This window comes from Nocardioides kribbensis, from assembly GCF_015070375.1.
Taxonomy (GTDB): Bacteria; Actinomycetota; Actinomycetes; order Propionibacteriales; family Nocardioidaceae; genus Nocardioides; species Nocardioides kribbensis.
Genome location: NZ_JADCLL010000010.1, coordinates 57,672 through 113,638, shown reverse-complemented (window position 1 = coordinate 113,638; position 55,967 = coordinate 57,672). Strand labels below are relative to the sequence as shown.

At 75.3% G+C, this 55,967-nt stretch carries 54 protein-coding genes (2 of these 54 cut by a window edge); 27 read left to right on the top strand and 27 right to left on the bottom strand.

Going from position 1 to position 55,967, the window contains the following annotated elements; translation table 11 throughout:
* The 3 genes in view from IR170_RS18630 to pcaH are tightly spaced (at most 4 nt apart) and all read right to left on the bottom strand, a layout consistent with a single transcriptional unit that may run on beyond the window.
* On the bottom strand, positions 1–414 hold the 5' end (the start) of the coding sequence (locus tag IR170_RS18630) for a lyase family protein (RefSeq protein ID WP_193666398.1). It extends 795 nt beyond the left edge of the window; only the first 414 of its 1,209 coding nucleotides appear in the window; the start codon lies at positions 412–414; its stop codon lies off the left edge, out of view.
* Between the two features lie 4 nt (positions 415–418).
* The gene (pcaG, locus tag IR170_RS18625) at positions 419–997 is read right to left on the bottom strand and encodes a protocatechuate 3,4-dioxygenase subunit alpha (protein ID WP_193666397.1); all 579 of its coding nucleotides are present in this window, start codon (positions 995–997) and stop codon (positions 419–421) included.
* A complete protein-coding gene (pcaH, locus tag IR170_RS18620) occupies positions 994–1,809 on the bottom strand; it encodes a protocatechuate 3,4-dioxygenase subunit beta (RefSeq protein ID WP_193666396.1) in 816 nt (271 codons plus the stop codon). The genes pcaG and pcaH overlap by 4 nt, the downstream gene beginning before the upstream one ends.
* 103 nt (positions 1,810–1,912) lie before the next feature.
* Here pcaH and IR170_RS18615 point away from each other — a divergent pair, with 103 nt between their 5' ends.
* The 7 genes from IR170_RS18615 (at position 1,913) to IR170_RS18585 (ending at position 9,229) form a co-directional block, all read left to right on the top strand.
* On the top strand, positions 1,913–3,313 hold the full coding sequence (locus IR170_RS18615) for an MFS transporter (RefSeq protein WP_193666395.1): 1,401 nt from the start codon (positions 1,913–1,915) through the stop codon (positions 3,311–3,313).
* Positions 3,314–3,367: 54 nt separating this feature from the next.
* Positions 3,368–4,114 (top strand): IclR family transcriptional regulator, encoded by a 747-nt coding sequence (locus tag IR170_RS18610; protein ID WP_193666394.1) that lies wholly within the window; start codon positions 3,368–3,370, stop codon positions 4,112–4,114.
* 188 nt (positions 4,115–4,302) lie between these two features.
* On the top strand, positions 4,303–5,622 hold the full coding sequence (locus IR170_RS18605; RefSeq protein ID WP_193666393.1) for a hypothetical protein: 1,320 nt from the start codon (positions 4,303–4,305) through the stop codon (positions 5,620–5,622).
* Positions 5,623–5,625: 3 nt separating this feature from the next.
* A complete protein-coding gene (locus IR170_RS18600; protein ID WP_193666392.1) occupies positions 5,626–6,231 on the top strand; it encodes a class F sortase in 606 nt (201 codons plus the stop codon).
* Positions 6,232–6,434: 203 nt separating this feature from the next.
* On the top strand, positions 6,435–7,427 hold the full coding sequence (locus tag IR170_RS18595) for a DICT sensory domain-containing protein (RefSeq protein WP_193666391.1): 993 nt from the start codon (positions 6,435–6,437) through the stop codon (positions 7,425–7,427).
* A 1-nt stretch (position 7,428) separates the two neighbouring features.
* The gene (locus IR170_RS18590) at positions 7,429–8,751 is read left to right on the top strand and encodes an NAD(P)/FAD-dependent oxidoreductase (protein WP_193666390.1); all 1,323 of its coding nucleotides are present in this window, start codon (positions 7,429–7,431) and stop codon (positions 8,749–8,751) included.
* A 10-nt stretch (positions 8,752–8,761) separates the two neighbouring features.
* Positions 8,762–9,229 carry a hypothetical protein gene (locus tag IR170_RS18585; protein ID WP_228941271.1) on the top strand — a complete coding sequence of 156 codons (468 nt, stop codon included), beginning with the start codon at positions 8,762–8,764 and terminating at the stop codon, positions 9,227–9,229.
* A gap of 59 nt (positions 9,230–9,288) precedes the next feature.
* On the opposite strand, the gene IR170_RS18580 is transcribed toward IR170_RS18585, so the two are convergent.
* Positions 9,289–11,565, bottom strand: a complete 2,277-nt coding sequence (locus IR170_RS18580) for a SpoIIE family protein phosphatase (protein WP_193666389.1) — start codon at positions 11,563–11,565, stop codon at positions 9,289–9,291.
* 193 nt (positions 11,566–11,758) lie between these two features.
* Positions 11,759–12,634 (bottom strand): NAD(P)H-binding protein, encoded by an 876-nt coding sequence (locus IR170_RS18575; RefSeq protein ID WP_193666388.1) that lies wholly within the window; start codon positions 12,632–12,634, stop codon positions 11,759–11,761.
* 155 nt (positions 12,635–12,789) lie between these two features.
* Between IR170_RS18575 and IR170_RS18570 the strand changes: the two genes are divergently transcribed.
* The 4 genes from IR170_RS18570 (at position 12,790) to IR170_RS18555 (ending at position 16,113) form a co-directional block, all read left to right on the top strand.
* Entirely contained in the window at positions 12,790–13,146 is a 357-nt protein-coding gene (locus IR170_RS18570; RefSeq protein ID WP_193666387.1) for a winged helix-turn-helix transcriptional regulator, read from the top strand.
* Positions 13,147–13,310: 164 nt separating this feature from the next.
* Complete coding sequence (locus IR170_RS18565; protein WP_193666386.1) at positions 13,311–13,745, top strand: SRPBCC family protein; 435 nt, start codon at positions 13,311–13,313, stop codon at positions 13,743–13,745.
* Complete coding sequence (locus IR170_RS18560) at positions 13,742–15,430, top strand: phytoene desaturase family protein (protein WP_193666385.1); 1,689 nt, start codon at positions 13,742–13,744, stop codon at positions 15,428–15,430. Before IR170_RS18565 ends, IR170_RS18560 begins: the two co-directional genes overlap by 4 nt.
* Positions 15,427–16,113, top strand: coding sequence for a methyltransferase (locus IR170_RS18555; RefSeq protein ID WP_193666384.1), 687 nt, complete (start codon positions 15,427–15,429; stop codon positions 16,111–16,113). The genes IR170_RS18560 and IR170_RS18555 overlap by 4 nt, the downstream gene beginning before the upstream one ends.
* A gap of 33 nt (positions 16,114–16,146) precedes the next feature.
* Here the strand turns inward: IR170_RS18555 and IR170_RS20500 are convergent, their stop codons facing one another.
* Together IR170_RS20500 and IR170_RS18545 are read right to left on the bottom strand one after the other, a co-directional pair.
* Positions 16,147–16,455 carry a CDGSH iron-sulfur domain-containing protein gene (locus IR170_RS20500; protein WP_319805167.1) on the bottom strand — a complete coding sequence of 103 codons (309 nt, stop codon included), beginning with the start codon at positions 16,453–16,455 and terminating at the stop codon, positions 16,147–16,149.
* Positions 16,452–17,429 (bottom strand): iron-containing redox enzyme family protein, encoded by a 978-nt coding sequence (locus IR170_RS18545; RefSeq protein WP_193666383.1) that lies wholly within the window; start codon positions 17,427–17,429, stop codon positions 16,452–16,454. The genes IR170_RS20500 and IR170_RS18545 overlap by 4 nt, the downstream gene beginning before the upstream one ends.
* A gap of 243 nt (positions 17,430–17,672) precedes the next feature.
* On the opposite strand from IR170_RS18545, the gene IR170_RS18540 reads away from it, so the two are divergent.
* Positions 17,673–18,368 (top strand): SDR family NAD(P)-dependent oxidoreductase, encoded by a 696-nt coding sequence (locus IR170_RS18540; protein WP_193666382.1) that lies wholly within the window; start codon positions 17,673–17,675, stop codon positions 18,366–18,368.
* Between the two features lie 39 nt (positions 18,369–18,407).
* Here IR170_RS18540 and mmuM read toward each other — a convergent pair whose 3' ends face one another.
* Positions 18,408–19,406, bottom strand: a complete 999-nt coding sequence (mmuM, locus tag IR170_RS18535) for a homocysteine S-methyltransferase (RefSeq protein ID WP_319805166.1) — start codon at positions 19,404–19,406, stop codon at positions 18,408–18,410.
* A 113-nt stretch (positions 19,407–19,519) separates the two neighbouring features.
* Between mmuM and rraA the strand changes: the two genes are divergently transcribed.
* The gene (gene rraA, locus IR170_RS18530; protein WP_193666381.1) at positions 19,520–20,014 is read left to right on the top strand and encodes a ribonuclease E activity regulator RraA; all 495 of its coding nucleotides are present in this window, start codon (positions 19,520–19,522) and stop codon (positions 20,012–20,014) included.
* 183 nt (positions 20,015–20,197) lie between these two features.
* Here the strand turns inward: rraA and IR170_RS18525 are convergent, their stop codons facing one another.
* Both IR170_RS18525 and IR170_RS18520 read right to left on the bottom strand, forming a co-directional pair.
* On the bottom strand, positions 20,198–20,350 hold the full coding sequence (locus IR170_RS18525) for a hypothetical protein (protein WP_156697763.1): 153 nt from the start codon (positions 20,348–20,350) through the stop codon (positions 20,198–20,200).
* Between the two features lie 154 nt (positions 20,351–20,504).
* Positions 20,505–21,560, bottom strand: coding sequence for an SMP-30/gluconolactonase/LRE family protein (locus tag IR170_RS18520; RefSeq protein WP_227489595.1), 1,056 nt, complete (start codon positions 21,558–21,560; stop codon positions 20,505–20,507).
* A gap of 149 nt (positions 21,561–21,709) precedes the next feature.
* On the opposite strand from IR170_RS18520, the gene IR170_RS18515 reads away from it, so the two are divergent.
* A complete protein-coding gene (locus IR170_RS18515) occupies positions 21,710–22,126 on the top strand; it encodes a VOC family protein (RefSeq protein WP_193666380.1) in 417 nt (138 codons plus the stop codon).
* A gap of 89 nt (positions 22,127–22,215) precedes the next feature.
* Here the strand turns inward: IR170_RS18515 and IR170_RS18510 are convergent, their stop codons facing one another.
* The 4 genes from IR170_RS18510 to IR170_RS18495 all read right to left on the bottom strand — a co-directional run bounded on the left by IR170_RS18510 (position 22,216) and on the right by IR170_RS18495 (position 26,109).
* Positions 22,216–22,950 carry a response regulator gene (locus tag IR170_RS18510; RefSeq protein ID WP_193666379.1) on the bottom strand — a complete coding sequence of 245 codons (735 nt, stop codon included), beginning with the start codon at positions 22,948–22,950 and terminating at the stop codon, positions 22,216–22,218.
* A complete protein-coding gene (locus tag IR170_RS20495) occupies positions 22,947–24,158 on the bottom strand; it encodes a sensor histidine kinase (protein ID WP_193666378.1) in 1,212 nt (403 codons plus the stop codon). Before IR170_RS20495 ends, IR170_RS18510 begins: the two co-directional genes overlap by 4 nt.
* Positions 24,159–24,271: 113 nt before the next feature.
* Positions 24,272–24,703: a hypothetical protein gene (locus tag IR170_RS18500; RefSeq protein WP_193666377.1), complete on the bottom strand. Its 432-nt coding sequence runs from the start codon at positions 24,701–24,703 to the stop codon at positions 24,272–24,274.
* A 161-nt stretch (positions 24,704–24,864) separates the two neighbouring features.
* On the bottom strand, positions 24,865–26,109 hold the full coding sequence (locus tag IR170_RS18495) for a GAF domain-containing sensor histidine kinase (protein ID WP_193666376.1): 1,245 nt from the start codon (positions 26,107–26,109) through the stop codon (positions 24,865–24,867).
* Positions 26,110–26,452: 343 nt separating this feature from the next.
* Here IR170_RS18495 and IR170_RS18490 point away from each other — a divergent pair, with 343 nt between their 5' ends.
* Positions 26,453–27,487 (top strand): PIG-L deacetylase family protein, encoded by a 1,035-nt coding sequence (locus IR170_RS18490; RefSeq protein WP_251534745.1) that lies wholly within the window; start codon positions 26,453–26,455, stop codon positions 27,485–27,487.
* Positions 27,488–27,509: 22 nt separating this feature from the next.
* Here IR170_RS18490 and IR170_RS18485 read toward each other — a convergent pair whose 3' ends face one another.
* A complete protein-coding gene (locus tag IR170_RS18485; protein WP_193666375.1) occupies positions 27,510–27,923 on the bottom strand; it encodes an STAS domain-containing protein in 414 nt (137 codons plus the stop codon).
* A 344-nt stretch (positions 27,924–28,267) separates the two neighbouring features.
* On the opposite strand from IR170_RS18485, the gene IR170_RS18480 reads away from it, so the two are divergent.
* Positions 28,268–29,473: a homogentisate 1,2-dioxygenase gene (locus IR170_RS18480; RefSeq protein WP_193666374.1), complete on the top strand. Its 1,206-nt coding sequence runs from the start codon at positions 28,268–28,270 to the stop codon at positions 29,471–29,473.
* Between the two features lie 70 nt (positions 29,474–29,543).
* Here IR170_RS18480 and IR170_RS18475 read toward each other — a convergent pair whose 3' ends face one another.
* From IR170_RS18475 to IR170_RS18445, 7 genes are read right to left on the bottom strand one after another with little or no spacing between them, the layout of a single operon-like run.
* A complete protein-coding gene (locus IR170_RS18475) occupies positions 29,544–30,068 on the bottom strand; it encodes a hypothetical protein (protein WP_193666373.1) in 525 nt (174 codons plus the stop codon).
* A gap of 1 nt (position 30,069) precedes the next feature.
* On the bottom strand, positions 30,070–31,011 hold the full coding sequence (locus IR170_RS18470) for a hypothetical protein (RefSeq protein ID WP_193666372.1): 942 nt from the start codon (positions 31,009–31,011) through the stop codon (positions 30,070–30,072).
* Positions 31,011–31,367, bottom strand: coding sequence for a hypothetical protein (locus tag IR170_RS18465; protein WP_193666371.1), 357 nt, complete (start codon positions 31,365–31,367; stop codon positions 31,011–31,013). Before IR170_RS18465 ends, IR170_RS18470 begins: the two co-directional genes overlap by 1 nt.
* Before the next feature lie 58 nt (positions 31,368–31,425).
* Positions 31,426–32,502, bottom strand: a complete 1,077-nt coding sequence (locus IR170_RS18460) for a hypothetical protein (protein WP_193666370.1) — start codon at positions 32,500–32,502, stop codon at positions 31,426–31,428.
* Positions 32,503–32,558: 56 nt separating this feature from the next.
* Positions 32,559–33,659, bottom strand: a complete 1,101-nt coding sequence (locus IR170_RS18455) for a PLP-dependent cysteine synthase family protein (protein ID WP_193666459.1) — start codon at positions 33,657–33,659, stop codon at positions 32,559–32,561.
* Positions 33,656–35,695, bottom strand: a complete 2,040-nt coding sequence (locus tag IR170_RS18450) for an alpha-amylase family protein (RefSeq protein ID WP_193666369.1) — start codon at positions 35,693–35,695, stop codon at positions 33,656–33,658. The genes IR170_RS18455 and IR170_RS18450 overlap by 4 nt, the downstream gene beginning before the upstream one ends.
* Positions 35,696–35,750: 55 nt before the next feature.
* Positions 35,751–36,644, bottom strand: a complete 894-nt coding sequence (locus IR170_RS18445; RefSeq protein ID WP_056863053.1) for an aldo/keto reductase — start codon at positions 36,642–36,644, stop codon at positions 35,751–35,753.
* Between the two features lie 121 nt (positions 36,645–36,765).
* Here IR170_RS18445 and IR170_RS18440 point away from each other — a divergent pair, with 121 nt between their 5' ends.
* From IR170_RS18440 to IR170_RS18430, 3 genes are all read left to right on the top strand, one after another.
* A complete protein-coding gene (locus tag IR170_RS18440; protein WP_193666368.1) occupies positions 36,766–38,241 on the top strand; it encodes a protein adenylyltransferase SelO in 1,476 nt (491 codons plus the stop codon).
* A gap of 150 nt (positions 38,242–38,391) precedes the next feature.
* Positions 38,392–39,513: an SPFH domain-containing protein gene (locus IR170_RS18435; protein WP_193666367.1), complete on the top strand. Its 1,122-nt coding sequence runs from the start codon at positions 38,392–38,394 to the stop codon at positions 39,511–39,513.
* Between the two features lie 14 nt (positions 39,514–39,527).
* Positions 39,528–40,820, top strand: a complete 1,293-nt coding sequence (locus tag IR170_RS18430) for a hypothetical protein (RefSeq protein ID WP_227489593.1) — start codon at positions 39,528–39,530, stop codon at positions 40,818–40,820.
* A 31-nt stretch (positions 40,821–40,851) separates the two neighbouring features.
* Here IR170_RS18430 and IR170_RS18425 read toward each other — a convergent pair whose 3' ends face one another.
* Entirely contained in the window at positions 40,852–42,537 is a 1,686-nt protein-coding gene (locus IR170_RS18425) for a sigma-54-dependent Fis family transcriptional regulator (protein ID WP_193666366.1), read from the bottom strand.
* Positions 42,538–42,816: 279 nt separating this feature from the next.
* Here IR170_RS18425 and IR170_RS18420 point away from each other — a divergent pair, with 279 nt between their 5' ends.
* The 3 genes from IR170_RS18420 to IR170_RS18410 all read left to right on the top strand — a co-directional run bounded on the left by IR170_RS18420 (position 42,817) and on the right by IR170_RS18410 (position 45,867).
* Positions 42,817–43,929: an NDMA-dependent alcohol dehydrogenase gene (locus IR170_RS18420; RefSeq protein ID WP_056863050.1), complete on the top strand. Its 1,113-nt coding sequence runs from the start codon at positions 42,817–42,819 to the stop codon at positions 43,927–43,929.
* A gap of 7 nt (positions 43,930–43,936) precedes the next feature.
* On the top strand, positions 43,937–44,908 hold the full coding sequence (locus IR170_RS18415) for an AAA family ATPase (RefSeq protein ID WP_193666365.1): 972 nt from the start codon (positions 43,937–43,939) through the stop codon (positions 44,906–44,908).
* 146 nt (positions 44,909–45,054) lie between these two features.
* Positions 45,055–45,867: a VWA domain-containing protein gene (locus IR170_RS18410; RefSeq protein ID WP_056863521.1), complete on the top strand. Its 813-nt coding sequence runs from the start codon at positions 45,055–45,057 to the stop codon at positions 45,865–45,867.
* A gap of 180 nt (positions 45,868–46,047) precedes the next feature.
* On the opposite strand, the gene IR170_RS18405 is transcribed toward IR170_RS18410, so the two are convergent.
* From IR170_RS18405 to IR170_RS18395, 3 genes are read right to left on the bottom strand one after another with little or no spacing between them, the layout of a single operon-like run.
* The gene (locus IR170_RS18405; RefSeq protein ID WP_056863049.1) at positions 46,048–47,061 is read right to left on the bottom strand and encodes an ABC transporter permease; all 1,014 of its coding nucleotides are present in this window, start codon (positions 47,059–47,061) and stop codon (positions 46,048–46,050) included.
* Complete coding sequence (locus IR170_RS18400) at positions 47,058–48,758, bottom strand: sugar ABC transporter ATP-binding protein (protein ID WP_082500054.1); 1,701 nt, start codon at positions 48,756–48,758, stop codon at positions 47,058–47,060. Before IR170_RS18400 ends, IR170_RS18405 begins: the two co-directional genes overlap by 4 nt.
* On the bottom strand, positions 48,755–49,912 hold the full coding sequence (locus IR170_RS18395) for a sugar ABC transporter substrate-binding protein (RefSeq protein ID WP_193666364.1): 1,158 nt from the start codon (positions 49,910–49,912) through the stop codon (positions 48,755–48,757). The genes IR170_RS18400 and IR170_RS18395 overlap by 4 nt, the downstream gene beginning before the upstream one ends.
* A gap of 190 nt (positions 49,913–50,102) precedes the next feature.
* On the opposite strand from IR170_RS18395, the gene IR170_RS18390 reads away from it, so the two are divergent.
* The 3 genes from IR170_RS18390 to IR170_RS18380 are packed head-to-tail and all read left to right on the top strand — an operon-like array spanning position 50,103 to position 52,590.
* A complete protein-coding gene (locus tag IR170_RS18390) occupies positions 50,103–50,864 on the top strand; it encodes an SDR family NAD(P)-dependent oxidoreductase (RefSeq protein WP_193666363.1) in 762 nt (253 codons plus the stop codon).
* A gap of 32 nt (positions 50,865–50,896) precedes the next feature.
* Positions 50,897–51,622: a TetR/AcrR family transcriptional regulator gene (locus IR170_RS18385; protein ID WP_193666362.1), complete on the top strand. Its 726-nt coding sequence runs from the start codon at positions 50,897–50,899 to the stop codon at positions 51,620–51,622.
* A 2-nt stretch (positions 51,623–51,624) separates the two neighbouring features.
* The gene (locus tag IR170_RS18380; protein ID WP_193666361.1) at positions 51,625–52,590 is read left to right on the top strand and encodes an alpha/beta hydrolase; all 966 of its coding nucleotides are present in this window, start codon (positions 51,625–51,627) and stop codon (positions 52,588–52,590) included.
* Here the strand turns inward: IR170_RS18380 and IR170_RS18375 are convergent.
* On the bottom strand, positions 52,581–54,227 hold the full coding sequence (locus IR170_RS18375; protein ID WP_319805165.1) for a flavin-containing monooxygenase: 1,647 nt from the start codon (positions 54,225–54,227) through the stop codon (positions 52,581–52,583). The two genes, IR170_RS18380 and IR170_RS18375, sit on opposite strands and share 10 nt — an antisense overlap.
* A 194-nt stretch (positions 54,228–54,421) precedes the next feature.
* Between IR170_RS18375 and IR170_RS19740 the strand changes: the two genes are divergently transcribed.
* Positions 54,422–55,396 carry an enoyl-CoA hydratase-related protein gene (locus IR170_RS19740; RefSeq protein ID WP_227489592.1) on the top strand — a complete coding sequence of 325 codons (975 nt, stop codon included), beginning with the start codon at positions 54,422–54,424 and terminating at the stop codon, positions 55,394–55,396.
* A 4-nt stretch (positions 55,397–55,400) separates the two neighbouring features.
* Positions 55,401–55,967, top strand: partial view of a class I adenylate-forming enzyme family protein gene (locus IR170_RS18370; RefSeq protein WP_319805164.1) — the 5' end (the start) only. Its footprint extends 1,152 nt past the window's final position; only the first 567 of its 1,719 coding nucleotides appear in the window; the start codon lies at positions 55,401–55,403; its stop codon lies beyond the right edge, outside the window.

The window sequence follows — 55,967 nt, the reverse complement described above, 5'->3', positions numbered from 1 at the left end:
GCGGTGCTCCTCCACCAGCGCGACCAGGGTCGTGACCTGCGCGCCGAGGTGGGTGGCCACGTCGTCGAGGGCGGCGCGGGCCAGCAGCACCAGCGCGGTGTCGACGACGTCCTGGCTGGTCAGGCCGCGGTGCAGCCAGCGCGCGGCGTCGGTCTCGGCGCCGAGGCGGGAGCGCAGCAGCGCCAGCAGCGGGAGCACCGGGTTGCCGCCGGCCTCGGCCCGCTCCGCGAGGCCGGGGAGGTCGCCGGGGCCGACGAGGCCGCCGAGGTCGGCGCGGGCGCGCACCGGCGCCACGTCGGCGGCGACGAGCGCGGCGAGCCAGGCCTGCTCGACGTCGAGCATCGCGGCCAGGAAGGCCTCGTCGGAGAGGACGTCGCGGGCCCGGTGGTCGCCGGGCCAGAAGAGGTCGGCCACGGCGTCAGTGTGTCCCACCGACGCCGGGGGCCGCCCGCGCGGAGTGGTCGAGGAAGACGGTCTCGTGCTCGCCCTGCAGCCGCAGGTCGATCAGCAGCCCGTCGCCGTCGTCGGTGCAGCGCAGGGTCGCGGCGCGCGGACCGAGCGCGGCGAGGAGGTCGTCGTCGGGCGCGTCGGGGAGGTAGGCACGGGTCTGGAGCCGGTCGAGCAGGCCGCGGGCGAGCAGCGTCAGGGCGACGTACGGCGTGCCCGGGCGCAGCGTCACGAAGGACCAGCGCCCCTCGCCGTCGGTGGCGCAGCGGCCCCAGCCGGTGAAGGTGACGCCGTCGCGGCGCAGCGAGCCGGGCTGCTGCACGACCGTGCCGTCGGGGGCGGTCTGCCACAGCTCGACCAGCGCGTCGGGCACGGGCTCTCCGGCGCCGTCGAGCACGCGGCCCCGGAGCACCACCGAGCCGGGCGAGCCGGGCGGCACGAGCTCCCTGTCGCGGGGGAAGGGCAGGGCGTCGTGGAAGAAGGGCCCCACGGTCTGCCCGGGGGTGGGAGCGGGCGTGGGGGCGGGCTTGGGAGCGGCGGGGGTGCTCATCGGGCGTCTCCTGCTCGGTGCTCGGCGTGGTCGGGCTCGACGTCGTCCTCGCGCGGGGTGCGGTGGGAGCCGGTGAGCACGATGTCCCAGCGGTAGCCGGTGGCCCACTCGGGCTGGGTGAGGTCGTGGTCGTAGGTCGCGACGAGCCGGGCGCGGTCGGCGGGGTCGGTGACGGCCTGGTAGATCGGGTCGAGGGCGAAGAGCGGGTCGCCGGGGAAGTACATCTGCGTGACCAGGCGTTGGGTGAAGTCGGTGCCGAAGAGCGAGAAGTGGATGTGGGCGGGTCGCCAGGCGTTGCGGTGGTTGCGCCACGGGTAGGGCCCGGGCTTGATGGTGGTGAAGCGGTAGGTGCCCTCGGCGTCGGTCAGGCAGCGACCGACCCCGGTGAAGTGGGGGTCGAGGGGAGCGGGGTGCTGGTCGCGCTGGTGCACGTAGCGCCCCCCGGCGTTGGCCTGCCAGACCTCGACGAGCTGGTGGCGCACGGGGCGACCCGCGCCGTCGACCACGCGGCCGGTGACGATCATCCGCTCGCCGATCGGCTCGCCGCGCCCGCCGATGGTGAGGTCGGCCTCCAGCGGGTCGACGTCGCGCCGCCCGAAGACCGGGGCCCACAGCTCGAGCCCCTCGGGGTCGACCGGGTGCAGCGCCTGGGTGGGGTGGCGCAGGGCGGAGGACCGGTAGGGCGGGTAGTCCAGGCGCGGCTGGCGCCCGGGGGTGCCGTCGAGCGCGGCGATCTCGGCGCTGACCTCGGCCTGGCTCCCGGGCTCGGGGACGGGCTCGGGGGCTGGCTCCGGGGTGATGGGTGTGCTCACCCCGGCACCGTAGGGCGACGCCGGTCACACCACTGCCGCCGCCTTTCCGCTGACCGGAAGCGGCCGGTGGTCGGCGCGATGTGAGCGCTGTCACGGTGAGGCCATGTCCTCCTCCCCCTCCCCCACCCCCGCGCGGCCCGGCACCGCCTCCGGGACCACCTCCCCCGGGGCCGCCGGCGCCCCCTCCGGCGCCGCCGGGTCGGCGAGCCCCGCCGCGTGGTGGCCGGTGGCCCTCTGCTGGGTCGCGGTCGCCCTCGACGGCTTCGACCTCGTGGTGCTCGGGGTCGTCATCCCGGTGCTGTCCGCGACCGGGGCCCTGGGGTTCACCGACGCCTCGCTCACCTGGGCCTCCACCCTCGGCCTGGTCGGGGTCGGCATCGGCGCGGTCGCGGTCGGCCCGCTCACCGACCGCTTCGGGCGCCGCCGCGCCCTCCTCACGAGCATCGCGGTCTTCTCCGTGCTCACGCTGGTGCTCCCGCTGGCCCGCACCGTCACCGAGTTCACCGTGCTGCGCTTCCTGGCCGGTCTGGGTCTCGGCGCCTGCCTGCCGACCGCCCTGGCCTTCATGTCCGAGCACGCGCGGCCCGGCCGCGGCGGCAGTGCCGTGACCCGCATGATGACCGGCTACCACGTCGGCGCCGTGCTCACCGCCCTGCTGGGGCTGTGGCTGGTCGACGCCTACGGCTGGGAGGCGATGTTCGTCGTCGGCGGCGTCGCCGGCCTGCTCACGCTCCCGGTCATGTGGGCCCGCCTGCCCGAGTCGGAGGCCTACCTCCGTGCCCGCGACGAGCGCGCAGCCGCGGGACCCACCTCGAGCAGCACCACCGGTGCCACCACCCGCGGCACCGGCGACGCCGACCGCCACGGCTCCGTCACCCCCGGCGCGCCCGTGGCGCGCGCGGCGCGCACCTCCGACGTGGTGCGCGGGGTCTACCTGCGCATCAGCCTGGGGCTGTGGGTGGCCTCGTTCATGGGCCTGCTGCTGGTCTACGGGCTCAACACGTGGCTGCCGAAGATCATGGGCGAGGCCGGCTACTCCATCCAGGCCGGCACCGGTCTCATCCTGGTGCTCAACGTGGGTGCCGTGATCGGGCTGCTGGTCGCCGGGCAGATCGCCGACGCACGCGGCAACAAGCGCACCGTGCTGGTGTGGTTCGGGCTCGCGGCGGTCTTCCTCGCGCTGCTGAGCATCCGCATCGAGAGCTCGCTGCTGGTCTACGTCGGCGTGCTGCTGGCGGGCGTCTTCGTCTTCAGCGCCCAGGTGCTGGTCTACGCCTTCGTCGGCCACCTCTACCCGCCGCAGGTGCGCGGCACCGCCCTGGGCATGTCGGCCGGGGTCGGTCGCGTCGGCGCCATCGTCGGGCCCTCGCTCGGCGGCGCGCTGGTCACCGCCGGCGTGGCCTACCCGTGGGGCTTCTACGCCTTCGCCGTCGCGGCCGTGCTCGCCGTCGTCGCCCTGGCCACCGTGCCCGCCCACGTGCGGGCCTCGGCGACCGCGGCCTGAGGAGTGGCGCCGGCCGGGGTCCACCGACCGGCGCCCGGTGGCAGGATCGCGACCATGGCCGGCAACTCCTCCGCCCCCGGGGCCAGCGTGGCGAGCAAGGTGCTGGCGCTGCTGGAGGCCTTCGACGACGACCACCGTCGGCTCTCGCTGACCACGCTGGCGCAGCGCGCCGGCCTGCCCGTGCCGACGGCCCACCGCCTGGTGGCCGAGCTGGTCGGGTGGGGGGCGCTGGCCCGCGTCGAGAGCGGGGAGTACGTCGTCGGCCGTCGCCTCTGGGACCTCGGCCTGCTCGCCCCGCACCAGGCCGGGCTGGTCGAGATCGCCTCGCCCTTCCTGCAGGACCTGCACGCCGCCACCCGCTCGACCCTGCACCTCGCGGTGCGCGACGGCCTGGAGGTGCTCTACCTCGACCGCCTGCGCGGACACGCCTCCGTGCCGGTGGTCAGCACCGTCGGGTCACGGCTGCCGCTGCACGCCACCGGGGTCGGCAAGGTGCTGCTGGCCCACGCGCCCGCCGACGTGCAGGCCCAGGCGCTCGCGCGGCTGACCCGGGTGACGCCCTACACCGTGGTCGCCCCCGGCACCCTGCGCCGCCAGCTCGACCGGGTCGTCGCCGAGGGCTACGCCACCACCTCGGAGGAGATGAGCCTCGGCGCGTGCTCGGTCGGCGTGCCCGTGCGCCGCGGGGACGAGGTCGTGGCCGCCGTCGGCATCGTCGTGCCGTCGCTGCGCCGCGACCGGGCCCGTCTCGTGGCCGCCCTCGAGGTCGCCGCCCGCGGCATCGGCCGGTCGCTGGGCTGAGCGCCGGCGGGTCCGCCGCCGGGACGTCATGCGCCCCGTGGAAGCGCATCCACCCCCCGTATGACGTCCCGCCCCGCGGCGACCACAGGGGTGAGACCCGCCCGGGCGGCGTAACCATCACCGGTCGGTCCCGTTGAGTGAGCGTGGTCACGCGCGTGGCCGCACGCCTTGGGAGGGGTTTCTCGGACATGTCAGCACCCGCAGCACGTCGTACGCCCGGCCGGACCGGTCGCGCCCGCACCACCGCCCGCACCACTGCCCGCACCGCCACCCGGGTGGCCGCGACCACGGCCGCCGCGGCGGTCGCCGCGCTGGCCGCGAGCCCGGCGATGGCGGCCGGACCGGTCGCCCAGGCCAGCGCGACGGCGCTCGAGGTCACGGTGGCCAGCACCCCCACCGACTCGGGGTCCTACTCCGTGACCAACGACGGCCGCCGCGAGCGCGCCACCGGCACGAGCTCCCCGGCGATCACGGCCCTGGCCGGCCAGGACTTCGTGGGCGCCGGCACCCTCGCCCAGGACGCCACCACCCGCATCGTGGGCCGCGACGGCCGCTCGGCGGCCTGCGCCGGGCTCGCGGGCGACGGCGCCACGGTCGCCGCCGCCGGCGACAGCAGCTGCCTGACCCCGGGGCAGAACCTCACCCTCGACGCCGCGTCGCTCGACCTCACCGGCGTCCAGCTGGTGCAGTCGGACTTCCTGCAGGGCCTCGACCAGCAGCTCCAGGACGCCCTCGCCCCCGTGCTCGACCAGGCCTTCCCCGCGCTGCAGGACGCCGTCGGTCAGGTGCTCGACGCCGCCGACCTCGGGGTCTTCCTCGACGCCGGCGCCATCCAGAGCCGCTGCACCGCCGCGCCCGGCACCGCCGACGGCACCGCCGACCTCACCGACGTCAGCGCCTACGCCCGCGTGATGGGGCAGCGCGTCGACCTGGTCTCGCTGCCGGTCAGCCCCGCCCCCAACACCAAGGTCGTCACCGACCTCGGCGAGGTCGCGGCGCTGCTGGAGCAGGCGCTGCAGGAGCAGCTCACCACCGCCCTCGACGGCGCCCTCGGCCCGCTGGGCGACGCGATCGACCAGGCCGCGGTGGTCGACGAGGCGCTCGCGACCCTCGGCGAGCAGCTCGCGCCGCTGGAGGAGAACGTCCTCGACCTCACCCTCAACAAGCAGGTCCGCCCCAGTGACGGCGCCATCGAGGTCACCGCGCTCGACCTGGCCGTGCTCCCGGTGAGCAGCGACTTCGGCGTCGAGGTGCTCGGCGCCCAGGTCGGCCGCAGCACCTGCGGCCCCAACGGCCGCGTCGGTGCGCCGCCGCAGACCCCCGACCCGACCCCGACGCCCCAGCCCACCGACGTGCCCACCTCGGTGCCGGCCGGCGTGGCCGAGGCCGGCGCCACCGCCGGACCCGACGGGGGCCTGGGCGCCGGCGGCACCCTCGCCCTCGGCGGGCTGCTGGCCCTGGCCGGCGCCGCGGGCGTCGCGAGCTGGCGCCGCGCCACGAGGGCCTGAGCCGTGGGCACCGCTGACGGCGGAGCCGGGGCGGGCGTCACCGCCCGTCTCGGAGCCCTCACCACCGCCCTGCTCGTGCTGGGCGTCGGGCTCGTCCTCGGTGGCCTGGTGCTGCCCAGCGGCACCGACGACAGCGGCCCGTCGTACGCCGACCTGGGCCCGGCCGACCCCGTGCGGCTGCAGGTGCGCTCGCTGCGCATCGACGCCCCCGTCGTGCCCATCGCCGTCACCACCGACCGCGTGCTCGACCCGCCCACCGACGTGCTCGACGTCGGCTGGTGGGACGCCTCCGCCCAGCCGGGCGCCGAGAGCGGCCAGACCGTCATCGCGGGCCACACCGTCCACACCGGCGGCGGCTCGCTGGACCGCCTCGGCGACGTGCGGCGCGGCGCGGCGGTCGACGTGACCACCCCGCGGGGCCGGATGCGCTACGAGGTGACCCGCGTCGTGGTCTACGACAAGGACCAGCTCGCGGCCAACGCCCAGCAGGTCTTCGGCCAGGACCGCCGCGACGGCCGCCTGGTGCTCATCTCGTGCACCGACTGGGACGGCGCGGCCTACGAGAGCAACGTGGTCGTCTTCGGCCGCGCCCTCGGCGAGCCGGTCTGACCCGGCCCTCCGCACAGCCCGGCACCGACCGGGGCCGACCGGGACCGACCGGGGCCGACCACCGGCCCGGACCCTGGCCGGCCTCGCGGCCGGTCACTGGTCCGGTCACTGGTCTGGTCCGAGGGGCACCCGGGGCCGCCCGGTGGGGTGTGAACAGTTGTCCACACGTTCCTCAACACCCTGTGGAGGTTTACAGTGGCGCCATGAACGACGCGTCGAACCCCGGTCCCGAGACCCTCACGATCGGTGACCTGGCCTCGCGCACGGGCGTCGCCCCGGCGACGCTGCGCATGTGGGAGCAGCGCCACGGCTTCCCCAACCCGCAGCGCCGCGACAGCGGTCACCGGCGCTACTCCGCGGCCGACGTCGAGGTCGTGCTCGATGTGATCCGCCGCCGCCAGATGGGGGTGCGCCTCGACGTCGCCGTCGAGCAGGCGGTCTCCGCGGCCTGGTCCGACGCCGAGCCGACGACCCCGTCGGCCTACGCCGAGCTGCGCCGGCTCCACCCGCGGCTCAACAGCTACCGCCTGCGCAAGTCGACGCTGCTCGCGCTGTCCTGGGCCATCGAGGACGAGTTCTGCGCGCTCGCCGACCGGCCCTACCTCTTCGGCGCCTTCCAGCACGAGAAGTTCTACGCCCACTCCCAGCAGCGCTGGGAGGAGCTGGCCCGGGTGGCCCGCCAGACCTTCGTCTTCGCCGAGTTCACCAGCCCGCCCGTGACCCGCAGCTCCGACGGCGACACCACCACGCTGTCGGCCGGGCCCGCCTCGGCCGGCGCGCCCGAGGCGCAGCCCGGCGCCGGGGCGCGCCCGACGCGTCCCGCCCGACCGCAGCCACCGCGCCGTACGCCGACGGCGGTGACCCTGCCCCACGACGCCCCGATGCGCCGCGAGTGGACCGTGGTCTGCGACGCCCCCGACCTCTCCGCCGCCCTCACCGCCTGGGAGCTGCCCGGCCAGGACGACACCCCCGACCGCGACCGGGTCTTTGAGTCGCTGTGGACGGTCGAGCCCGGGCCGGTGCGCGACGCGGCCCGGGTCTGCGCCCGCGTGGCCCAGGCCGCCGGCGTCGAGGAGGCCCGGCCCGTGCTCTACGAGCTGGCCAGTTCCCCCGACCCCGCACTGGCCGACCTGGCCTCGGTGACCGCGATGTTCAACCGCGTCGTGTCCTACGTCGACCGCTACGCGGTCCGCTGACGTGACCCCTGCCGGCACCGCCGCCGAGGCGACCGGGGCGGGCGCCGCCGCGACCGAGACCGACGTCCTGGTCGTCGGCGCCGGCCTCGCGGGCCTGCGCTGCGCCCGCGTGCTCGCCGACACCGGCCTCGACGTGCAGGTCTGGGAGGCCGGCGACGCCGTCGGCGGCCGGATCCGCACCGACGTCGTCGACGGCCACCGCTGCGACCGCGGCTTCCAGCTGCTCAACCCCGCCTACGCCGCCGTGCGCGCCTGGGTCGACGCCCCGGCGCTGGGCCTGCAGTCCTTCGGGGCCGGGGTGGTCGCCGGCACCGACGAGGGCCGGCTGCTGCTCGGCGACCCGCTGCGCGCCACCCGCACGCTGCCCTCCACGCTGCGCCACGTGGCTCCCCGCGCCCTCGACGTGCTGCCCCTGGCCCGCTGGGCCGCGCCGCTGCTGCGCCACCCCGCCGGGCGCCACCTGGCCCACCACCTCACCAGCGGCGGCGACACCGACCTGCGCACCGCCCTGGACCGGGCCGGCGTGCACGGTCTGCTGCGCCGGGTGCTCGACCGCTTCCTGTCCGGGGTGGTGCTCGACGACTCCGGCGCCACCTCCTCGGCCTTCGCGCTGCTGCTGCTGCGCTCCTTCCTCACCGGCGTGCCCGGCCTGCCCGCGCAGGGCATGCAGGCGCTGCCCGAGCAGCTCGCCGCACCGCTCGGCGCACGGGTGCGACTCGACCACCGCGTCGAGCGGGTCGGCCCCGCCGGGCCCCGCGGGGTGCTCGTCGAGGGGCCGGCCGGCTCCGTGCGCGCGCGCCGCGTCGTGGTGGCCACCGACGGCGTCGACGCCGCCGGGCTCACCGCGCTGGAGCCGGTGCGCACCCGCGGCGTGGTGACCACGTGGTTCGCCACCGACGAGCCGGTCGGGCTGCGCAGCGCCACCGAGGCCCGCATGCTCCACGTCGACGCGCGCGAGGTGCCCGCCGGCCCGCTGGTCAACACCGCGGTGGTGTCCGCAGCGGCCCCGACGTACGCACCGGAGGGGAGCCACCTCGTGCAGGGCTCGGCCCTGCTGCGGCGCGGCACCGCGCCGGCCACCGACGGCGAGATCCGCCGCCACGCCGGGCTCCTGCTGGGGGTCGACACCTCCTCGTGGCGCGTGGTGGTGCGCCACGAGGTGGAGCACGCCCTGCCCGCCCAGCCCGCGCCGCTGGCCGCGCGCCGCCGCCAGGCCCTCGACTCCGGCGTCGTGGTCTGCGGCGACCACCGCGACACCGCCTCCATCCAGGGCGCCCTGGTCAGCGGCGACCGCGCCGCCCGCACCGTGCTCGCCGACCTGTGAGCGCCACCCCGTGAGCGGTCCGCTCGGCGACCCCGACGTGGTGCGGGCGGCGCTGGTCGCCGTCACCTGGCTCCACCTCGGCTTCCAGGCGGTCGTCAGCGCGCTGGTCTACCCCGTGCTGGTGGCCACCGGACGTGAGCAGCCCGAGCGCTGGCCCACCGCCCACGCCCGGCACTCGCGCGTGATCGCCCCGCTCGTCGGGTTCGTCTACGGCGCCCTGCTGGTCGTCGGCGTCGTCGCCGCGCTCGTCGTGCCCGGCCCCGCCGAGCTGGTCGCCCTCGCCGCGGCCGGCGGCGCCGTCGCGGTCACCGCCACGCTGGCCGCCCCCACCCACGGCCGGCTCGGCCGGCCCGGGCCCACCGGCGCCGTCAGACCCGACCCGGCGCTGCTGCGCCTGCTGCTGCGCGCCGACCTCGCCCGCGCGGTGCTGGCCCTCGTGGCCGCCGTCGCCGCGGCCCTCGCCGTGCTCGTGGCCTGACGCCTCCCGCCACGGCCCCGCCCGTGCCCCGCTCGTGCCCCGCTCCGGGGCGTCAGGGCTCAGCCCTGCGGACCCATCCGGATGGCGAGCACGGTGGTGTCGTCGTCCTTGACGCCGGCGACGGCCTCGACGATCTCGTCGACCCACTCCTGCATCCGCTCGCCGGGTCCGACGCAGGCGGTGACGCGCAGCTGCTCGAGGGTCTCGGCGATGTCGAGGCCACGACGCTCGACCAGGCCGTCGGTGTACATGAGCACTGTGGCGCCGCCGGAGAGGTCGACCTCGTCGACGACCGCCTGCCCCACCCCGATGCCGAGCAGAGGGCGCTGCCGCAGCGACAGCTCGTGGGCCTCGCCGTCGACGCACAGCAGCGGCGGGAGGTGACCGGCCGAGGAGAGCTGGAGCACGCCGCTCGCGCGGTCGAGCACCCCGACGAGGGCGGTGGCGACCCGCTGGTCGAGGAGCCCGTCCATCAGCCGGTCGAGCCGGTCGAGACAGCCCGCGGGCGTGTCACCGCCGAAGAGGTAGGCCCGCAGCGCGGTGCGCACCTGGGTCATCGCGGTCGCGGCCTGCACGCCGTGGCCGGCGACGTCGCCGACGACGAAGGCCACCCGGCCGTCGTCGAGCTCGAAGGCGTCCCACCAGTCGCCGCCGAGCTGGTAGGTCGAGGCCGGCAGGTAGCGCGCGGCGATCTCCACGCCGTCGAAGTCGGGGGCGACCTCGGCGACGACCGAGCGCTGCAGCGACTCCGCCATGGCGATCTGCTCGCGGGAGCGGGCGAGCAGCACCCCGGTGACGTGGGCGTTGAGGGCCTCGGCGGTGTCGACCTGCCAGGCGGTCCAGGGCTCGCTGCGTCCGCGCACGACCTGGCGCCACTTGTCGAAGGACTTGCGGGGGCTGAGGCGGACCTCGGGACCCTCGGCGTCGTAGAGCAGCTTGTTGGTGGGGTCGCCGCCCCAGTCGACGACCTCCTCGAGCTCGGGCCGCAGCCACATCAGCCAGCTCGAGGGGTCGCTGCTGCCGATCACCATCGCGCCGGCGGCGACGTCGGAGACCTCCTCGAGGTCGGGGGCGAGCACGCCGAGGTGGTGGGTGTGCACGGCGCGGCCGTCGGGGCGGTGGAGCAGGGCGCCGATGCGCCGCAGGTGCCGCTCCTCGGGCACCCGGCCCAGCGTGGTGATCACGCCCTCCACCGACAGCGCGGCACCGCCGGCCCCGACCAGCCGCAGCAGCGCCGGGTCGGACATGAGCTGCACCAGCGGGTTGAGCTCGGAGGCGGTCAGGGCAGCGGTGAAGCGGTTGAGCTCGGTCTGGCTCCCGATGGCGGCCTCGCGCCCGTCGGCGCGCTCGCGGTCGTTGATCATCTGCGAGGCGACCTGCCCCAGGAACTCCACCGCGGCGCGCGCGTCGTGGCTGGGTCGGTGCGGCCCGGAATAGTGGTGGCACGCCACCAGGCCCCACAGCTCCTCGTCGATGACCAGCGAGACCGACATCGAGGCGCCCACGCCCATGTTGGTGAGGTACTCGACGTGGATCGGCGAGACGCTGCGCAGCGTGGAGTGCGACAGGTCGAGCGGGGCTCCGGTGACCTCGTCGAGCACCGGGTCGAGCGGCACCGGGGTGTAGGAGACGTCGGCGATGAGCCGGGTCCAGTTCACGGTGTAGAGCCGCCGGGCCTGGGCCGGGATGTCGGTGGCGGGGTAGTGCAGGCCGAGGAAGGGGTTGAGGTCCTCGCGCCGGTCCTCGGCGATGACCTCGCCGTTCCAGTCCTGGTCGAAGCGGTAGACCATGACGCGGTCGAAGCCGCTCAGCCCGCGCACCTCGTGGGCCAGCCGGTCGGCCAGGTCGGCCACCGACCCGGCGCTGGCCAGGCGGGCCATCGCGCCGCGCGCCGACTGGTAGGACAGCGTGCCCGCGCCCGGGCCGCCGAGCTGCTCGAGCTCGACCACCACGCGCTCCCCGGAGCGGTGCACGGTGACGTCGACGTCGGCACCGGCCAGCGCGCCCCGCGCCCCTATGGCCAGCGGCAGGTCCTCGGGCAGGCGCAGCACCATCGGCTCGCCCTTGGTGGGGCTCGCGGCCCGCGGCGCGATCGCCGCGGCCGCCGCCTCGCCGAGCAGCTCGGCCAGCGTGCGTCCGCGCGCGGCGCCCGAGGCCACCCCGAGCAGCTGCTCGCAGTTGGCGGAGACCACCACCGCGGTCAGGTCGTCCGGCTCCAGGGCCAGCAGCACGCCGTGGGGCTGGATCGCGCCGGGCACGTGGATCGGCTCCCGGTCGCACGTCGTGAGGTCGACACCGCCGTAGGCGGGGGTGTGCGACGGTCGGACGTCGGTCAACGCGGGGCTCCAGGCGACGAGGGGGCGAGGGGGGTCGGGCGGTCACTGCGGGTACGGCGGGCACGGCCCGGTCGCGCCGGGGGCCCGGCGCGTCGCGGCGTCCTGCTGGGGAGCCTAGGCGCTTCGTGCCGTTCGCGTGCCCGCCCCACCCCGACCTCGCCCGTCCGGGCGGGGCGCGACGCGCCTCCCGGGCTCAGGCCATCGCGCGCAGGGCGTCGACCAGCGGGGTCGTGGGGCGCCCGGCCAGGCGGGACAGGTCGCCGGGGGTCGCGGCGAGCGCGCCCTGCGCGATGGCGGCGTCGAGACCGGCGACGAAGCCTGCGGTGCCCTCGTCGAGCCCGGCGGAGCGCAGGGCGGCGACGTGGGTGTCGGTGTCGACGGCCCGCAGCGTGACCTCGCGACCGAGCACCTCGCCGAGCGCGGCCACCAGCTCCTCGGCGTCCCAGGCGTGGTCGCCGGAGAGCTCGTAGGCCGCACCCACGTGCTCGGCGCCGTCGCCGGCGGCCACGTCGGCGAGCACGCGCGCGGTGGCGGCGGCGTAGTCGTCGCGGGTCGCGCTGGCCACGCGCCCCTCACCGGTGCTGGTCAGGACGACGCCGGTGGCGCGGGCCTGCTCGAGCGTGGCGGCGTAGTTCTCGGTGTACCAGCCGTTGCGCAGCAGCGTCACCGGCAGCCCGCTGGCCCGCAGCAGCTCCTCGGTGGCCTCGTGCTCCGCGGCCAGCGACAGCGGGGTGGCGCCCGCGCCGAGGACGCTGGTGTAGGCGACGTGCGCGACGCCGGCGTGGATGGCCGCGTCGATCGCCGCGGCGTGCTGCGGCACGCGCCCGCCGGGCTCGCTGCCGGAGACGAGCAGGAACACGTCGCCGGCCGACAGGGCCGCCTCGAGGGTCGCGGGGTCGTCGTAGTCCATCCGTGCGGTGCGCACCCCGGTCGCCTCGCCCAGCGCCGCGAGCCGCTCCTCGTCGCGACCGCCGGCCACCACGTCGGCCGGGGCCACGCCCCGCGCCAGCAGCTCCTCCACCACGCGCCGGCCCAGCTGCCCGGTCGCCCCGCTCACCACGATCGTCATCCCTGTCTCCTCCACACGTCGCTGCCGCGGCGGTCGCCGCGGCGGGCCGCGCCGTCGGCGGCCCCGCCCCTGCCAACCGCGCCCGGCCCGACACCCTTCCCGCGGTGGGGTACGCACTTCGACGTGGGGTACTCACCTCGGAGTAAGGTCGGCCCGTGACCACCCTCCCCCGCACCCCCGCCGCCGTGGTGCCCGTGGACTCGCTGTGCCCCGCGACCCGCGCCGTCTTCGAGCACGTCACCAGCAAGTGGGGCGTGCTGGTGCTGGTCACCCTGGGCGAGGGCACGCTGCGCTGGAGCGCCCTCAAGCGCCGCATCGACGGGGTGAGCGAGAAGATGCTCATCCAGACCCTGCAGACCCTCGAGGCCGACGGCCTGGTGCGGCGCGAGGCCCTGCCGGTCGTGCCGCCGCACGTGGAGTACTCCCTCACCCCCGCCGGCCAGCAGGCGGTCGCGCTGATGACGCCGCTGCTCGGCTGGATCCGCGACCACGTGGCCCCGCTCGCCCCCTGACGACCGCGGTCGCCGCCGCGCGCGCGTCCTACTGACCGTTGCGACCACTGGCCGACTGTCATGACGGTCAGGTAGTGGTCGCAACGGTCGGTAAGACGCGCAGGCCACCCGCCTGACCCCCGCGGGTGTGGTGCCCGGCGGGGGGTGCGAGGAGGGTGGGAGCCATGAGCCACACCTCGCGCGACCTCGCTGCCACCCCCGAGACGGTCTGGGAGGTCCTCAGCGACGGGTGGATGTACCCCCTCTTCGTGGTGGGCGCCTCCCGGATGCGCGAGGTCGACGACGACTGGCCCGAGGTCGGGGCGCGGCTGCACCACTCCGTCGGCGCCTGGCCGGCGCTGCTCGACGACAGCACCCAGGTCGTCGAGATGCACCCGCGCACCACCCTGACCCTGCTCGCCTACGGGTGGCCCTTCGGCCGCGCGCGGGTGACCTTCCGCCTCACGCCGTCGGGCGCCGGCACGTCGGTGGAGGTCGAGGAGCGGGTCGATCGCGGACCGGGCCGCTTCGTGCCGAGCCTCCTCCACGACCCGCCGATGACCTGGCGCAACACCGAGACCCTGCGCCGGCTGGCCTACGTGTGCGAGAACCGCCCGTGACGGGAGCGACGTACGACGCCCTCGTCATCGGCTCCGGCCCCAACGGGCTGGTCGCCGCCAACCTGCTCGCCGACGCCGGCTGGTCGGTGCTCGTGCTCGAGGCGCAGCCCGACGCCGGCGGCGCGGTGCGCAGCAGCCACGAGCTGGCCGACGGCTTCGTGCACGACACCTTCAGCGCCTTCTACCCCTTCGCACGCGCCTCGCCGGTGATGCTCGGGCTCGACCTGGAGCGCCACGGCCTGACCTGGTCGCACCCGCCCGCGGTGCAGGGCCACCCCTTCCCCGACGGCTCGTGGGCGCTGCTGCACCGCGACCGCGGGATCACCGCCGACCTGGCCGAGCGCGCCCACCCCGGCGACGGCGAGGCCTGGCTGCGGCTGTGCGCCGACTGGGACGCCATCGGCCCCGCGCTCATCGACGCGCTGCTCACGCCGTTCCCGCCCGTGCGCGGGGGACTCGGGGTGCTCACCCGGCTGCGCCACGTCGGCGGCGTCGACTTCGTGCGCACCCTGCTGAGCCCCGCGCTGACCATGCTCGACGGACGCCTGGGCGGCGAGGCGCTGCGCACGCTGGTGGCCGGCAACGCCGGCCACGCCGACATCCCCCTCGACGCGGCCGGCTCGGGCATGCTCGGCCTGCTACTGACGATGATGGGCCAGACCGTCGGCTTCCCCGCCCCGCGGGGCGGCGCCGGCGAGCTCAGCGCCGCGATGGTGCGCCGCCTGGAGTCGCTGGGCGGCGAGGTGCGCTGCGACGCCGAGGTCGTGGCCGTCGAGACCGACCGCGGCCGCGCGACCGGGGTGCGGCTGCGCTCGGGCGAGCGGTACGCCGCGCGCCGCGCCGTCGTCGCCGACGTGGGCGTCGAGGCGCTCTACCGCCACCTGCTCGACCCCTCCGACGTGCCCGCCCGGGTCGCCCGCGGGCTCGACCGCTTCGAGATGGACCCCGCCACGGTCAAGGTCGACTGGGCCCTCGACGGCCCCATCCCCTGGGCCAGCGCCCCCGAGCACGCCCCGGGCACGCTGCACCTGGCCGCGTCGCGCGCCGAGATGGCCGGGGCCACGGCGCAGGTCGCCTCCGGCTACGTGCCCGCCCACCCCTTCATGCTCGCCGGGCAGATGACCACCGCCGACCCCACCCGCTCCCCCGCCGGCACCGAGGCGGTGTGGGCCTACACCCACGTGCCGCAGCAGACCCGCGGCGACGCCGCGGACGGCGCGGCGAGCGGCCCGGGCAGCACCGGTGGCACGGTCGGCGGCGACTGGGGCCCCGACGACCGCGAGCGCTTCGCCGACCGCATGCAGGCGCGCTTCGAGGAGCTGGCCCCGGGCTTCGGGTCCCTCGTCAGGGCCCGTCGCGTGCTCGGCCCCCGCGAGCTGGAGCAGCGCAACGCCAACCTCGTCGGCGGCGCCGTCGGCGCGGGCACCTCCCAGCTGCACCAGATGCTGCTCTTCCGGCCCGTGCCCGGCCAGTGGGGCCGCGCCGAGACCGGCGTCGCCGGGCTCTACCTCGGCTCGGCCGCCGCCCACCCCGGCGGCGGCGTGCACGGCGCCCCCGGCAGCAACGCCGCCCGCGCCGCGCTGGCCCACGCCCGGGTCTCGGCGCTGACGGCGCTGCCGCGCTCGGTGGGCCGCTCGGTGCGGGGCACGCTCGGCCGCGGCACGGCCGGCGGGGGCGCGTCGTGACCGGCCCCGGCGCCGACCAGGGGGTACGGCGGGCGGCGTTCGGGCCGCTCGTGCTGACCTTCGACGACCGGGTGCTCGAGCCGCGGGAGTGGACGCTGGCCCAGTCGCAGTGGGCCGCCGAGCTCCTCTCCGAGCGGGACGGCACCGCGGCCGGGGTCCCCGGGTCCCCCGGGGCCGAGGGGGCCGTGCTCGAGCTGTGCGCGGGGGTCGGCCACATCGGCCTGGCCGCGGTGGCCGGGTCGCGGCGCGCGTTGGTGTGCGTCGACGCGAGTCCCGTGGCCTGCGCCTTCGCCCGCGACAACGTCGCCGCCAACGCCACCGCGGAGCGGCCCGCCGAGCTCACCGAGGTCCGCGAGGGCGACCTGCGCGAGGCCGTGGCCGACCACGAGCGGTTCGCGCTGGTCATCGCCGACCCGCCCTACCTGCCCTCCGCCGACACCGGGCGCTTCCCCGCGGACCCGCTGCTGGCCATCGACGGCGGGGCCGACGGCCTCGACCTGGCCTGGACCTGCCTGGAGGTCGCCGAGCGCCACCTGCTGCCCGGCGGCTCGGTGCTGCTCCAGCTCGCCGACACCGCCCAGTGCGACGTCGTCGAGGCGGCCTGGGGCACCCGCCACGGCCTCGTGCCGGTCGACCGTCGCGTCGTCGGTCGTGGCGCCCTGCTGCGCCTCGACCGCGCCTGAGCCCGCCCCGCGCAGGCCGCGGTCGGGCTGCCGTCAGGGACGCAGCGTGGCGGGCAGCACCTTGTGCGTGCCGTCGCACCACGGCAGCGTGGCCGAGCGGCTGCAGCGGCAGATCGCGGAGACCGGGCGGTGGGTGGGGTGCCGCACGCCCTGGTCGTCCTCCACCACGAGCCGCCCGCGCACGAGCATCGGGCCCCCGGGGCAGAGCACGACGTCGGGGCGTGAGACGTCGTCGACCACCGGGGCGGCCTCCGCCGCGCGCTCTCCCGCCCCCACCACGGGTACGCCGGCCCCGCTCCTGCCGACCCGCGGCGGGGCGGTGCGGGGGGTCGGGTCGCTCACGCCGCGCGGTCCCAGCGAGCGAGCAGGTCGGTGGCGGTGCGGGCCTCGAGGTCGAGGCAGATCGCGGCGCCGAGGAGCACGTCGCCGGCGAGGTGGGGCTCGCGCTCGACCAGGGCGCCGCAGATGGCGCGCACGGCGAGCTGCTCGTGCACGGCGTCGGCCTCGACGTGCTCGGTGTAGTACTCCACCATCTCGGGGGCGAAGCCGAGGCGCTGCAGGCCGCGGGCCATGCGTCGCGACGGCCCGGAGCTGCTGGCCTCGACGGCGGCGAGGTGGCCCAGGGCGGCGCCGCGCAGGCGGCGGTGCAGGCCGAGCATCGACAGCGCGGCGTTCTGCTCCAGCACCGCGGCGCTCGCCTCGTCGAGGGTGGCGCCGTAGTCGGCGCTCATGCCCGAGGCGGCCAGGCCGCGGGCGAAGAGGTGGTGGTGCAGGCGGGCGGGGTCGCCGCCGCCGTACTCGTCGAGCTGCACCTCCATGAGCGCGGCCTTGACCGTGGCCTCCAGGCGCGGCACGACCCAGGTCGTGGGGTCGGCCTCCTTGAGGTGGTAGACCGAGCGGTGTCGCAGCAGCTCCTCGACCTCGTCACGGGTCGCGGTGGTCTCGACGTGGCGGGCCAGCGAAGGTCCGTCGTCGGCCTCGACCATGGCGAAGAGCCGCTCGGCCAGGCCCTCGGCGGTGTGGTCCTCGGGTCGCGGCACCAGGTCGGCGTGGCGCTCGCGCAGCCGCGCCTCGAGGTCGGCCTCGAGCTCCCAGCGCAGCGCGTGCACCGCCGGGTGCCACTCGAGGGCGTCGTCGACGTCGTCGAAGCCGCGGTAGTGCAGCTCCTGGAGCGCCCACAGCGTGACCGCGGCGTCGTCGCGGGAGTCGGCGTCCCCGCCGCGGCCGAGACCCGCACTCGCGGTGTCCTCGAGGCCTCCGGTGAGCTGCGGGAAGACCCGCTCGCTCAGCGTTCCTCGGGCCTGGGGGATCAGCATCGGTGGTCCCTCCTGGTCGGCGGTGGTCACCCGGGCGGGCGGCCGCGCGGGGCGCTCCTCCGACGGTAGCCACGGCCACCGACGCCGCTCCCACCCCTGCGGGTGTGAGTCCTGGGTGATCGCCCGGCGGGCCCCCTACCGTCGCTGGGGAGGGCCTCGTCGGGCCCCTCGGACCCGCCCGGGACCCGCGTCGAGCCGCTGCACCACGGCCCGCGCCGACCGGGCCCGCACGCAGGAGGAGCCATGGAGCTGTCGGGAGCACGCGCACTGGTCGTCGGGGCCTCGGGGGTGCTCGGCGCTGGCATCGCCCGCGCCCTCGTGGAGCGTGGCGCCACCGTGAGCGTCGCCGGTCGCGACGCCGGGCGGCTCGCGCCGGTGGCGCAGGCCTGCGGCACCGAGCCGCTCGTGCTCGACCTGGTCGACACCGACGCCTGCCGCGAGGTCGTCGGGGCGGCGGCCGACGCCATGGGCGGCCTCGACCTGCTCGTCGTGGCCACCGGGGTCGCGGGCTTCGGTCCCGCGACCGACGCCGACCCGGCGGTGGTCGAGGAGCTCTTCGCCGTCAACACCCTCGGTCCGATGGCGCTGGTGCGCGCGGCCGCCGGGCGCTTCGAGGACGGCGGCACGGTCGCGGTGCTCTCGGCGATCCTGGCCGACTTGCCCACCAACCAGATGGCGGAGTACTCCGCCACCAAGGCGGCCCTCTCCACCTGGCTGACCGTGCTGCGCCGGGAGAACCGGCGCGCCTTCACCGTGCTCGACGTGCGCCCGCCCCACCTCGACACCGGGCTGGCCGAGCGCTCGCTGGCCGGCGAGCCGCCGAAGCTGCCCGCCCCGCTGCCCGGTCAGGTCGTGGTCGACACCGTGGTCGAGGCCCTCGCCTCCGGCGCCACCGAGGTCGTCTGGGACGCCAGCGCCAAGGAGCTCGTCGCCCGCTGAGGCCGCGGCGCGACCTCCCGGGGGCGCCGGGGCGGTCGGTCAGGCCCCCAGGCTCAGGGCCAGCCGCTCGATGTCGGCGGGCCCCACGCGGCAGCAGCCGCCGACGAGCCGGGCCCCGGCGCCGACCCAGCCGGCCGCGGGCGCAACGTCCCAGTCGCGCTCGCCGCGCCAGGCCTTGGCCACCGCGTCCCAGGTCTCCCCGCGGTTGGGGTAGACCACGCCGGGCAGTCCGGTCACCTCGGCGGCCACCCGCACCGCCGCGGCCACCTCGCCCGGTGCGGAGCAGTTGAGCCCGGCGGCCACCACGCTGGTGCTGCCGGCCAGGACGGCGTACGCCTCCTCGAGCGGCTGGCCCGCGCGCGTGCGTCCCCCGGCGACGGAGTAGGACACCCACGCGGGCAGGCCCAGGTCGTCGAGCAGCGGCACCAGCACCTCGGCCTCGCGCACGTCGGGCAGCGTCTCCACCGCGAGCAGGTCGGGGCCGGCGGCGGCGAGCGCGTCGAGGCGCCGCGCGTGGAAGTCGCGCAGCGCGCTGGGGCTGAGCCCGTAGTCGCCGCGGTACTCCGACCCGTCGGCCAGCACCGCGCCGTAGGGACCCACGGACGCCGCCACCAGCAGCCGACCGCGCTCGGCCCCCCGGTGCCCCGGCCCGCCCGACCCCGCGCGCAGCTCCTGCGCCGCGTCGCGGGCCCGGCGGGCCACCTCGACGCTGCGCGCCAGCAGCGCCCGGGCCTCCTGGGGCGTGCCGCCCGCAGCCACGACGCCCTGCTCGCTGACCTGGTAGCTGGCCGTGGTGGCGACCTCGGCCCCGGCGGCGAAGTAGGCCGCGTGCACGGCCTCGACCTCCTCCGGCGACCCGCGCAGCACCGTCGCGGTCCACAGCTGCGACGACAGGTCGACGCCGCGGTCCTCGAGCGCGTTCGACAGCCCGCCGTCGAGCACGACGGCGCGGTCGGCGGACTGCGGGGCGAGGTCGTCGAGGCCGGCAGGACCGGCTGGGCTGGCAGGGCGGGCGGGACCGGCAGGGCGGGGAGTCACACGCCCATCGTCCCCCGCCGCGGGCGCGGCGCGGCGACGGGCGGTCCGCGGTGGGCGGTCCGCCGCGGACGGCGGCGCCGGGCGGGCTGGGCGCGCTGTGCTGGGATGGCCGCGTGACCTCCACTCCCCAGCCGCCCACCGGGCCCACCCCCACCGCCGACCTCGTCGACGAGCACGGTGAGGCGCTGCAGTCCTGCGACCTCCAGCTGCGCCAGTACGGCGCTCGCGCCCGCTTCGCCGGCACCGCCGTGACGCTGCGCTGCCACCAGGACAACGCCCTCGTGAAGGCCGCCCTCGCCGAGCCCGGCGCCGGCAAGGTGCTGGTCGTCGACGGGGGCGGGTCGTTGCACACCGCGCTGATGGGCGACCTGATCGCCGCCTCGGCCGTCGCCAACGGCTGGGAGGGCGTCGTGATCCACGGTGCCGTGCGCGACGTCGCCGCCCTGCGCGAGCTCGACCTCGGGGTCAAGGCCCTCGGCTCCAACCCGCGCAAGAGCGCCAAGGACGGTGCGGGCGAGCGCGACGTGGTGGTGGAGTTCGGCGGCGTGTTGTTCGCCCCCGGCGCCACCGTGGTCAGCGACGACGACGGGATCGTCGTCCTGCCCTGAGCCGGACGGGGCGCGAGGCCTCGTCCCGCGGGACGTCATCGGCTCGGTGGATGCGCATCCACCCGTCGTACGACGTCCGCGCGCGCCCGCCTGGACGACGCCCCGGCCCGACCGCGCCGCAGGCCGGACGTCATGCGTCGCGTGGATGCGCATCCACCCTCCGCACGACGTCCGGTGCGCCGCTCAGTCGTCGATCTCCTCGCTCATGTCGAGCTCCCGCACGAACTGCATCGTCTCCCGGCGCTCGGCCGCCCGCGCCCGGGCGCGGGCGGCGTCGGCGCGCACCTGCTCCTCGCGGGCCTCGCGGGCGAGGCGCTCCTCCTCGGTCTCCTGCATCTCCCCACGGTGCCCGATCCGGGCTCCGTGCGGAAGCCTCCCGACCACGGGGCGGGTCACGGGACGGATCACGGGGCGGGTCACAGGACGGGTCACAGGACGGGTCCCGGGGCGGACGGCGGACCCAGTCGGCCGCCCGCCCCGTGCGGGTGGCTCAGCCGCGGGGCACGGCCACCCGGGTCACCCAGTACTCGGTGGTGGGGGTCGGCGGGGTGGAGAAGCGGGCGTTGGGCAGGTAGAGCCGGTCGCCGAGCCGCGCGATGGTGGTCGGCACGTCGAACTGCCCGGAGGTGAGGGTCCGCTGCAGCGTGCCGTTGCGCCCGCCGGCGGCGACGCGCAGCACGGCCACCTGGTTGAGCCGGTTCTGCACGACGTAGAGCCGGCGGCCCTCGAGCAGCATCCCGTCGCCGTTGGTGAGCTCGGCGCCGCCGAGGTTGACCTGCGTGGCGTCCCCGGTGGCGGGGTCGACGCGGAAGAGCCCGCCCGAGGCGGAGTTGACCACGAGCAGCGCCTTGCCGTCGGGGGTGGCGGTGATCCCGTTGGCGTTGAGGCCCTCGGCCTGCTCCCACTCGCCACCGAGCGGCAGCCGCACGACCTCGTCGGCCTCGGGGAGGTCACCGCCCTCGAGCGGCAGCCCGAAGAGCTGGGCGTTCTCGGAGTCGGTGAACCACGCCGTGTCGTCGGTGAGCACGACGTCGTTGATGAAGGCGGCGTCGGAGTCGGCGGGCACGTCGACGAGCTGGTAGCCGGCCAGCACCTCGCCGCTGCCGGCCTTGACCACGCGCGCGTCGCCGGCGGTGCCGCCGGAGACGAAGATCCGGTTCTGCTCGTCGACCTTGAGTCCGACCGACGGGGTGCCGGGGCCCTGGCTGATCACGCGGCCGGTGCCGGTGCGCAGGTTGGCGCGGTAGAGGTCGCCGTCGAGGCGGGAGCCGAAGTACGCCGCGAAGCCGCGGCCCACCGCGATGCCCTCGGGCTGGAAGCCGTCGGGCAGCGCCACGCGCTGCGGGAAGGGCCCGTCGCCGGGGGCCTGCGCGGCGCCGGCCGCGGTCGGGGCGACCAGGGCGGAGGCCGCGAGACCGGTCGCGGCGAGACCGGTGGCGGCCAGCGCGGCGGCGCGCCGCGCCAGCCCCCGGTGCGGGCGTCGACGGCCGGTGCGGCCGGTGCGGCCGGTGCGGGGGGACGAGCGGGGCGGGGAGAGCAGGGTCATCGGTGGCTCCGAGGGTGAGGGCGCCCGGCTGGACGCGGCTGGACCGGACCTCCTCGACGCTAGCCACGCCCCTGCCCCCGGACCTCCCCCTTCGGGCCCGGCCCCACTCGGGTGAGCCCGTCGCGGCGGGCCGGTGGCATCGTGGTGGGATGCCCATCCAGACCAGCGCCTATGCCCACGTCCGCCTGACCGTCACCGACATCGAGCGATCGCGGGCGTTCTACGACGACGTCTTCGGCCTCCCCGTCGCCTTCGAGCTCCCCCCGGACGCCGACGAGGAGACCCGGCAGCAGCTCTCGTTCCTCTTCGGCGGGGTCATCTACCAGCTCGGCGACAGCCTGCTGGGCCTGCGCCCGGTGGCCGACGACCACTTCGACGAGGACAAGACCGGCCTCGACCACGTCGCCTTCGCCGTCGCCGACCGGGCCGCGATCGATGCCGCCGCGGGTGTGCTCGACGACCTCGGCGTGGCCCACGAGGGCGTCAAGGACATCGGCGCCGGCTGGATCCTGGAGTTCCGCGACCCCGACAACATCGCCCTCGAGGTCTTCGCCCCCAAGGCCTGACCCGCCCCTCACCACGTCGAGGGCCCGGCCCTGCTCGCCGTACGGCGGGCGCGCCGGGCCCTCCGCACGTCCGGCCGGGCCGCCTGCGGTCAGGTCGACGCGCCCGGACCGCCCGGACCGCCCGGACCGCCCGGACCGCCCAGACCGCCCAGACCGTCGGCCCGGTCGCCGATCCCGCGGCGCTCGGCCCAGACCGCGGCCGAGGTGCGGTCGGCGACGCCGATGCGGTGGAAGATCGAGGTGAGGTGCGACTTGACCGTGCCCTCGGAGATGCCGAGGCGTCGCGCCACCTGCTTGTTGGCCAGGCCGGCCCGCACGAGGGCCAGCACCTCGACCTCGCGCGGGCTCAGCCCGTGGCCCTCAGGCGTGGCCGGGCGCGCCGAGAGCAGGGTGCGCGCCGCGCGGGGGTGCAGCGGCGACTCCCCGCGGGCGACGGCCCGCACGCCCTCCACCACCTCCTCGGGCTCGGCGTCCTTGAGCAGGTAGCCGACCGCGCCGGCGTCGAGGGCGGCCAGGATGCGCTCGGAGTCGGAGTAGGACGTCAGCACCAGGACGTCGCAGCCGCCCGCCGCCACGATGGCCCGGGTGGCGGTGACGCCGTCGGTGCCGGGCATCTGCAGGTCCATCAGCACCACGTCGGGACGGGTCCGGGCCACCACCTCGACCGCGGCGTCGCCGTCGCGGGCCGAGCCGACCACCTCGATGTCGTCCTCGCCGGCGAGGAACTGCTCGAGCGCACCGCGCAGCACCGCGTGGTCGTCGACGAGCACGAGCCGGATCGGGGTCGGGGTCGGGGTCGGGGTCGGGGTCGGGGTCGGGGTCATCGTCGTACCTCCAGTCGGACGGTGGTGCCGGCCCCGGGCGACGACTCCACCGTGAGTCGGCCACCGTGGTCCTCGGCGAGACTGCGCAGCCCGCGCAGCCCGTAGTGGCTGCCGGCCTGGGCGACGTCGGCGCGGAAGCCGGCGCCGTCGTCGACGACCTCGAGCACCGCGGTCGCATCGTCGCACCCGACCCTGACCCGCACGGTCGAGGCCCGGGCGTGGCGCAGGGCGTTGCGCACCGCCTCCTGGGCCACGCGCCACACCAGTCCGAGGGTGGCCTCGTCGACGTCGTCGAGGTCGCCGACCTCGACGTCGGCGGCGATCCCGGCCGCGGCGAGGGGCGCCACGAGGTCGGCCAGCGCCGACGGCAGGGTGGTCGCGGTGAGACCGGGCGGGTGGATCTCCACGAGCAGCGAGCGCAGGTCGCGCATGCTGCGCCGCAGGGCGGCCCCCGAGGCGAGCAGCTCGCGCCGCTGGGTGCCCTCGGCGCGCCGGGCCAGCGTCGAGAGGCCGAAGGCGGTGGCCGCGAGGTCCTGCACCACGCCGTCGTGCAGGTCGCGGGCGATGCGCCGCCGCTCGGCCTCCGAGGCCGCGGCGGCCCGGTCCATGAGCCGCTCGCGCTCCAGGCCGGCCACGCGGATCCTGCGGTTGAGCAGGTAGAGCAGCCCCGTGGCCACCGCGACGACGAGGGCGAGGGCGAGCAGGTTGATCCGCTGGAAGGGCGCCACGACCTCGTCGCTGCGCGTGGCGATGAGGTCGGAGGAGTAGTAGGTCTCGAAGAGCAGCGGCTCGCCCTCCGGGGAGTCCAGGCGGGTGTAGACCTCGATGAGACCGCGGTCGGGTGCCTCGAAGCGGTTTTCCGGCGCGCTGAGGTCGGAGACCTCGGCGTCGGTGCCGCCCTCGGCGAGGATGCGCTGCTCGTCCTCGCCGAGCTCGAAGCGCATCCCGATGAGCCGGACGTCGTCGGAGTAGAGCACCGTGCCGTCGGCCGACCACACCTTCACCCGGCGCACCCCGGCCCCGACGAGGCGGGCGAGCGCCGTGCGGTCGAAGCGGTCCACCGCGCCGGGCACCCCGTCGACGAGACCGCGCGGCACCGCGGGCCCGGCCACGGAGCGGGCCAGGAGCTCGGTGGTCGCGCGGGCGTCCTGCAGGGCCTCGGCCCGCGCGGCGCGGTCGCCGAGGTGCTGGCTGACCCCGACGATCACCGCGCACGCCAGCAGCCCGACCGCGAGGAACCACGCGATCGGGCTGCGTCCGGCCGCACGCCACCTGCGCCCGAGGGGGCGGGGCAGCGGCGCGCGACGGGTCTCGGGACGGCTCAGAGCGACACCTTGGCGACGCAGACCTCGCCGCTGGCGGCGTTGGTGGCGCGGAAGGTGAAGGCGTCGGCGCCGGTGGCGTCCACCAGGCGGCGCTCGACGCTGAAGGACCCGCTCGGCGCCTTGGTGGTCGAGCTGCCGCGCGCGGCCACCGAGCCGTCGTGCCTGAGCACCCAGCCCCAGGTCTGACCGTTGACGTTGCTGTCGATCTCGGCCTCGACCTCGATCCGGCCGTCGTCGGGCTTGGCCTTGATCTTCCAGTCGGTGCTGCCGGTGCACGAGCCGCGGCGGATGACGTCGGCGTCGTTGGCGCTCGCCGAGGCGGTCACCACCAGCGGCGCGGCGAGGGTCAGCGGCACGGCCAGGGCGAGGAGGGCGCGGGCGGTCCTGCGGGCGGTGGTGCGGGTGGCGGTGCGGGGCGTGCGGGTCATGATGTCTCCTGGTGGGTGCGGTGGTCGGCCGGGCCGGTCGACCGGGCTGGTCCCGCCCAGCGTGCGACCGGCGGGGAGGCAGTCGCCATCCGCCAGTGGTCATACGACCACCGGCCGACCCGGGACGCGACGGGTCGGAGGTCCCGAGCCCGACCGGCCCCTCAGCGCGGGTCGGGCAGCTCGAACCACACGGTCGCCCCGCCGCCCGCGGTCTCCCGCAGCCCGATGCGCCCGCCGTGGGCCTCGATGATGGCACGGCAGGTGGCGAGCCCCAGCCCGGTGCCGGGCGCGAGCTCCGCGTGCTCGCCCACCCGCACGAAGGCCTCGAAGACGTGCTCGCGCTCGGTCTCCGGCACCCCGCGACCGTGGTCGGCCACCTCGACGAGCCACGACCGGTCGCGTCGCGACGCGGTCACCGACACCTCGCCGCCGCGCTCGGCGACAGCGAACTTGGCCGCGTTGGACAGCAGGTTCTGCAGCACGAGGCGCAGCAGCGGGCCGTCGGCGACGACGACCGGCAGCGCCCGCGCGGTCACGTCGACCCCGTCGAGGGCCGGGCCCAGGTCCTCGCGGGCGTCCTCGACGAGGGAGCCCAGGTCGACGGGGTGGGGCGAGGCGGGTGCGCCGGTGGCGTGCACGAAGAGGTTCTCCACCACACCGCGCATCCTGGTCGCACCACGCAGGGCGCGGGCCAGCACGGGCTCGAGGTCGGAGGGCTCCCAGCCCTGCGAGATCCCGACGCCGAGCAGCTCCAGCGACAGCGTCATCGTCGACAGCGGAGCGCGCAGGTCGTGGCTGACCCGGCCCGCGAAGGCGCGCAGGCTCTCGTTGTCGGCGCGCAGCCCGGCGCGCACCGCCTCCAGCTCGCGCACCTCGCCGGTGAGCTCACGCACCCTCCGGTCGAGCTCCAGCACCCCGACGACGCGGTCGGCGAGCGCCTGCAGCAGGCTGCGCTGCTCGGCGCCGAGCACGTGGGGCCGGTCGTCGAAGACGCAGAGCGTGCCGATGGACACGTCGGCGTCGGTGCGCAGCTGGAAGGCGGCGTAGAAGCGGATCCGGCCCTCGCGCACGAAGGGGTTGTCGCTGAAGCGGGGGTCCTCACGGGCGTCGGCGACCACGACGGGTCGGGGCTCGTCGACGACGAGGCTGCACATCGAGTCGCGGCGGGGCAGGGCCACCATCTCGAAGCCCACCGTGGCCAGGGCGCGCTGCTCGTCACCGGCGAGGAGGTGGATCGCAGCCGTCGGCACACCCGCCGCGGCCGCGGCCACCGCCACCAGCGCCACCAGGTCGTCGGCGGCCGGGTGCTCGCCGCCCGGCAGCCCGAAGTCGCGCAGCGCCCTGAGGCGGGCGCGCTCGCGCGGATCGTCCAGGTCGTGTCCGCTGTGCGTCCCGGCTGCGCTCATGCCGCTCCCTCCCCCGAGGCACGACGACCACCCGTGCATCGGGCGTGGGGGGCCGCCGCCCCGCCAGGCAACCAGGCGCGGGCCGGGCCGACCAGGGTCCAACGGATGATTGACGTGGTCCGATCGGACTGTCGCGAAACTGCTGACAGACCACCACCCGTTGGCTACAGTAGGTCTCGAAGGCGCCGGGGACCCGAGACCCCGGCGCCTTCTTCTATGCCCGCAGGACCTCCGTCCTCTCCCATCGCGAGCTCGTCACCACGGCCCGTCCCGGCGAGCGGCCCGGCTGCTCCGGTCGCCCGGGAGCGGCTGTCTAGGCTCTGCGGCGGACCTGGGGAGGGACGTGGAGACCGACGAGCACGCGCCGACGACGCTGCCCGCCGGGGTGGTGCGCGAGGCGCACGGCCCCGAGCGGCTGGTGGTGGTCTGGGCGCGCACCGACCTCGGGGCGCTCCTCGCCACCCTCGAGCGCGCCGGCCACCTCCCGCTCCTCGTCGACCCTGCCGAGACCGAGGACCTCCTCGAGACCGCGGGGGCGCCCGCGCTGCTCCTCGTCGAGTCCGACCTGCTCGACGAGGCCACCGTGGCCGTGCTGGAGCGGGTACGCCGACGCTCGCGCCAGACCCGCGTCGCCGTCGTGGCCGACGCCGGGGCCGGCGCCCACGGTCTGCTCACCGCGCTGCGCCACGGCCTCTCCGACGTCGTCGCCCCCGACGACCCTGCCGCGCTCGAGCAGCTGCTGCCGGCCCGGTCCCACCACCGCGGCGAGCGCGTCCTGGCCATCGGCGCCCACCCCGACGACGTCGAGATCGGCTGCGGGGCCACCCTGCTGCGCCACGCCGCGCAGGGGCACCCGGTGTCGGTGCTCACCCTGAGCCGGGGCGCCGTGGGCGGTCCGCGCGAGGAGCGCCGGCGCGAGGCCGTGGCCGCCGCCACCGCGATGTCGGCCGAGCTGCTGATGGCCGACCTGCCCGACACCCGGCTGGAGGAGGCCCACGAGATGATCGGGCTGATCGAGGCCGTGATCGCCTCGGTCGCCCCCACGACGGTCTACGTCCACTCCGCGGCCGACAACCACCAGGACCACCGCGCCGTGCACGCCGCCGCCGTGATCGCGGCCCGTCGGGTGCCGCAGCTGTTCTGCTACCAGTCGCCGTCCTCGCGCAACGGCTTCGCGCCCACGCGCTTCGTGCCCGTCGAGGACACCATCGAGGCCAAGCTCGACCTGCTCGCGTGCTACCGCTCGCAGTCGGCGCGCGACTACCTCGAGCCCGACCTGGTGCTGGCGAGCGCCCGCTACTGGTCGCGCCAGGTCTCCCACACCCGCTACGCCGAGCCCTTCGAGGTGCTGCGCGCCAGCGAGGTCGTCGGCGGCTGACCCACCGCCCGGTGCAGGGTGCTCAGCGGCGTCCGGTCGTCGCGCCGAGTGCCGGCACGAGCCGGAGCCCGGCGGCCCTGGTGGCCTCACCGCGGGTGCGCGTCACAGGCGGCGCGGGCGGCGCGGCCGGCGGGGGCCAGAGCGGCTCCGACCCGAGCCGCAGCAGACGGCGTACGGCCGGCGACTCCGCGAGCACCCCGACGTCGGCGCCGTGGACCACCGCGGCGCGCAGCGCGCGGCGCAGCCAGTGCAGGCCCGCGGTGTCGACGAAGTCGACCTGCTCGAGGTCGACGAGCACCACCGTCGGGCGCGACCGGCGCAGCCGCTCCACCACCGCGCCGACCGCCGGCCCGGCCGACACGTCGAGGTCGCCCCTGACCACCAGCGCCATCGTCGGGCGTCCCTCGCGCCCCGTCGGACCGTCCACGAGCTCCATCGAGCACGTCGTCCTGCACACGTCACGACCCCCTCGTCGTCCGTTCCCCCGAGTCCGGACCCCCCGCCCGGCACCCGGAGCAACGACGCCGACCCGACAGGGTGAGGCCGCGGCCGTGAAACCCCCCGACCGGGCCATGGTCGGCGGCCCCGGCATGGCCCGTGCGGGCCATGCCGCGCGCCCGGTCGGTGGATGCCGGGCGCCCGTGCGACTCCGGGCCGCCGCGCGACCGACCACGCGGTCGACCACGCGGCCGACCATGCGATTGACACGGTCGGGAGCGCCGAGCAGCATCGCCGCAGCGGGGACGACGAGGTCCCCCTCTCGGTGTGAGGTGGCTGGCTGTGGCGTACTACCGACGGGTCGGAGAGGTGCCGCGCCAGCGGCACACCCAGCTCCGCGACGAGCACGGCGCGCTGCGCTCCGAGGAGCTGATGGGCGAGGAGGGCTTCTCCTCCGACTCCTCGCTGCTCTACCACCGCGGCGTGCCGTCGGCAATCGTGGCCAGCGAGGTCTGGGACCTCCCCGACCAGGCCCTCACCCCGAACCACCCGCTGACGCCGCGCCACCTGCGCCTGCCCGACCTCGTGCCCGCCGACGTCACGGGCGTCGACGCGGTCACCGGGCGCCGGCTCGTGCTCGGCAACGCCGACGTCCACCTGTCCTACGTCGTCGCCGCGGCCGACTCCCCGCTCTACCGCAACGCGCTGGGCGACGAGTGCGTCTTCGTCGAGGCCGGCAGCGGGGTGGTCGAGACCGTCTTCGGCGTCGTGCCCTACCGCGCCGGCGACTTCGTCGTGGTGCCCCGGGCCACCACCCACCGCTGGCGCCCCGACACGGCCTCCGGGCCGAGCCGGCTCTACGCGGTCGAGTCGGCCAGCCACGTCGCGCCGCCGAAGCGTTACCTCTCGCGCTACGGCCAGCTGCTCGAGCACGCCCCCTACTGCGAGCGCGACCTCCACGGCCCCACCGAGCCGCTGCTCGCCGGCGCCGGCGAGCCGGCGTCCGACGTCGAGGTGCTCGTCAGGCACCGCACCTCGGCCGGGATCGTCGGCACCCGGATGACCTACGCCACCCACCCCTTCGACGTCGTCGGCTGGGACGGCTGCCTCTATCCCTACACGTTCAACGTCGAGGACTACATGCCGATCACCGGCAAGGTCCACCAGCCCCCGCCGGTGCACCAGGTCTTCGAGGGCGCCGGCTTCGTGGTGTGCGCCTTCCTGCCCCGCAAGGTCGACTACCACCCGCTCGCCGTGCCCGTGCCCTACTACCACTCCAACGTCGACAGCGACGAGGTCATGTTCTACGTCGCCGGCGACTACGAGGCCCGCAAGGGCTCGGGGATCGGTGTCGGCTCGGTGACCCTCCACCCCGGTGGCCACGCCCACGGTCCCCAGCCCGCCGCCGTCGAGGCCTCCCTCGGCGCCGAGGCCTTCGACGAGACCGCGGTCATGGTCGACACCTTCCGGCCCCTCGAGCTCGGCGAGGCCGGGCGGGCCGTCGACCACGGCGCCTACGCCTGGAGCTGGGCCGGTCGCAGGCTGTGACCGTCCTCGACACCCCCACCCGCCCGACACCCGACCCGGGCCCGGCCGCGCGAGGCGGCTGCCGGGCGGCTCAGGTGCCGGGCAGCGGCGTGCCCATGTAGACGTCCCACCGCGCCCGCGCGGCGCGGGTCTCGGTGTCGAGGAGCAGGCGCTCCGCCGCCTGGGCGCACGAGCGGGCCAGCTGCTCGGCGTCGAGGCGGTCGAGGCATCCCGGACGCAGCCGCACGGCGTGGTGCTGCTGGCCCACCGAGGTCACCGTGACCTCGCCGTCGTCGGAGACGCCCTCGGCGGCCAGCTCCGCGAGCCGCTGGTCGTACTCCTTCTCCCGTCGCCCGATCCGTGGGCGCCGCGTGGGCACGCGGCCGGTGACGACCGCGCCGAGGCGGGCGTGCTCGGCGAGCGCGGCGGCGAAGGCCAGCCGCGCCAGCGAGGCCAGCTCGCGCTCGAGCACGGCGTGCGACACCTGCTCCAGGTGACCGGCGGCGAACCGCACGCTCACGTGCCGCTCCCCGCGCAGCTCCGCGTGCACCTTCTCGTTGGGCGTCGAGACCGTGACCACCGAGGACTCGACGGCGCTGTCGAGGCGCCCCGCCACCTCAGGCCCCTCCCGACCGGCCACCGAAGGACGGCGAGTCGGCCACGGTCGGACGGGGCAGGACGACGGGGGAGACCATGTTCTCCTCCCCCATGGCCGCGGAGAACTGCCCGGCGGTGTCGCTCAGCGCCGAGCGGACGTCACCCTCCTTGGCGGTGACGTGCTCGTTGAGCCGGGTCAGCAGGTCGCGCACCGAGGACACCACGCTCGCCGGACTGCCCCCGTCGATCCCGGGGTGGTCCTCGGCGTCCTCCGGCGCGAAGCTCCCGGCCAGGCCGATCCCGCCGGAGATGGCCGCGAACGTGTAGGCGGCCGCGAGGCTGCCACCCGCGGTGAACGGCACGGCGATGATGCCCGACACCGCGGCGAGCACCGACAGGGTCGCGGTGTACTCGGCAGCGCTCTTGTTGGCGATGTCCTCGAGCGTGCTGATCGCCGCGTCGGCGATCTCGTGGAGGCTGCGGTCGGCCTCCTCCCAGATCGCCTGCTCGGCGTAGAGGGCGTTGACCAGCACGTTGCCGCACAGCCACAGGTTGGACACGACGGGTCCGAAGAGGCCGGCGAAGCTGGCGAAGCTGGTGGCCGTGCCGCTGGTCCACCCGGACATGAACGCGCCGGTGGGCTCGATCTGGGTGATCGCGACGTTGGACCCGCCCCCGCCGAGCGAGGCGGCGGAGTCGTCGTCGACGTAGGCCTCGGCGGCGAGGTGCGGCAGGGCCCCGGCGAGGTTGGAGGCGAAGGAGGAGAGGTACGACGGGTCGGGCAGGTCCAGCCAGTCGTCGAAGACCTGGTCGACGTCGGCGAACTCCTCGCTGGCCTGGTCGTGGGCGAAGGCGTAGGCGATGCCGCCGCCGTCCGGGCCCGCGGCCTTCATGGCCAGCTCGGCGGTCTTCTCGATGGCGAGCTCCTTGATCCGCTCGGCCTTGGCGCGCAGGTCGGTCATCAGCCGCCGATCCCTTCCATCTCCGTGCGGGCGGTGTCCATGCGCTGGCGTGCGCCGTCGTCGGTCGCGAGGATGTCGTCGAGGAAGGTCCGGATCGCGGCGGAGGTGTCGTCGATGTTGGTGCCGCCCTGGGTCAGGGCGCTGACCAGGAGGTCGGCCAGGGCGCTCCACTCCGCGGCCGGCCCGTCGGCCCCGATGCCGACCCCGCCCGAGCGGCGGAAGGAGACCTGGGAGAAGAGGGCGATGGTCCCGCGGGCCGAGGCCAGCTCCGCGGCCGCGTCGGGGAGCCTCTCCTTGGCGATGATGTCGAGCTCCAGGAGGTCGACGCCGTCGATGCCGAGCCGTGGGTCGGTCATGGTTCTCCTTCACGTGGGGGGTGGGGGGGCTGCGAGGGGTCAGGAGGGGTGGGGCGGGTCACCCGGGTGGGCGCAGGGTCGCGGGCAGCCGGAGCGCCGCGTCGAGCACGAGCTCACGCCGGGCGGGCACCGCCCCGGAGTCGGCCCGCAGGGCGTAGGTGCGGCGCAGGTCGAGGTCGAGCGGGGTGTCGGCCCCGAGGGAGAAGACCAGCCGGGAGGTGTAGGAGGCCCCGTCGCCGGTCTCGGTGACGTCGAGCTCGGTGACGGGGGGCGCGCCGCCGAGCGCGACCGACTGGTCGGCGCCGGTCACGGTGTAGGCGCCGCGGTCCGCCGTGGCGGGCGGAGCGGTGGTCACCCCGGTCACGGAGACGACCAGCGGCACCACCGCCCAGGTGTTCCCCTCCGCGGCCCAGCCGGCCCCGGGCACGTAGGGCACCGAGACCATGCGCTCGGCACGGCAGGCGAGACCCTCGACCTCGACCCCGCGGGGGGCCGGGTCGACGTCGCACGTCACGGGGCCGCGCGGCTCGCGCTCGGCGACGTAGAGGGGATCGGCCGGGCCGGGCTCGCGCGCGCCGTCGACGAGCGCGACCCGCTGGTCGAGGCCGTCGTAGCCGACCACGACCGTGACGTCGTCCAGGTCGGGCGCGCCCTCCACGGCGACCAGGACGTCACCGCCCAGGCGCTCGTCGGACCCGTCGTCGGCGACCGCGCCGTCGGGGTCGCCCACCGTCCCGAGGTCGTAGCGCTCGCCGGCCACCTCGACCGCGAGCTCCACCGGGCTGCCCGCCCCCGGCACGCGGGCCAGGTCGGCCACGTCGGAGCGCACGGCGGACCGGTCGAAGGCCACCTCCAGGGCCAGGAGGGAGGCTCCGTCGGCCGCACGGTCGGAGCCCACCGCGTCGGCCGGGTCCGCGACACCGAGCCGCACCGCGCCGGTGGGCACGCGCACCGTGACCGAGGCGTCACCGTCCACGACCCCGGGGGCCGCGACCACGGTGCCGGCGGCGATCGTCTGCTCGTCCGGGGAGCAGCCCGCACCCGCGAGCGCGAGGCCGGCGGCCAGGGTCGCCGCGGCGGCGGCCCGGGCCGGGGAGGTGCCCCGGAGGGCCCTCGTCTCGTGCTGGTCGACCACGCAGGGGGTCTACCCCCTCGCGGCGGGCCGAAACGACCGCGACCCGCCTCGCGCGCTCACGCCCCGAAGAGCCGGGCGACCTCCTCGACGTGGGGTGCGGGGTCGAGGTCGTGCTCGACCAGCCAGGCGTCGGAGTAGTAGGTGTCGGCGTAGCGGTGGCCGTCGTCGCAGAGCAGGGTGACGACGCTGCCGGTCTCGCCGGCGCGACGCATCCGGTCGACCAGCTGCAGGGCGCCCCACAGGTTGGTGCCGGTCGAGGGGCCGGGCCGGCGGGCGAGCAGCCGGTCGACGTGGTGCATCGTCGCCACCGAGGCCGCGTCGGGCACGGTGATCATGTGGTCGACCACCCCCGGCAGGAAGCTCGGCTCCACCCGCTGGCGCCCGATGCCCTCGATGCGGGAGCCGCGGTCGGTGGTGAGGCCGAGGTCGCCGCTGCTCCAGGCGGGGTGGAAGGCGGAGTGCTCGGGGTCGACGACGCACAGCCGGGTCGGCAGGCCCTGGTAGCGCACGTAGCGGCCGAAGGTCGAGGCCGTGCCGCCGGTGCCGGCGCCCACGACGATCCAGGTCGGCACGGGGTGGCGCTCCAGGCGCAGCTGGTCGAGCACCGACTCGGCGATGTTGTTGTTGCCGCGCCAGTCGGTGGCACGCTCGGCGTAGGTGAACTGGTCCATGTAGTGACCGCCGCACTCGCGGGCCAGCCGCTGGGAGACCTCGTAGACGCCGGCGGGGTCGTCGACGAGGTGGCAGCGCCCGCCGTAGCCCTCGATGAGGCTGATCTTCTCCACGCTCGTCGTGCGTGACATGACCGCCACGAAGGGCAGCCCGACGAGCTGGGCGAAGTAGGCCTCCGAGATCGCGGTGGAGCCCGAGGACGCCTCGACCACGGTGGTGGTCGGGCCGATCCAGCCGTTGACCAGCGCGTGGAGGAAGAGGCTGCGGGCGAGGCGGTGCTTGAGGCTGCCCGTCGGGTGGGTCGACTCGTCCTTGAGGTAGACGTCGACGCCCCACTCCTCGGGCAGCGGCAGCCGCAGCAGGTGGGTGTCGGCCGACCGGTTGGCGTCGGCGCGGATCGTCGCGACGGCCCGGTTGACCCACGCGCGCCGCTGCTCGTCGTGCACCCCGGCCCCCGGCCCCGCAGGGCCCTGACCCGCCGTCATCCGGCGCACACCCACAGCACCTCGTACGGCGCGAGCGCCAGGCCGTCGCCGTCGGCGCCCGGGTCGGCCCCCTCGCCCAGCGCCCGCCCGGTGATCCGGTCGACCGGCGGCCCGCCGACCAGCGAGGTCAGCCGGCCGCGGGAGACCCACTGCGGCTCGGGGGTGACGTTGGCCAGCATCACCATCGCGCCGAGCGGGTGGACCCGCCGGGTGGCGAAGACGCCGGAGACCGGCGGGTCGAGCACCTCGGTGGGCACGCCGGCGTGCAGGTGGGGCAGGTCGCGGCGCACGCCGACCAGGTGGCGCAGCCGCCCGCGCAGGCCGTGGGGGTCCTCGACCGGCCAGGGCATCACCGGACGGTGGACCCACCGGTTGTCGGCGGCGTGGGCGGGGTTGGCGTCCCAGTCGTGGTCGTTGAGCAGGCCCACCTCGTCGCCCATCCACAGCACGGGCAGGCCACCGAAGCCGAGCACGACCGCGTGGACCGCCAGGATCCGGTCGACGGCGTGGGGGTCACCGGCCTCCAGGCCGGCCAGGGAGGCCAAGGAGCCGGAGATGCGCTGGTCGCCGGTGCGCGGGTTGTCCTGGAAGACCAGGCCGCGCGCCCACGAGCCGGGGAAGTCGCCGGCGTGGAACTGCGAGAGGAAGCGGCGGTGCAAGTGGCCGTCGAGCCCGGCGGCGGCCGCGTCGGCGTCGTCGATGGCCCACCCGATGTCGTCGTGGCAGCGGGCGTAGGTCACCCAGGAGGTGGAGGCGGGCGTGGCGGGGAGCCGCTGGAGGGCGCGGGAGGCCAGCCCGGCGTCCTTGGTGGCCAGCATCGACCACACGTGCACCATGAGCGCGTTGTGGTAGGCCAGGTCGCTGACCTTGCCGTGGTGGCGGCCCTGGCCGAGGTAGGCCGGCAGGTCGTCGGGGCCGACGATGGCCTCGGCCTTGAACACCACCGCGGGGCAGGCGATGCGGCCCAGCACCCGCAGCGCCTGGGTGAGGGCGTGCACCTGCGGGAGGTTCTGGCAGGTGGTGCCGAGCTGCTTCCACAGGAAGGCGATGGCGTCGAGGCGGAAGACCTCCACGCCGTCGTTGGCCAGGGTCATGATGATGTCGGCGTACTCGCGCAGCACCGCGGGGTTGGACCAGTTGACGTCCCACTGGAAGGTGTTGAAGGTCGTCATCACCCAGCCGTCGAGGTCGGCGTCGAAGCTGAAGCTGCCGGGGGCGAAGTCGGGGAAGACCTCGGGCAGCGTCTGCTCGAAGGCGTCGGGCACGCTGCGGTCGGGGTGGACGTAGAAGTAGTCGCGGTAGGCCGGGTCGCCGGCCCGGGCCCGCTCGGCCCACTCGTGCTCGCGGGCGACGTGGTTGAGCACCAGGTCGAGGCACAGGCTGATCCCCGAGGCCCGCAGCCTGGCGGTGAGGGCGGCGAGGTCCTCGGTCGTGCCGAGGTCGGAGCGCACCCGGCGGTAGCTCTGCACGGCGTAGCCGCCGTCGCTGTCGCCGGGCCGCGGCTCGAGCAGCGGCATCAGGTGCAGGTAGGTCACGCCCAGGTCGCGCAGGTAGTCGATGCGCTCCGCGACGCCCGCGAGGTCACCGGCGAACCGGTCGGCGTAGGCGGCGTAGCCGAGCATCTCGGGGCGCTGGAACCAGTCGGGTGCCAGCGAGCGGCGCAGGTCGAGGTGGTGCAGCTCGTCGCTGCGCTCGGCGTAGCGCTGCGCGGCCAGGGCGACGAGGTCGTCGGCCAGGCCCTCGGGGTCGGGGTAGACCTCGGCGAGGGCCTCGACCAGGTCGGGACGCCACCGCTCGACCCGCGCGGCCAGCACCTCGGCGCGGAGGTCGGGCGCTGCGGGGCCGGTCGTGCCGCGCGGGGCGCCCTCCTCGGTCGCCGGGCCGGCGTGACGACCGGCCGGCCGCGAGGGCTCGTGCCCGCCGCCGGACGCGTCGGGGACCCGACCGGAGCCGCCCACGCCGCCCGGCGCGGGCGCCGCTGCGGCCGGCGGCGCGGCGGGGGTCGGGGGACGGTGGCGACGGGGCAGCAGCGGCATGCGCCGCATTCTCCCCGCAGGCCTCCCGCGCCCGCGACCCCGCCGGGCTCGGGTCTCAGCCCTCGGGGTCGGCGTCGAGGCGGGCGAGCTCGTCGGCGGTGAGGTCGAGGTCGGCGGCCGCGGCGGAGTCGGTCACCGAGGAGGGACGCTTGGCCCCGGGGATCGGGATGACGACCGGCGACTGCGCGAGCTCCCACGCCAGCGCGACCTGCTGCGGGCTGACACCGCGCGCCTCGGCGACCTCGGCGAAGGCCGGGTGGTGGGCGGCCAGCTCCTTGGCGTCGCCCAGGCCGCCCAGCGGGCTCCACGGCAGGAAGGCCAGGCCGAGCTCCTCGCAGACCTCGATCTCGGGGGCGCTGCTGCGGAACTTCGGGGAGAACTGGTTCTGCACGCTCACCAGCGCGCCGCCGAGCACGGAGTGGGCGAGACGGATCTGCTCGGGGTCGGCGTTGGAGAGCCCGAGCCGCTTCACCTTGCCGGAGTCGTGGATCTCCTTCAGCGTCGCCACGACCTCCTCGTAGGGCACGGCCGGGTCGGGACGGTGGTGCTGCCACAGGTCGAGCTGCTCGACGCCGAGCCGCTCCAGGCTCGCGTCGACGGCCTCGTGGAGGTGCTGGCGGGAGCTGTCGACGTCCCAGCCGCCCCCGTCGGTGCGCACGTGGCCGCCCTTGGTGGCCAGCAGCACCCGCTCGCGCAGCCCGAGCTCGTCGAGCAGGCCGATGGCCAGGCGCTCGTTGGCGCCCTGGGCGTCCTGGCCCAGCTCGTCGCCGGGGCCGTAGGCGTCGGCGGTGTCGAAGAGGGTCACCCCGGCGTCGACCGCCGCCTGCACGGTGTCGAGCAGCTGCTGGCGCGGCTGGGTGCCGGTCTGGTCGAAGGTCATCAGGCCCAGGCCGATCGCCCCCACCTGCACGCGTCCGACGGTGTCGTTGCCGATCTCTCGAGTCCTCATGGGTCCTGTCTACCGCCGCGCGCCGACACGCAGCACCGCCGGAGGGGTGAGCACGCCGTCGTCGCACGGCTCCCGATCCGCGGCGCGCCCGGCCTCCCGGGGGCCCTCGTAGGCTCGAGGCATGAGCACGACACGCGTCACGAGCACCTCCGCGCCCGCCCTGGGTCACGTCTTCGCCGACGCGCTGCCCGAGCTGGCCAGGCCCTGGCGGGCCGAGGAGGCGCCCGAGCCCCGGCTGCTGCACCTGGGCGAGGAGCTCGCGCGCGAGCTCGGCCTCAACCCGGAGTGGCTGCGCACGCCCGAGGGGGTCCGCTTCCTCGTCGGCGGTGAGGTGCCCGAGGGCGCCCACCCCGTCGCGCAGGCCTACGCCGGGCACCAGTTCGGAGGCTTCAACCCCGGCCTCGGCGACGGCCGGGCGCTGCTGCTCGGCGAGCTCACCGCCCCCGACGGCCGCCTGGTCGACCTCCACCTCAAGGGCTCCGGCCGCACGCCCTTCGCCCGTGGCGGCGACGGCCTGGCCGCGGTCGGCCCGATGCTGCGCGAGCTGGTGGTCAGCGAGGCCATGCACGCGCTCGGCGTGCCCACGACGCGCGCGCTGGCCGTCGTCGCCACGGGTCGCGGCGTACGCCGTGAGCTCGGGGTGCTGCCCGGCGCCGTCCTGGCCCGCACGGCGGCCAGCCACCTGCGCGTCGGCAGCGTGCAGCTCGCCCGGGCCCGCGACGACCGCGACCTGCTGGCGCGTCTGGCCGACCACGCGATCGCGCGGCACCACCCGGCGGCCGCCGACGCCGAGCACCCCCACCTCGCCCTCTTCCAGGCCGTCGTGGCCGCGCAGGCCGACCTGGTGGCGCGGTGGATGCTGCTCGGCTTCGTGCACGGCGTCATGAACACCGACAACATGACCCTCTCCGGCGAGAGCATCGACTACGGCCCCTGCGCCTTCATGGAGGCCGTCGACCCCGCCACCGTCTTCAGCTCCATCGACCACGCCGGCCGCTACGCCTACGCCCAGCAGCCGCCGATCGCGGAGTGGAACCTCGCCCGTCTCGCCGAGGCGATGCTGCCGCTGCTGCACGACGACCAGGAGCAGGCCGTGGCGCTGGCCGTCGAGGCGCTCGGGGGCTTCCGCCCGCGCTACGACGCCGCCTGGACCGAGGGGATGCGCGCCAAGCTCGGCCTGCCCGCGGGGCTGACGCCCGACGTGGTGCTCGCGCTGGCCACCGACCTGCAGGCGCTCATGCAGGCCGGCCGCGTCGACCACACGTCCTTCCACCGGGCGCTGTCGGCGGCGGCGCGCGGCGACGCCGAGCCGGTGCGCGGGGTCGTGCTCGACCTGCCCGCGCTCGACGCGTGGCTCGAGCGGTGGCGCGCGCTGGGGCCCGACCCCGACGCGATGGACCGGGTCAACCCGCTCTACGTCCCGCGCAACCACCTGGTCGAGGAGGCCCTCGACGCCGCCACCGCGGGCGACCTCGCTCCGCTCGAGCGGCTGCTCGAGGCGGTCCGGTCGCCCTACGTCGAGCGCCCCGGCCTCGAGGCCTTCGCGGCCCCCGCACCGCCCGACTTCGGCGCCTACACCACCTACTGCGGCACCTGAGCCCGCACGGCGCTCGCCCTGCGGCCGCCCTGCGCCCACCCTGCGCCCACGGCACCGCCTGTGGAGTTCGCCCGCGCGGCGGCCCCCGGCCCCCTACGCTCGGCGGGTCGGGCACAGGGCCGGCGCGCGAGCTGAGGAGACGACACGGCGATGGGCTTCATGGACAAGGTGCGCGGGCAGTTCATCGACATCGTCGAGTTCCTCGACGACGGCCGCGACACCATCGTGTGGCGCTTCCCGCGCCAGGGCAACGAGATCAAGAACGGCGCGAAGCTCGTGGTGCGCGAGGGCCAGGTGGCCGTCTTCGTCGACGAGGGCCAGATCGCCGACGTCTTCACCCCCGGCACCCACACCCTCGACACCCAGAACCTGCCGGTGCTCTCGACCCTCAAGGGCTGGAAGTACGGCTTCGAGTCCCCCTTCAAGGCCGAGGTCTACTTCGTCGGCACGCGGCTCTACACCGACCTCAAGTGGGGCACCCAGAATCCGGTGACCGTGCGCGACGCCGAGTTCGGGATGGTGCGGCTGCGGGCCTTCGGGGCCTACGCGCTCCAGGTCGTCGACCCCGCCGCGCTGCTGCGCCAGCTCGTCGGCACCGACCCCGACTTCCGCACCGACGAGGTCGCGGAGTTCCTCCGGCAGAACATCGTCAGCCAGGTCGGCACGGCCCTGGCCAACTCCCAGCTCCCGATGCTCGACCTCGCGGCCCAGCAGCAGACCATCGCCGCGACCCTCGCCGGGACGCTGACCACGAGCCTGACCGACATGGGCGTGAGCATCCCGAAGTTCGTCATCGAGAACATCTCGCTGCCCCCGGAGGTCGAGGCCGCCCTCGACAAGCGCACCCAGATGGGGGTGCTGGGCAGCCTCGACCAGTACGCGAAGTTCCAGGCCGCCACCGCCATCGGCGACGCCGCCACCAACCCCGGCGGCGCGGGCGAGGGCCTCGGCATGGGCATGGGCATCGCCCTGGGCCAGCAGATCGCCCAGGCCATGGCTCCCCAGGCGACTCCCCAGACCGCTCCCCAGGCCGCTCCCCCGGGTCCGCCGCCCCTGCCCGGGGCGGCCCAGCCCTGGTTCCTGGCGGTGGGCGGCCAGCAGGTCGGACCGGTCCCCGCCGGCGAGCTGCCCGGCCGGGTCGCCTCGGGCGAGCTCACCGCGACCACCCTGGTCTGGCAGCAGGGCATGACCGCCTGGACCGCAGCGGCCGAGGTGCCGGCGCTGTCCGCGCTCCTCGCCGCCACGCCGCCGCCGCTGCCGCCCCAGGCCTGAGCCGAGGAGACCCGGTGTCCACCGACCCGACCCCCACCGGCCAGCAGCCCGCCGACCCGGCGGGTCCCCCTCCGCTGCCCGGCGGGCCCGCCGCGGGGCCACCGCCGCTGCCCGAGCCGCCCGCGACCTCGCCCTCCGGCGCGGTCGGCCCGGTCGACGCGAGCGACCCGGTGGCCCTGGGCGCGGCTACGCTCAGCGCCACCTGCGGCAGCTGCGGCGCGCAGGTCGCCTTCGCCCCCGGCACGACCTCCCTGCGCTGCGGCTCGTGCGGCGCGCAGACCGCCATCGCCGCGACCGGAGCCACGATCCGCGAGCACTCCTACGACGCGTGGCGCGCGCGCAACGGCGAAACGACGGTGGCCTCGATCGGGGCCCACGTGCTCCAGTGCGGCGGGTGCGGCGCTCGCACCGAGACCGTCGACCTGGCCGGGCGCTGCCAGTTCTGCAGCGGCGCCCTCGTGGTCGTCGAGCACCCCGAGGGTCTCGTGGCGCCCGAGGCGGTCATCCCGTTCCACGTCGACGAGTCGGGCGCCCAGCGGGCCTTCGGCGAGTGGGTCGGCTCGCGGCGCTTCGCCCCGGGGGCCCTGAAGGAGGTCGGCTCGACCCACGGCCTCCAGGGCACCTACGTGCCGCACTGGACCTTCGACGCCCAGACCGTCACCGACTACACCGGCCAGCGCGGCGAGCACTACTACGTCACCCGCACCCGCACGGTCTCCGACGGCAAGGGCGGCACGAGGACCGAGACCTACCAGGAGCGCCGGACGCGGTGGCACCCCGCGTCGGGTCGCGTCTCCCGCGGCTTCGACGACGTCCTGGTCGTCGCCAGCGAGCGGCTGGAGCCGGGGAAGCTGGCGAAGATGGGGCCCTGGACGCTGGCCGACGCGCGCCCCTTCCAGCAGGAGTACCTCACCGGCTACTCCGCCCTGCGCTACGACGTCGACCCGCAGGAGGGCGCCAAGGAGGCCCGCGGCCAGATGCGCGAGGTCATCGAGGACGACTGCCGCCGTGACATCGGCGGTGACGAGCAGCGCGTCAGCGACATGGACGTCACCTACGCCCAGGCGACCTTCAAGCTGCTGCTCATGCCGCTCTGGCTGGCCAGCTACCTCTACCGCGGCACGACCTACCAGGTGATGGTCAACGCCACCACCGGGGAGGTCGTGGGCGACCGGCCCTGGAGCGTGCCGAAGATCCTCGCCGCCGTGCTGGTGGCGCTGCTGCTCGTCGGCGCCGTCGTCGCCGCCCTCGTGCTCACCGGCGACAGCAGCACCGCCCCGGCGCCCGCCCCCGGCACCCGACCCTGATCCGCGCCCTGATCCGCGCCCTGATCCAGGCTCAACCGTTGATGCGCAGCGCCCGCATCCGCGCGTAGAGCGTGGTGCGGGAGAGCCCGAGCGCCTCGGCGGCACGCACCTTGACCCCGCCGGCGTCGCGCAGCGCGGTGACGATGACGTCGCGCTCGGCCTGCTCCAGCGCGGTGAGGGCGCCGGCGGGAGGACCCGAGCGGTACTGCTCCGGCAGGTCGTCGACGGTCAGCCCGCCGGTGGAGCGGGCCTGCGCCAGGTGGACCACCACGGCCTTGAGCTCGCGCAGGTTGCCCGGCCAGGCCTGGGCGCACAGGGCCTCGACCACGCGTGGTGTCAGGTGCACGGGGCGCCCGCCCGCGACCTCGCGCAGGATGGAGGCCGCGAGCTCCGGCACGTCCTGACGGCGGGCCGCCAGCGGCACCAGCTCCTCGCGCCGGGTGGCCATGCCCGCGAGCGTGGCGGCCGCGCCCTGCAGCCCCGCGACGGGGCCCGAGGTCAGCACGAGGTCGGGTCGGGTGGGGGCGTCGACCCACCCGGTCACGACGTCGAGCAGGGCGTCGGGCAGCAGGTCGATGCCGTCGACGCAGACCGTGCCCGACCCCCGCCGCATGGCGGCCTCGAACTGTCGCGCCCACTCCTCGGCGCCCTCCAGCAGCGCGGTCGCGGGTCGCATCACCTGCACGGGGAGGTGGTCGGCGGCCAGCGCGCGGGCGCGGGTGGTGCGGCCGCTGCCCGAGACGCCCGCGACGAGCCGGGGCGGGCCGACCCGGTCGCGACGGGTGCGGCTGCGGGTGGTCACCGCCCGCGCCAGCGCACCGCTCACCTTGTCGACGCGCAGCAGCGCACCGCGGCGGGCTCCGCTCACGCGGGTGACCTCGACGCTCACCGGCTGGCCCGACTCCAGGGTCAGCTCGATGGCCTGCTGGTCGCGCTGCTGGGGCTCGTCGGCCAGCACCCGCAGGAGGGCGACGTCGGCGGGGCTGAGCAGGTCCTGGGCGGCGTGGTTGGAGAGCACGATGTCCTCGCCGACGGCCAGGATCGGACGACGCCGCAGACCCACCGCGCCCTGGAAGGCCGCCAGCAGGCTCTTCTCCGAGGCCCGGCTGCCGTCGAGGAGGCGCTGCTCGATCTCGTGCACGGCGCGCGAGACCAGCGGCGCCAGCAGCGGGCTGGCCTGCTCGCGCAGCGCGGTGAGGTCCAGCACGCCCTCGATCCGCTTGGTCAAGGGGTGACGGATCGGGTGGCCGTAGCAGCTGAAGGCCTGCAGGGCCTCCACGAAGTGCTCGCTGCCGTGCACGGCGACGCCGTGGCGGGCGACCATCGCGGTGCCGAGCGCGTTGGTGCCGATGCGCTCCTCGAGCAGGCTGGCCCCGACGCGCACGTCGAGGGAGTCGAAGGCCTCGCCGAGCCGCGGGTCGTCGCACCAGCGCCGGGCCACGCGGCAGTCGCGGTCGACGAGCACGGTGGAGTAGCGGCTGCCGCGCAGCCCCTCCTCGAGGTCCTCGAGCACCGGCACGGCGCCGCGCAGCAGCGTGCTGCCGACGTCGGCGACCGTCTCCACCCCCGCGTCGGCGTCGGTGTCCACCGGCGCCGCGGGGTCGAGACCGGCGAGGCGCACACGGCGCCAGGAGGAGGCGATCTCCTCGCGCACACCGGGCGCCCCGGCCGCGGGGGGCAGGCCGGGGCCGGCAGCCGCGCCGCTGGTGCGCCTCATCGGTCCTCCCGGGCCCGCTGAGGATCGCGGGCGGTCGACGTGTGTCGCAGGTCACACCCTGCGCGGTCGAGGTTGGTCCACGGTTGCCCGACCCCGCGGCGGCGCGGCGCCACCCCGACGCCGGACCCGGGGTGCGACGGAGTGTGCAGAGACTGAACAGTCGCCCCGCCTCCGGCTTGCCATGGTGTGGCTCCCGTCACGTCGCCCGACGACCCGCGCCCGGCCGCTGCGCCGCCGCGGACGCCCGGCGGACCGCCGTACACCCCAGAGGAGCCACCGATGAAGACCATCGCCGCCGTCGTCTACGAGCCCGGCAAGCCGATCGAGATCGAGGAGCTCGACCTCGACGGCCCCCAGGCCGGTGAGGTGCTGATCCGCTACACCCACGCCGGGCTGTGCCACTCCGACGTGCACATCGCCCACGGCGACCTCGAGGCGCGCCTGCCGATGGTGCTGGGCCACGAGGGCGCCGGGATCATCGAGGAGGTCGGGCCGGGCGTGACGCGCGTGCAGCCCGGCGACCACGTGGTCTGCTCCTTCATCCCCAACTGCGGGTCGTGCCGCTACTGCGCCAACGGCCAGCAGTCGATCTGCGACATGGGCGCCACCATCCTCGAGGGCTACCTGCCCGGGGAGCGCTTCCCGATCACCGGCCCGCGCGGGCAGTACGGCGCGATGTGCATGCTCGGCACCTTCAGCCAGTACGGCGTGATCCACCAGAACTCCTGCGTCAAGGTCGACGACGACCTGCCGCTGGAGAAGGCGGTGCTGGTGGGCTGCGGCGTGCCGACCGGCTGGGGCGCGGCGGTCAACACCGCGGGCGTGCGCGCCGGCGACACAGTCGCGATCTTCGGCATCGGCGGCATCGGCATCAACGCCGTGCAGGGCGCGCGCCTCAGCGGCGCGAAGAACATCGTGGTCGTCGACCCCTTGGAGAACAAGCGCGAGAAGGCCATGGAGCTCGGCGCCACCCACGCCTTCGCCAGCGCCGAGGAGGCCCAGGACACCATCACCGACCTCACCCGCGGCCAGATGGCCGACTCCGCCATCCTCACCCCGGGACTGATGACCTCCGAGATCGTGGCCAGCGGCTTCAACGCCGTCGGCAAGGGCGGCACGGTCGTGCTGACCGGGCTCAACAAGCTCGACGAGCAGAACATCGAGCTGCCGGGCTCGATCATGACCCTCTACCGCAAGACCCTCAAGGGCAGCCTCTTCGGCGACTGCAACCCCACGACCGACATCCCGAAGATCCTCGGGCTCTACCAGAGCGGCGACATCAAGCTCGACGAGATCATCACCCGCACCTACCGCCTCGACCAGGTCAACGAGGGCTACGACGACCTGCTGGCCGGCAAGAACGTGCGCGGCGTCGTCGTGCACGAGCACTGAGCGGCCCGTGCCCGACCACCCCACCCCGGTCACCGCGGGCGCGACGGCCGACGCCGTCGCGCCCGTGGCCGCGGTCGACCGCTCCGAGGAGGCCCAGGTGCTCCAGGCGGCGCTGCGCAGCGGCGCCCACGTGCTCCTCGAGGGACCGCCCGGCACCGGCAAGTCGACCCTGCTGCGCCAGGTCGCGCGCGAGCGCGACATCCCCTTCGTGCTCGTCGAGGGCAACGCCGAGCTGACCCCCGCGCGGCTGGTCGGCCACTTCGACCCCGCGCTGGTGCTGGCCCGCGGCTACAGCCCGGAGATCTTCGAGGACGGGCCGCTGCTGGCCGCGATGCGCTCGGGAGGCCTGCTCTACGTCGAGGAGCTCAACCGGATCCCGGAGGAGACCCTCAACGTCCTGCTGGCCGCGATGTCGGAGAAGGAGATCACCGTGCCTCGCCTGGGCTGCGTGGTCGCCGCGCCCGGCTTCGGCCTGGTCGCCGCCATGAACCCCTTCGACGCGATCGGCACCGCGCGGGTCTCCAGCGCCCTCTACGACCGCACCTGCCGGATCTCGATGGGCTACCAGACCGCCGGGGCCGAGCGCGCCATCGTGGCGCTGCACACCGGCGCCCCCGGCAGCGCCGGCAGCACCGGCGCCGCCGGTCCGGAGTGGGAGGCGAAGGTCGTCGAGCTGGTGCGCGCCACCCGCGAGCACCCCGACCTCGAGTGGGGCTCCTCGGTGCGCGGCGCGATCGACGTGGCCCGGATCACCGTCGAGCTGGCCGCCCTGCGCGGCGTGCCGGCCACCGAGTGGCACGTCGGCCTGGCCGCCGCGAAGGCCTCGCTCACGGGGCGGGTCAGGCTGCACGAGGGCTGCGGCCGCACCCCCGAGCAGGTCGTCACCGAGCTGTGGACCCGTGTCTTCGGGCCGCCCCCGGAGACCGACCCGCCCGACGGCGCGCCCGACACCGGGGAGGCGGGGCCGGGGGAACCCTGAGCCCGCCCAACCCGGCGGGCTCGCCCCCCTCACCCTCGGCCCCCTCCAAGCCGCAGCCCCGCGAGCGACTGCGCAACGAGCGCACCACCGGGCGCTCGGAGCTGGCCCGCAACCCCCGCTTCGCCGAGCTCTCCCCCGAGACCGGCGTGCTCGACCAGGACGCCCTCGACGCCGCGCTGCGCGAGGACCCCGACCTCACCCTCACCCTGCTGGTCGACATGTCGCGGGCCACCGACGAGGCGCTGCGCGCCCAGGTACGCCGGCTGGCCCCCCGCCTCGTGCTCGACCAGACCCGTCGTGGTCTCCCCCGGTCGGCCGGGGTCGCCCGCCGGCGCACGCGCCCCGCCGTGGCGGGCGGCGACCTCGACCTCGACCGCTCGATGGAGGCCGTCGTCGGCGCCCGCGCCGAGGGCCGCATGCCGCGCCTCGACGAGCTGGTCTCCTCCGACTGGGCCCGCCCCGACCTCGCGCTGTGCCTCGTGGTCGACCGCTCGGGGTCCATGAACGGCGCCCGCCTGACCGCCGCCGCCGTCACGACCGCGGCGTGCGCCAGCATGGCTCCGCGCGAGCACGCCGTGCTGACCTTCGCCTCCGGCGTCGACGTCCTCGCCCCGCTCACCGCGCGCCGCCCGGCCACCGAGACCATCGCCACGGTGCTCGCGCTGCGCGGCCACGGCACCACCGCCCTGCCCGCCGCCCTCGACGCCGCGCGGCTCCAGCTCTCGCGCGCCACCGCCCGCCGCCGGGTCACCCTGCTGCTCTCCGACTGCCGCACCACCGACGACGACGCCGTGCCCGCGGCCAGCCGGCTCGACGAGCTGGTCGTCCTCGCCCCAGCCGACGACGACGAGGAGGCCCGCCGCCTGGCCCTGCGTGCCGGCGGGCGCTGCGCCAGCGTCGCCGGCGTGCTCGACGTGCCCCGCGCCCTCAACCGTCTCCTCGCCGACGACCGCCCCTAGACCACGCCTCGCCCGGCAGCCCCGGCGACCGCAAGCCCTCGACGGGCACGGCCTGGCTGCTGCTCGTGCTGCTGACCCCGTGGCTGGGCCTCGAGGCGTGGTCGCTCAGATCCGCCCGGCTGCGCTGCGTCGACAACGTCACGCGACTGACGGCAGCCTTCCAGTGAGCGCCGCCGGGCCTCACGGAGCGGCAGCGACACGGGCGTCGCTCGGGGCCTCCCCCCTGACGAGCTTGCGACGGGCCTTCTCCTCGGCCGCCCGCTGGCGTCCGAGGGCGACGGCGACGGCGGCGACGAGCGCACCGCCGCTGAACATCGGGTCGAGCCACTGGGCGTTGGTGGCCAGCTGGAGACCCTTGACCCCGGTGGCCAGCACGAAGATGGCGAGCACCGTGCCCCAGACGTTGAAGCGGCCCGGGATGACCTGCGTGGACCCGAGGAAGACCGCCGCGAAGGCGGGCAGCAGGAGCGAGGCGCCGTAGGTCAGCGACGGCCCGGCGAGGGAGGCGTAGATCGCCCCGGTGAGACCCGCGATGGTGCCGGAGGCGATGAGGGCCAGCCACGTGTAGAGGTCCACGCGCGCGCCGGACAGGCGTGCCGCCTCCGGACTGCTGCCGATGGCGAAGAGGTAGCGGCCCACCGGGGTGTGCTGGAGCACCCACCACAGCAGGACGGCCAGGATCAGCATGTAGACCACGACCACCTGGAAGCCCAGGATGGTGGACTGGGTGAACGCGGCCCACGAGGCGTTGATCGGTGGGAGCGGCTGGGCGTTGTCGGTGATGATGATCTGGAAGGCCGCGATCATCGACGAGGTGCCGAGCGTGGTGATGAAGGAGCTCACCTTGAGCTTGACCACGATGAAGCCGTTGACGGCTCCGATGAGGGTGCCGAGCAGCGTGCACACCACGACCACGGTCGGCCACGCCCAGTCGTCGTTGACCAGCATGACCGCGGAGATGGTCGAGATGTTGGCCGTGGCGCCGACTGAGAGGTCGAAGGCACCGCACGCCAGCGGCACCAGGATCGCGAGGGCCAGCATCGCCGCGATCGACCGGTCGGCGGCGATCGAGTGCACCGTCGCCATGGTCGGGAAGTAGAGCGGCTGCCAGACCGAGAAGACCACGATGAGCACGGCCCACAGGTAGAGGCCGCTGAAGCGTTCGAGGCCGAGGCCGCGCGGGAGCCGGGTCATCGCAGATCTCCTTCGAGGCTGCCGACCGCCGCACGGTCGGAGCGGTGGTCGACAGGGTGGTCGGGCGGGTCGGTCGTGAGGTGGGGGTGGCGGAGGTCGGCCGGGTCGCCCTCGCTCTCCATCACCTCCATGAGGTCGGAGGCCTGGTCGGGCTCGATGCCGAGGCAGGCGCGGGTCAGGGCGTGGGCACTGATCTCGTCGCCGACGAGCTCCTCGACCAGCTCCCCCACCCTGAGCACGAGGACGCGGTCGCAGACCGCGATCAGCTCCTCGGTGTCGCTGGAGCTGACCAGCACGGCGGCGCCCCGCTCGGCGGCCTCGAAGAGCGCGCGGTGGAGCTCGGCCTTGGCGCCGACGTCGACGCCCTGGGTGGGCTCGTCGAGCAGGAAGAGCACCGGCTGACGCTCGAACCACTTGCCGTAGACGATCTTCTGCTGGTTGCCCCCGCTGAAGGTCGACATCGCACGCTCGGTGCCGGACCGGGGCCGCACGTCGAGCCGCTCGAACCAGCCCGTGGCGAGGTCGTGCTCGCGGCGCCGACTGAGGCCGGCGCCGCGCCAGAGGCTGCGCAGGCTGCCAAACCCGATGTTCTCGCGGGCGGGCAGGTCGACGAAGCAGCCCTCGAGCTTCCGCTCGGCCGGCACGTAGGCCACGCCGGCGGCCATCGCACGGTCGGGTCGGTCGGCCCCGACCCGTCGTCCCGCCACCCTCACCTCGCCGTGGTCGCGGTGTCGTGCCCCGAAGACGGTGCCCAGGAGCGAGTCGCGCCCCGAGCCGGTGATCCCGGCCACGCCGACCACCTCGCCGGGACGGACCTCCAGGTCGATCCCGTGCAGGCTCTCCGAGCCCAGGCCGGTGACGCTGAGGGCCGGCTCGGAGGCCGGGTCCGACCGCAGTGGCGGCCGCTCCTGGGCTTCGAGAGCGGCCCCCAGCAGGTGGTGCAGCAGGGAGTCGCGGGTCAGGCCGGCCACCGGCTGGGTCGTCATCCGCACCCCGTCGCGGAGCACGGTGGCCGCCGTGGCGACGGCGAAGACCTCGTCGAGGCGGTGGGTGACGTAGAGGACGCCGATGCCGCGTGCCGAGACCCGGCCGACGATCTCGAGGAGGGCCTCGACCTCGTGCTCGGGCAGTCGTGCGGTGGGCTCGTCGAGCACCAGCAGGTGCACGGGGCTGGACTCGTCGTCGAGCAGGGCGCGGGCGACGGCGACGCCGGTCTTCTGGGCCGGGGAGAGCCGGCCGACGTGACGGTCGGGGTCGACCTCCACGCCCACCGACTCCAGCGCGCGGGCGGCCCGTGCCCGGGCCGCGCGGCCGCGGATCGTCCCGAAGCGCGTCGGGAAGCCAGGGCCGAAGGCGAGGTTGTCGCTGACCGAGCAGTCCTCGACCAGCCCGAGGTCCTGGTGCACGAAGCGCGCACCCAGGGCGTACGACGACGCCGCGCTGCCCGTCACCAGCTCCTCGCCGCCGATGCGGATGGAGGCCCCGGGATCGGGGCGGTGGAAGCCCGAGAGGGTCTTGATGAGCGTGGACTTGCCCGATCCGTTCTCGCCCAGCAGGGCGTGGACCTCCCCCGCGCCGATGCGCAGGTCGACGTCGCGCAGCGCGTGACCGCCGACGAAGGTCTTGGTGAGACCGACGATGTCGAGCGCCGGGGCGGAGTCCGTCCCGGCCGTCGCGGAGGAGGTCCCGGTGCTCACTTGCCCCACAGCGCCTTGTACTGCTCGCGGTAGTCCTCGGGGAACCCGAGCCCGGCGGGAGAGGGCGTGCCGACGTTGTCCTGCACGGCGATCATCTGCACGCGACCTCCGTCGGCCTCGGGCACGTCCATGCCGGTCATGGTGCGGGCGACGATGTCGACCGCGGTCCACCCGTACTGATCCTCGGCGGTGGCGCTCACCGCCGCGATGTCGCCGCTGACGACACCCTGCAGGCTGTTGATGTCGGGCGAGCCGCCGACCACCTTGACCCCGCTGATGCCAGCGGCCTCGAGCGCGCTGGGCAGGCCTGCGGCGAGGAAGGCGGTGTCGGTCGAGACGACGTAGTCGATGTCGGGCTTCTTCTGCAGCTCCGAGACCACCGACGGGACGATGCCGTTGGAGGCCAGCTGGGCAGGGGCGTTCTCCAGCTCGGTGATGGTGCAGCCCGAGCAGTACTCCGCGATGCCCTCGCGGAAGCCGTCGCCGTAGGCGGCGAGCACCGCGAAGGCCGGCACGTCCTGGAGCAGGATGGTGGCGTCGGCCGCGGAGTCGGCGGTGACCCAGGCGGCCATGGCCTTGCCGGAGGCCGCGTAGTCGAGCTGGCTGGCCGAGCCCTGCGTGACGGGGCCGCCCGGCTCGGTGTCGCCCACGGCGACCGGGGTGATGATCACGCCGGCGTCCTCGAAGTCCTGGACGAGGGGCTGCCACAACGTCTGGCTGAAGCCGATCGGGGCCACAGCGAAGGGGTCGTAGGTCAGCGCCTCCTTCATGGCCGAGGTCAGCGTGGCGCCGTCGGTGGTCTTGTAGGCCAGCAGCTCTGTCTCCCACCCCATGGCCTCGGCGGCCTCGAGGGTGCCGTCGGAGATCAGCTGGCACTGGGGCAGCTCACAGGTGATGACGACGAAGGGCTTGTCGCTGGAGGTGTCGCCGGTGATCGGCTCGGTCTGGTTGATGGCGCTGGGCGTCTCCAGGAGTGGGGTCACCACCTCCTGGGCGGCGCTCACCTCGGCCTCGGCGGCCGACCCGGCCTCGGCCGTCGCCGCGGCCTCCGGCGCTCCTGCGGAGTCCTCGGGAGCGGCGCAGGCGCCGAGGATCAGCATCCCGGCGGCGGCGATCCCCGCCATGCCGCGCAGTCGTGCGTGGTGGTTGGTCATCGGTGGGTCCCTTCGAAGGCCCGAGAAGCACGGCGACGAGCCTGGCGGCGCGTCATGTGTCGTGCATCACAACAGCCCGCGATCAGACTGTCAACTGCTGTGTTGACTAAATCTACGAACGTGTTGACTGCGGTCGGCGTCGGTCCTACCGTCGACCCACGCCCGCCGGGCGACAAGGAGGAGCACCCGCATGAGCGTTCTCGACCGGTTCCGGCTCGACGGCCAGGTCGCCGTCGTCACGGGCGCCTCCTCAGGGCTGGGGGTCGCCTTCGCCGTGGCCCTCGCCCAGGCCGGCGCCGACGTCGTGCTCGCCGGTCGACGTGAGGAGCGGCTGCGCGAGACCGCCCTCCTCGTCGAGGCGGAGGGGCGCCGGGCGGTGCCGGTCGCGACCGACGTGACCGACCCGACGGCCTGCACGACACTCGCGGAGACCGCCATGGAGCACCTGGGCCGCATCGACGTCCTGGTCAACAACGCTGGCGTGGGCACGGCGCACCCCGCCACACGGGAGACACCGGAGCAGTTCCGCGAGGTGCTCGCGACCAACCTCGAAGGTGCCTACTGGATGGCCCAGGCCTGCGGCCGGGTGATGCGCCCCGGGAGCAGCGTCGTCAACATCTCCAGCGTCATCGGACTCCGTCCCCAGCCCCTCCCCCAGGCTGCCTACGCCTCGAGCAAGGCCGCGCTCATCGGCCTCACCCGCGACCTGGCCAACCAGTGGACCCGCCGCAAGGGGATCCGTGTCAACGCCATCGCGCCCGGCTTCTTCGAGACCGAGATCAGCGACGGCTACGCACCCGGCTATGTCGACGCCCAGCTGGAGCGGGTCGCGGTGGGTCGCCAGGGCGACCCCGAGGAGGTCGCCGCGACGCTGGTGTGGCTGGCCAGCAGCGCCGCCGGCTACGTCACGGGGCAGACCGTGGTGGTCGACGGTGGATACGTGATCGGGTGAGCACCACGGCGCGGCGCACTAGGGTGCCCGACGTGAGCGACGACCGCACCCCTGCCCTCTCCAGCGGCGCGGGCGACCCGCCTCCGGCGGACCCTCCCGCCGCCGCCGACCCCGACGACAGCGGCATCGGCCGGCGCCGGGCCGCCGCGCGAGGACGCAAGAAGGGCGGCTACAGCCTCAGACGGACCGAGATCATCAACGCCGCCGCACAGGTCTTCAAGACCCGCGGCTACCAGCGCACATCGCTGGCCGACATCGCCGAGGCCGTCGGCACGGAGCGGGCCAGCCTGTACTACTACGTCAGCAGCAAGGAGGAGCTCCTCGACGAGGTCGTCACCGACGTCGTCAAGGCCAACCTCGTGGTCGCCGAGGGCATCCGCGACTCCGACCAGCCGGCGCCCGCGAAGCTGCGCGAGCTGATCACCTCGCTCATGGTCAGCTACGCCGAGAACTACCCGTTCCTCTACGTCTACCTCCAGGAGAACCTCGCCCACGTCGCCGAGGCGCGACGCGAGTGGGCCGAGGAGATGCGCAAGGTCAACCGTCGCTGGGAGGAGGCCGTCACCGCGATCGTCATCCAGGGCGTCGAGGAGGGCACCCTGCGTCCGGTCACCGACCCGCGAGTCATGGCCTACGGACTGATCGGGATGGTCAGCTGGACCAACCGCTGGTTCAACCCCGAGCGTTCCGCCGTCGACGCCGTCACCATCGGGGAGTCCTACGCCAGCATGCTCCTGGACGGCGTGGAGGTGAGGTGAGCGTGGCGGAGCCCACCGCCCACCCCGACGTGGCGCGCCTCGTGGCCCAGTTCGACGAGCTGGCCGTGCCGACCTACGACACCGTCAGCGTGCCGCACGCCCGCGCACTGCTCGACGGAGTGCTGCGCCTGCAGCACCCGGCCACCCCGGTCGCCGGGGTGCGCGACGTCCTGCTGCCCGGAGACGCCGGCCTGCTGCCCGCCCGGGTCTACCACCCCTCGCCCGACGAGCAGCGCCCGCTGGTGCTCTACCTGCACGGTGGCGGGTTCGTGCTCGGCGGACTCAAGGCCGCCGATCGTCCGTGCCGGGCCCTGGCCGCCGCGAGCGGCTGCGTCGTGGTCTCCCTCGACTACCGCCGCGCGCCGGAGACCCGCTTCCCCGGCCCGCTGCTCGACTGCGTCGCGACCGCGCGCGCCCTCGCCGCCGACCCTGCCGCGCTCGGAGGCGACCCCGCACAGGCGCTGGTGCTGGTCGGCGACAGCGCGGGTGGCAACCTCGCCGCCGCGACGGCGCTCGAGCTGCGCGACAGCCCAGGGGCCGTGCGGGCCCAGGTGCTCGTCTACCCGTGCCTGCACCCCGCCCTCGACACGCCCTACGCCTCCTACCGCCGCCGCGCCGACGGACCGCTCATGACCGCGCGGGAGCTGGCGTGGTTCTGGGACCTCTACCTGCCCTCGCCCGCCGCCGGCCGGGACCCGCGCGCGGCGCCCGTGCTGGCCGAGGACCTCAGCGGCCTCCCGCCGACCACGATCGTCACCGCGGAGCTCGACCCGCTGCGCGACGAGGCGCTGCACTACGCCGCACGTCTCGCCGAGGCCGGCGTCGCCGTCGAGGAAACGACGTACGCCGGGGCGGCGCACGGATTCTGGTGGATGGACGCGGCGCTCAGCCAGGCCGCCGAGCTGACGGAGCTCCTGGCCGCGACCTGCGCCGGCGGCGCTGGTCCGACCCGATCGACTCAGGCCTGAGCCGGCTCCCGCTCGCGGCTCGAGGAGAGCTCGAAGCCGGAGTAGCCCTCGTCGACCACCCGCTCAAGGATCCTGCGGTAGGCGCGCACGCCGCCGGGGTAGGGCATGAAGACCCGAGGCTTCCCCTCGACCTCGTCACCGTTGTAGTAGCTCGTGGCGAGCGGGTAGAGCGTCTCCTGCGCCCGCTCGTTCACGTGGGCCACCCACGCCTGCTCGGCCGCCTCGGTCGCCTCGACGACGTCGGCGCCGACGGACTCCAGGTGGGCGAGGAGCGCGGCGATCCAATCGACGTGCTGCTCGGTCGACAGCAGCACGTTGCTCAGCAGCGAGGGGCTGCCCGGACCTGCGACGATGAACAGGTTGGGGAAGTCGTGCACGCACAGCCCGAGCTGAGTGACCGGCCCGGCCGACCACTTCTCCTTCAGCGTGAGCCCACCCCGACCAGTGATGGTCGGACGCAGCAGGGAGCCCGTGAGGGCGTCGAAGCCGGTGGCGAAGACGACGACGTCGAGGTCGTGCTCCGCACCACTCGCCGTGCGGAGCCCGGTCGGGGTCATCGCCTGCAGCGGATCCTCCCGGATGTCGGCGAGCGTGACGTCGTCGCGGTTGAAGGTCTCGAAGTAGCCACTGTCGACCGAGGGGCGCTTGGCGGCGAAGGGGAAGTCGCGCGGCATCAGCTTCTCGCGCAGCACGGGGTCGTCGATCTTGGCGGCGATCTTCTCCCGGATGAAGTCGGCGGCGGTGTCGTTGGCGGCCCGGTCGCGCAGGATGTCGTAGTAGACGAGCGCGAACCCGAAGCCAGCGGTGGCCCAGTAGTCCTCGTAGCGCCTACGGCGCTCGGCGTCGCTCACCTCGAGCGCGGAGGTCCTGCTGATGGGGATGGTGCCGAGACCGCTCGGCGAGTTGCGCGAGGCCTCGCGGCGCTCGGCGTAGGACGCCTTCACCTCGGCGTCACGCTCGTCGCTGATCGGCCCGTTGGTGGCCGGCACGCTGAAGTTGGGGGTGCGCTGGAAGACCGTGAGGTGGGCGGCCTCCTGCGCGACGACGGGGATCAGCTGCATGCCGGACGACCCGGTGCCGATCACCCCGACCCGCTTGCCGGACAGGTCGACGCCCTCGCGGGGCCACTTCGCGGTGAGCAGCACCTGGCCGCGGAAGTCGTCCTGGCCGGGCAGGCTCGGGGTCTTGGTGGTCGAGAGCTGCCCGGTGGCCATGACCAGGAAGCGGGACCTCCAGGACCCGCCGCTCTCGGTGCTCACCGACCAGCGGGCGCTTGCGTCGTCCCAGGTGGAGTCGACCATCCGCTGGCCGAGGCGGACGTCGCGACGCAGGTCGAAGCGCTCGGCCACGTGGTGGATGTAGCGCAGGATCTCGGGCTGGGTCGCGTAGCGCTCGCTCCAGCGCCACTCCTGCTCGAGCTCGGAGGAGAAGCCGTAGGAGTAGTCGTAGCTCTCCACGTCGCAGCGCGCACCGGGGTAGCGGTTCCACTGCCAGACGCCGCCGATGTCGTCGCCCGCCTCGAGCACCACCACCGAGTGGCCCGCCCCGCGCAGCGTGTGCAGGGCGCGCAGACCGGCGAAGCCGGCCCCCACCACCACGACGTCGACCTCGGTCACGTCCACCACAGGGTCCACCACAGCCGGTCTCCTCGCTCGTCGTGCTCCGGAACACCGACGGTAGCCATGGCGATCCGCTCGGTCAACACTCTTGTTGACGCAGCGAGGCCACTCCTTGCGACACCCTGCGTCAACGCTTATGTTGATCCACAGTGACGTGCATCACCCAGCGCCGGGTCGGCCGAGCCGACGACGAGCAGACAGGAAGGCCACCCATGGAGCTCGAGACGCTCGTCTACGAGAAGTCCGACCGCATCGCGACGATGACCCTCAACCGCCCCGACCGTGGCAACGCCCTGTGCCGGCAGATGCGCGACGACATGGACCTCGTCATGGACGACCTCGACCGCGACGACGACACCCGCGTGCTCGTCGTGAAGAGCAACGGCAAGAACTTCTGCACCGGATACGACCTCACCGAGTGGGGCTACCTGTGGGGCAGCGGGGAGCCCTCGCGTCCCGAGGACAGCCGCCCCCACCGGCGTGCGCCGATCTTCTCCAGGCGCGAGTTCCACGAGTCGCGCGAGAGGTGGATGCGCCTGTGGCGCATCCGCCAGGCCACTGTCGGGGTCGTGCGGGGGGCGTGCGTCGCCGGTGGGCTCGATCTGGCCGGCGTGCTCGACATCGTCTTCACCGCCGACGACGCGCAGTTCGGGCAGCCCGAGGCCCGCACGATGGGCGAGATCCACACCTTCGGTCTGTGGCCGGTCCACCTGGGCATGCGCAAGACCAAGGAGTGGTTGTTCACCGGCGACAGCATGACCGGCACCGAGGCCGCCGAGCTCGGGCTCGCCAACCGCGCCGTGCCCGCCGAGGAGGTGCTCGACGTGGCCATGGCCTACGCCGAGCGCATCGCGCACGTGCCGCTGGAGATGCTCTACTCCCACAAGGAGGCCACCAACCGGTGGTGGGACGCCATGGGCATCGCCTCGGCGATCGCGGCCGCCAACGACGCCGACGCCATGGCCATCGCCGGGCCCGCGATGGCGGACTTCAAGCGGTTCCAGGACGCGCACGGAGTGCGTGCCGCGGTCGAGGACCGCGATGAGCCCTTCTCCCACCACCGCACCTACTGGGAGGCCTACCAGGCCTCGCGCGGTCGGCAGGGCGGCCGCGAGGACGAGCAGCACGACGACCACCTCCGCACGCGCGCCGACCAGGGCGTGGCCGCGCAGAACGGGAAGGGCTGAGCCGGTGCTCCCCAGCGTGGCCGAGCGCCAGGAGGCGCTCGAGGGGCGGCACCCGGCCTGGGTCGCGCGACGCCTCGACGAGCAGCTCGACGCCGCTGTCGAGGAGTTCGGTGACCGCCCCTACGTCGTCACCGACCACCGCAGCTGGACCTACCGCGAGGTCGCGGACTGGTCACGTCGCCTGGCGCGTGGCCTGGTCGCCGCCGGGGTGCGCCCCGGGGACCTCGTGGCCCTGGTCATGGCCAACCACCCGGAGTTCGTCGCGCTCAAGTACGCCATCGCGCGCGCCGGGGCCACCGCGGTGCCGGTGAACTTCCTCAACCGCCGCGACGAGCTGGGCTACGTGCTGCGCCAGTCGGGTGCCTCGGTGCTGGTCACGATGGACGCGTTCCGAGACCTCGACTACCTCGACATGCTCGACGACCTCGCCCCCGGCTGGGAGTCCGGTGGCGGAGGGGCTGGCATGCCCGACCTGCGGGCGGTCTTCGTCCTGACCGGGGAGGGACGCACGCCGCGCCCCGGAGCCCGCACCGTCGAGGAGCTCGGCGGCACGGACGAGGGCTGGGAGCCC

What these genes read in the sequence shown, in the direction of transcription:
- IR170_RS18615 (WP_193666395.1), top strand. Translation starts at nt 1,913, where the DNA reads ATGTCCTCCTCCCCCTCCCCCACCCCCGCGCGGCCCGGCACCGCCTCC.
- IR170_RS18545 (WP_193666383.1), bottom strand. Translation starts at nt 17,429, where the DNA reads ATGCTGATCCCCCAGGCCCGAGGAACGCTGAGCGAGCGGGTCTTCCCG.
- IR170_RS18605 (WP_193666393.1), top strand. Translation starts at nt 4,303, where the DNA reads ATGTCAGCACCCGCAGCACGTCGTACGCCCGGCCGGACCGGTCGCGCC.
- IR170_RS18450 (WP_193666369.1), bottom strand. Translation starts at nt 35,695, where the DNA reads ATGCCGCTGCTGCCCCGTCGCCACCGTCCCCCGACCCCCGCCGCGCCG.
- IR170_RS18440 (WP_193666368.1), top strand. Translation starts at nt 36,766, where the DNA reads ATGAGCACGACACGCGTCACGAGCACCTCCGCGCCCGCCCTGGGTCAC.
- IR170_RS19740 (WP_227489592.1), top strand. Translation starts at nt 54,422, where the DNA reads ATGGAGCTCGAGACGCTCGTCTACGAGAAGTCCGACCGCATCGCGACG.
- IR170_RS18435 (WP_193666367.1), top strand. Translation starts at nt 38,392, where the DNA reads ATGGGCTTCATGGACAAGGTGCGCGGGCAGTTCATCGACATCGTCGAG.
- IR170_RS18510 (WP_193666379.1), bottom strand. Translation starts at nt 22,950, where the DNA reads ATGACCCCGACCCCGACCCCGACCCCGACCCCGACCCCGACCCCGATC.
- pcaG (WP_193666397.1), bottom strand. Translation starts at nt 997, where the DNA reads ATGAGCACCCCCGCCGCTCCCAAGCCCGCCCCCACGCCCGCTCCCACC.
- IR170_RS18565 (WP_193666386.1), top strand. Translation starts at nt 13,311, where the DNA reads ATGAGCCACACCTCGCGCGACCTCGCTGCCACCCCCGAGACGGTCTGG.
- IR170_RS18520 (WP_227489595.1), bottom strand. Translation starts at nt 21,560, where the DNA reads ATGACCCTGCTCTCCCCGCCCCGCTCGTCCCCCCGCACCGGCCGCACC.
- IR170_RS18395 (WP_193666364.1), bottom strand. Translation starts at nt 49,912, where the DNA reads ATGACCAACCACCACGCACGACTGCGCGGCATGGCGGGGATCGCCGCC.
- IR170_RS18455 (WP_193666459.1), bottom strand. Translation starts at nt 33,659, where the DNA reads ATGACGGCGGGTCAGGGCCCTGCGGGGCCGGGGGCCGGGGTGCACGAC.
- IR170_RS18425 (WP_193666366.1), bottom strand. Translation starts at nt 42,537, where the DNA reads ATGAGGCGCACCAGCGGCGCGGCTGCCGGCCCCGGCCTGCCCCCCGCG.
- IR170_RS18500 (WP_193666377.1), bottom strand. Translation starts at nt 24,703, where the DNA reads ATGACCCGCACGCCCCGCACCGCCACCCGCACCACCGCCCGCAGGACC.
- IR170_RS18610 (WP_193666394.1), top strand. Translation starts at nt 3,368, where the DNA reads ATGGCCGGCAACTCCTCCGCCCCCGGGGCCAGCGTGGCGAGCAAGGTG.
- IR170_RS18515 (WP_193666380.1), top strand. Translation starts at nt 21,710, where the DNA reads ATGCCCATCCAGACCAGCGCCTATGCCCACGTCCGCCTGACCGTCACC.
- IR170_RS18470 (WP_193666372.1), bottom strand. Translation starts at nt 31,011, where the DNA reads ATGACCGACCTGCGCGCCAAGGCCGAGCGGATCAAGGAGCTCGCCATC.
- IR170_RS18525 (WP_156697763.1), bottom strand. Translation starts at nt 20,350, where the DNA reads ATGCAGGAGACCGAGGAGGAGCGCCTCGCCCGCGAGGCCCGCGAGGAG.
- IR170_RS18465 (WP_193666371.1), bottom strand. Translation starts at nt 31,367, where the DNA reads ATGACCGACCCACGGCTCGGCATCGACGGCGTCGACCTCCTGGAGCTC.
- IR170_RS18390 (WP_193666363.1), top strand. Translation starts at nt 50,103, where the DNA reads ATGAGCGTTCTCGACCGGTTCCGGCTCGACGGCCAGGTCGCCGTCGTC.
- IR170_RS18495 (WP_193666376.1), bottom strand. Translation starts at nt 26,109, where the DNA reads ATGAGCGCAGCCGGGACGCACAGCGGACACGACCTGGACGATCCGCGC.
- IR170_RS18540 (WP_193666382.1), top strand. Translation starts at nt 17,673, where the DNA reads ATGGAGCTGTCGGGAGCACGCGCACTGGTCGTCGGGGCCTCGGGGGTG.
- IR170_RS18485 (WP_193666375.1), bottom strand. Translation starts at nt 27,923, where the DNA reads ATGGAGCTCGTGGACGGTCCGACGGGGCGCGAGGGACGCCCGACGATG.
- IR170_RS18420 (WP_056863050.1), top strand. Translation starts at nt 42,817, where the DNA reads ATGAAGACCATCGCCGCCGTCGTCTACGAGCCCGGCAAGCCGATCGAG.
- IR170_RS18595 (WP_193666391.1), top strand. Translation starts at nt 6,435, where the DNA reads ATGAACGACGCGTCGAACCCCGGTCCCGAGACCCTCACGATCGGTGAC.
- IR170_RS18445 (WP_056863053.1), bottom strand. Translation starts at nt 36,644, where the DNA reads ATGAGGACTCGAGAGATCGGCAACGACACCGTCGGACGCGTGCAGGTG.
- IR170_RS18405 (WP_056863049.1), bottom strand. Translation starts at nt 47,061, where the DNA reads ATGACCCGGCTCCCGCGCGGCCTCGGCCTCGAACGCTTCAGCGGCCTC.
- IR170_RS18575 (WP_193666388.1), bottom strand. Translation starts at nt 12,634, where the DNA reads ATGACGATCGTGGTGAGCGGGGCGACCGGGCAGCTGGGCCGGCGCGTG.